The sequence below is a fragment of the Pectobacterium peruviense genome, assembly GCF_002847345.1.
Lineage (GTDB): Bacteria > Pseudomonadota > Gammaproteobacteria > Enterobacterales > Enterobacteriaceae > Pectobacterium > Pectobacterium peruviense.
On the sequence record NZ_LXFV01000015.1, the window covers coordinates 1 to 57,671 of the forward strand.

Consider the following 57,671-nt stretch of genomic DNA (forward strand, 5'->3'; position numbering starts at 1 on the left):
AACAAAAATATAAGTTTCCTGAGTATACCTGCGCGATACGGCAATTACAGCCAGTAAGCCAATATAGCGTATCGAATCTGCGGCACGCTTTCCATTTATCTATTATTGACACGCATAGACGCGTGCCTTTGTGCCATGCTTGTCACGTCTGGAAATAGAAATCAGACAAGAGACAACTGGTAAGCCGCTGTTCATCGTGGAATAATTTATCGATATGAGTAAAAACGCGTTATTTGTACAGAGTCGAGTGGTATGTAGCGCCGATCGCCAGTTATCTGCATTACAAAGGCTGCTCACCCGCTGCGCCAGCGCGCTCTGCGTTGGCGTTTTGCTGTTGCCCGCGCTCAGCCAGGCGGAAGATAATCAGGCACAGCTAAAGACCCTGCAACAAGATATCGCCGCGAAAGAAAAAAGCGTTCAAGCGCAACAAAAGCAGCGCAGTACATTAGTTCAGCAGTTGAAGAAGCAGGAGCAGTCCATCTCTCAGGCCAGTCGCCAACTGCATGAAACGCGCAATACGCTGTCCACGCTAAATAAAGAATTAACCAGCCTCAGCGCCTCTATCGCAAAACTGCAATCTCAGCAGCATAAGCAACAAACGCTCCTTTCTCGTCAGCTTGATGCCGCTTTCAGACAAGGACAGCACAGCGCACTGCAACTCATGCTCAGCGGAGAGGAAAGCCAGCGCAACGAGCGTATCCTCGCCTACTTTGGTTACCTGAATGAAGCACGACAGAAATCCATCAACGACTTGCAGCAAACCCGCGTAGAGCTGGCGGATCAACGACGTCAGTTAGAACAAAAACAGACGCAGCAAAAAACGCTGTTAAGTGACCAACAACAGCAACAGCAAACGCTGGAACAGGCGCAGTCCGATCGGAAGAAAACGCTGTCGACGCTGGAAAGTTCGCTGGAAAAAGATCAGCAGCAGTTGACGGAACTGCGCCAGAATGAAACCCGATTGCGCGATCAGATCGCCCGTGCAGAACGAGAAGCGAAAGCTCGCGCTGAACGAGAAGCGCGCGAGGCTGCCAAGGTTCGCGCCAAAGAAGAGCAGGCCAAACGCAGTGGCAGTAGCTACAAACCGACTGAAGGTGAACGCTCATTGATGGCACGCACTGGCGGTTTAGGGCGGCCTTCAGGTCAAGCTATATGGCCGGTTAACGGCCGCATCGAGCACCGTTTCGGCGAGCCACTACAGGGTGAGCTACGTTGGAAAGGCTTGGTGATTACTGCACCGGAAGGGACTGAAGTGAAAGCTATCGCCGACGGTACCGTACTGATGGCCGACTGGCTACAGGGCTACGGGCTGGTCGTTGTTGTGCAGCATGGTAAAGGGGACATGAGCCTGTACGGTTACAACCAAAGCGCATTGGTATCCGTTGGCGCTCAGGTCAAAGCAGGCCAACCTATCGCACTGGTCGGCACCAGCGGCGGGCAAAGTCAGGCCGGGCTATATTTTGAAATCCGTCGTCAGGGTCAGGCGGTCAATCCACAACCTTGGCTGGGAAGATAGTCTTGTCTTATTTAACCAAAACACCGTTATTGGCATTGAGTCTATTCGCACTTTCTCCGTTGGCTCTGGCCGGAAAACTCGCCATCGTCATCGATGATTTCGGCTATCGTCCACATAATGAGAACCAGATTCTGGCGATGCCTACGGCAATTTCCGTCGCAGTATTACCTAACGCACCGTACGCCCGTGAAATGGCGACTAAAGCCCACCAGCAAGGGCGAGAAGTGCTGATCCACTTGCCGATGGCACCGATGAGCAAGCAGCCGCTGGAGCGCGACACGTTACGCCCAGACATGAGCAGCGATGAAATTCAGCGCATTATTCGCCAATCGGTCAGTAACGTGCCTTATGCCGTAGGGTTGAATAACCATATGGGCAGCGCGATGACCGCCAGCCTGCCTGGTATGCAAAAAGTCATGCAGGCGCTGAGCGCCTACCAGCTCTATTTCCTCGATAGTATGACCATTGGCAGCAGCCAATCGAGTCAGGCCGCAGCAGGAACGGGCGTCAAAGTTATCAAACGCAAAGTCTTTCTGGACGATTCGCAGAACGAAGCCGAGATTCGTAAACAGTTTACCCGCGCGGTGCAAATTGCCCGCCGCAGCGGTTCCGCTATCGCTATTGGGCACCCACATCCTTCAACTATCCGCGTCTTGCAGCAGATGCTACCTACACTGGATGCCGATATCGTCTTAGTGCGCCCCAGCCAGTTGCTGAATGAGCCTACGCAGCATTATGAGCCTCAGCCACAGAAACCGCCCAAGTCGCGTAATCCGTTCCGCGGCATACCGCAATGCCAGGTCAAACAGCTGCCGGAACCGGTGAAAAACGATGTGTTCTTCAGGCTGGTGAGCAGCAGTATTCGGGACAGCGCACCCATGCTGTTTATCAAGCACCGCTGGCAAACTTGGATTGCCCCTGCCGACACCGAAACGCACAAGCAGCCGTAATGTCAGGCGCATGCTCCTCAGGTAAGTGATTCGGGTGAGTGACAAATCTGCTAAAGGCTGATTTGAACGCGGCTTGCAGCGGCCCCTGAGGGGCGAAGTACACGTTAAGTATGCCGAGTAGCGCAGTCAACGCACATGCAACTCGAAGTATGACGAGTATATGCCTCATCCCAATCGAGAATAACCTTGCCCGACTGACCGGAGCGCATAGCATCGAACCCTTTTTGAAACTCATCAATGTGAAAGCGGTGGGTGATAATCGGGGACAAATCCAGTCCGGACTGAATCAGCGCAGACATTTTGTACCAGGTTTCGAACATTTCCCGTCCGTAGATGCCTTTAATAAACAATCCCTTAAAAATCACTTCGCCCCAGTCAATCGACATCGGTTCGTGCGGAATGCCCAGCATAGCGATTCGCCCACCGTGATTCATCGCTTTCAGCATCGCGCGAAAGGCCGATGGTGCGCCCGACATTTCTAACCCAATATCAAACCCCTCGGTCATACCCAGTTCTATCATCACGTCAGTCAGCTTTTCCTCTGCCACATTGACGGCACGCGTTGCCCCCATTTTACTAGCCAGCTCCAGACGGTATGCATTCACATCGGTAATCACGACATTCCTTGCACCAACGTGACGGCACACCGCCGCGGCCATCATGCCTATCGGCCCTGCCCCTGCAATCAACACATCTTCCCCCACTAAATCGAAGGAAAGTGCGGTATGCACGGCGTTACCGAAAGGGTCGAAAATAGCGGCCAATTCGTCAGAAATATTGTCGGGAATGCGAAATGCATTGTAGGCAGGAATCACCAGATATTCCGCGAACGAGCCGGGACGGTTTACCCCGACACCGATGGCATTGCGGCATAAGTGACGTCTCCCAGCGCGACAGTTACGGCAGTAGCCACAGGTAATATGCCCCTCACCAGAAACCCGGTCGCCAATATGAAAACCGTTAACTTCCTGACCAATCGCGACAATTTCACCCACGTACTCATGCCCGACGACCATCGGCACGGGAATGGTCTTCTGCGACCATTCGTCCCAGTTATAGATATGCACATCCGTTCCGCAAATCGCACTTTTGCGGATTTTAATCATGATGTCGTTATGCCCGAGTTCTGGCATGGGGGCATCCATCATCCAGATACCTTCTTCCGGTCGCAATTTTGCCAATGCTTTCATGACAGTTTCCTCAGATGATCACACCCAGACGCTTGCCCACGCGGATAAAAGCCTCGACAGCGAATTCGATTTGCTGCGACGTATGGGCAGCCGACATTTGGGTACGAATACGCGCCTGACCAAGGGGAACAACAGGATAGAAAAAGCCCGCGACGTAAACGCCTTCCCGCTGTAGCGCCTGAGCAAAATCCTGTGCCAGTTGCGCCTCGCCCAGCATCACGGGAATAATGGCGTGATCGGCACCTGCCAGCGTGAACCCTGCGGCAGTCATCTTTTCACGAAACAGGCGGGCATTTTTCCACAGGCGATCACGTCGTTCTCCGCCATATTCCAGCAAATCCAGCACCTTGAGCGATGCGGTGACAATGGCAGGCGCGAGCGAGTTGGAAAACAGATAGGGACGAGAACGCTGGCGCAGCCAGTCGATAACCTCCCGCTTGCCCGCCGTATAACCGCCCGATGCGCCACCCAGCGCCTTGCCTAACGTGCCGGTGATGATATCGACGCGATCCATCACCCCGCAGTGTTCATGCGTTCCGCGCCCTTGTTCGCCCACAAATCCCACTGCATGGGAATCATCAACCATCACGAGCGCATCATAGCGGTCCGCCAGGTCGCAAATTCCCTGCAAGTCTGCAATCACACCATCCATCGAGAAAACGCCGTCGGTGGCAATCATGATGTGCCTTGCCCCTTCGGCTCTGGCCAGTTGCAGTTGTGCTTCCAACTGGCTCATATCGTTATTGGCATAACGATAGCGCCGAGCCTTCGATAGCCGGATACCGTCAATGATCGAGGCGTGGTTAAGCGCATCGGAAATAATCGCATCCTCCGGCCCCATCAGCGTTTCAAACAGCCCGCCGTTGGCATCAAAACAAGAGGAATAGAGAATTACGTCCTCCATTCCTAGAAAATCCGCCAGCTTACGCTCCAGCTGTTTGTGGATATCCTGCGTTCCACAAATGAAGCGCACCGATGCCATGCCGAAACCGTGGCTGTCCAATCCCGCTTTTGCAGCGGCAATCAACTCAGGGCTGTCCGCCAGACCAAGATAATTATTGGCGCAGAAGTTGAGCAGACGGTCGCTATCCATCACCTCAATTTCGGCCTGCTGCGCAGAGGTAATAATTCGCTCCTCCTTAAACACGCCTTCGGTGCGTGCAGCCATGATTTGTGTAGTAAGTTGTTGATAAAAATCGGCAGGCATAGCGACCATCTCCCATAAAAAGATTGCTTTATGGTTTTTAAGCTAGCGGATGTGGGCAGAAATGCGGGGGAAACAGTCTGAAAATGCAGGTTTCGTCACGACCTGAATCATCTTAAAAGGTTGGGACAACACGGGATAAATTAACCTCTGGCTGCTTGCAGTAAAATGAAATGCTATTATAGCGGTCATAAACAGTGTGGGGCGCGGTGCCTCACCGGCATGATTAACAAAGGTCGCACCCATGATTATCGTTACTGGCGGTGCCGGTTTTATCGGCAGCAATATCGTAAAATCTCTGAATGACATCGGCTACCGGGACATTCTGGTTGTCGATAACCTGAAAGACGGCACCAAGTTCGTCAATCTGGTCGATCTGGACATAGCAGATTACGTGGATAAGGAAGATTTCGTCGCCAGCATCGTTGCGGGTGACGATCTGGGCGATATCGAGGCCGTATTCCATGAAGGTGCCTGCTCCTCCACCACCGAGTGGGATGGCAAATACATGATGGATAACAACTATCAGTATTCCAAAGATGTGCTGCACTACTGCCTCGATCGCAGTATTCCGTTCCTGTATGCCTCTTCGGCCGCGACCTACGGCGGTCGTAACGATAACTTCATCGAAGACCGCCAATACGAGCAGCCTCTGAACGTCTATGGCTACTCCAAGTTCCTGTTCGATCAGTACGTGCGTGAGATTCTGCCGGAAGCGGAATCGCAGATCTGCGGCTTCCGCTATTTCAACGTCTATGGACCGCGCGAAGGGCACAAAGGCAGCATGGCAAGCGTCGCGTTCCACCTGAACAACCAGATTAATCAGGGTGAAAATCCGAAGCTGTTCTCTGGTAGCGAAAACTTCAAACGTGACTTCATTTACGTCGGTGATGTCGCGGCCGTCAATCTGTGGTTCTGGCAAAATGGTGTTTCGGGCATCTTCAACTGCGGTACCGGTCGTGCCGAATCCTTCCAGGCCGTTGCCGACGCCACACTCGCCTTCCATAACAAAGGCGGCGTGGAGTACATCGAATTCCCTGAAAAACTGAAAGGCCGCTATCAGGCCTATACGCAGGCCGACCTCACCAACTTGCGGGCCGCGGGCTACGATAAGCCGTTCAAAACCGTCGCCGAAGGCGTAGCGGAATATATGACCTGGCTGAACCGTACCGTTTAATCGGATAAGGATTCATAAGCGGTATGAAAATTTTGGTCATCGGCCCTTCCTGGGTCGGCGATATGATGATGTCGCACAGCCTTTATCGCACATTGAAGGCTGAACACCCGGAAGCGGTCATTGACGTGATGGCGCCAGCGTGGTGCCGTCCGCTGCTGGCACGAATGCCGGAAGTCAATCAGGCGTTAGCCATGCCGCTAGGCCACGGCGCACTTGAGCTGGGCGAACGCCGTCGTCTTGGCGTATCCCTGCGCGATGCAGGTTATAACCGAGCATACGTGCTGCCCAACTCCTTCAAATCTGCGCTGGTGCCGTTCTTTGCCAACATTCCGCAACGCACAGGCTGGCGCGGCGAGATGCGTTACGGGCTGTTGAACGACCTACGCGTGCTAGATAAAGCCGCATTTCCACTGATGGTTCAGCGCTACGCAGCATTAGCCTATGACCGTAGCCGTATCCATCGTGCCGAGGACTTGCCGCAGCCGTTACTTTGGCCACAGTTACAGGTTAATCATGCCGAAATTGCGGACATAACGCAGGCCTTTGACCTCAGCGATAAACGCCCCATCATCGGTTTTTGCCCCGGTGCCGAATTTGGCCCTGCCAAACGCTGGCCGCATTATCACTACGCTGCGTTGGCGCAATCACTGATTGAGCGCGGCTACCAGATTGCTCTGTTCGGTTCCGCCAATGATAGTTCAGCCTGTGACGATATTCTTCAGGGGTTGACTGAGGATGCCCGACAGCACTGCGCCAATCTAGCGGGGAAAACCTCGCTGGAACAGGCTGTTGTCTTGATTGCGGCCTGTCATGCCGTTGTCAGCAATGACTCTGGGCTCATGCACGTCGCCGCGGCGCTTCATCGCCCGCTTGTCGCGCTTTATGGCCCGAGTAGCCCCGATTTTACCCCGCCGTTGTCCCATCAGGCTGAAGTGATTCGCCTGATTACCGGTTATCACCGGGTGCGTAAAGGGGATGCCGAGCAAGGTTATCACCAGAGCTTGATCGATATTCAGCCCGAACGCGTGCTCAGCGCGCTGGATAAGCATCTCATTCTGGGAGTAAATCGGGCGCCGGGAGCAGACGCATGAGAGTGCTGATCGTGAAAACATCGTCGATGGGCGATGTGCTACATACGTTGCCCGCTTTAACCGACGCGATGCAGGCTATTCCCGGTATCCAGTTCGACTGGGCGGTTGAAGAAGGTTTCGCACAAATTCCAAGCTGGCACCCCGCAGTTTCCCGCGTCATTCCAGTGGCAATACGCCGCTGGCGGAAAAACTGGTTTAGTGCCCCGATACGTCAGGAACGTGCAGAATTCAAGCGCCAACTACGTCAATACCGCTACGATGCAGTTATCGATGCGCAGGGGCTGATTAAAAGTGCGCTGCTGGTTACGCGACTCGCTAACGGAAAGAAACACGGATTGGATTGCAAGAGCGCGCGTGAGCCGCTGGCAAGCTGGTTTTATAACTATCGCCACCCGATAAGCCGTCGGCAGCATGCCGTCGAGCGCGTACGGGAGCTGTTTGCTGCGAGTCTGGGCTATAGAAAACCTACTGAACGCGGCGATTATGCGATTGCCCAGCGGTTCCTTTCTCAGCCGCCCGAAGACACCAACCGCTATCTGGTGTTTCTCCACGCCACGACGCGTGATGAAAAGCACTGGCCGGAAGCGCACTGGCGTGAACTGATTGCGCTATTAGCACCGAGTGGATTACACATCAAACTCCCCTGGGGAGCGGCGCATGAGCACCAGCGCGCATTACGGTTGGCGGAAGGCTTCCCCCACGTTGACGTCTTACCGCGTCTGACGTTGCAACAGGTCGCAGAGGTACTCGCGGGTGCCAAGGCCGTTATTTCCGTCGATACTGGGCTTAGCCACCTGACGGCGGCACTGGATCGCCCGAATATCACCTTATACGGCCCCACCGACCCAGGGCTGATTGGCGGCTATGGGATGAACCAAGTGGTAGAAATGTCCGAAAGCCAGAAAATGGAGACAATTCCCGCTAGCCTCGTCCATCAGAAACTAGAAATGCTGATATACCCTAAATAATTCGAGTTTCAGGAAGGCGGCAAGGGAAGGAATCCCGATGAGCTTACAAAAGTAAGTGATTCGGGTGAGTGAACGCGGCCAACGCATATGCAACTTGAAGTATGACGGGTATAGAATTACCTGCAATCAGGCGAGTAATATCGCTCCCGACTGTGAACAAATACATGCTCAATGAATTAAGGTACGAACTGGGAAAAGCGCCCAGTATAAGTGCGACTATCGCACTGAAAGCGATTTTCCCAGGCTGTTTACTCACATTAGCTATTATGCCATTTAGTAGCATTATTGCCGGGTGGCTTTTTTATCTCACGGGTTCACTATCTGTTTTCTATGTGGTGACACACTTAAGAACAGTAATAGCCGCTAAGCGGTTATTACTGATTCCGCTTTGCCTGCTGGCTATCGGCTTAACCAATCTCATTTGGTATCACCACTATTATCAACCCGATAGCCTTTTACCTTATGTATATAACGCCTACAGGACATCCGCCCATGCCGGTATTCTGGGTGCATTCATCCTGCTGACAGTCCTGCATATCTCGCAAAAAAATCAGCGACAGCCACTCTTCTACATCATCGCAATCTGTGTTTTCGCGCTGAGCTACGCGTTCTATCAGTCATTATTCAGTGGAATGCACCGTATTGGATTAGTATTTGGTACCGCAACGAGCGCGGCCTATTTTCTTACCTTCATCGGTGCTTTAAGTGCACAGGCACTGCTTAAGCTCAATTCTGCTTATAAATATTACCTCTATCTGGGGCATTTTCTGCTAGTGACTGTCGCTATTTTACTAACAGAAACACGGGCAGCCATACTCGTCTATCCTATTGTTGGTGCGACCATTTTATTGTCAGAAGTCAGGCACAGTAAGTCGCTATTTATAAAAGCATTAGTCGGATCATCGGCCACGCTTCTCCTGTGCTTATTCCTTTTTCAGGAGACGATTCATCAGCGTATTAACGATCTGATTAATGACGTACACAGCTATAGTATGAATAACAGCAGAACCTCGGTTGGTGCACGAATCGCGATGTATCAATCAGGTATCGAAGCCGGGGAAGACGCGTTATTGGGGCAGTCCGCCGAACAGCGCGCAGAGCGAATCGTTGCACAAGCAGAACAAAAACCGAGCTTAGCGGGTGCCGTTGAATTTTTGAATGTTCATCTGCATAACGAAGTGATTGATGCCTTCTCCCTTAAGGGATTACCGGGAGCAATATTGCTTGTGTTGCTCTATGCCTCTTTATTTTATTTTTCATTTTTTGTTCTACGCAGCCACCTCTCTGCTGCGCTGCTTTTTGCTCTGCTGATGTATGGACTTAGCGATGTCATTCTCTATTCACGAGACATGCTTATCGCGTGGCTTATGGCATTTTGCCTCGGCACAACGCTGACTGGAAAATGGCTAAAGAATTAGCCCTGTTATAATTAGCGTATGGCAGTAGCATTTACCTCTGTGAGAGGGATGTGGGTTTTAGTACCATACTGGGTTTGAATACGTGCGCAATAAATTTGCGCACCGCAAATCGCCGAAACATTTCGGATCATCTCAGTTAACTGGTAGCTGTCGAGCCAGGGGCGGTAGCGTGCCTGTAAAAAATAATAACCTTTTGATTATATGAAGGAAAACGAGTGAGTCAACGCATCATCCCTTATCACCGGATTCTCGTGGTAAAGCTCAGATATCATGGCGATATGCTGCTGACCACTCCGCTCATCAGCACGCTGAAAGCCAATTATCCTGACGCTAAAATCGACGTATTACTGTACCAAGATACGATGCCCATTCTCTCTGCAAACCCGGAGATAAATGCGCTTTATGGTCTCAAAAGAAAGACCCGTACTTTTTTGGAAAAAGTCCGTAATTTCAAAGAAATCAGGCAACAGCTTAAGCAAAACAATTACGACCTTATCGTCAATCTGGCTGATCAGTGGCCGATTGCCTTATTAGTAAAATCATTGGGGTGTCGCAGTCTTGCTCTCGATCGGGGCAATAACCTGAAAGGAAAGATGTGGCGCTCATTTTTCAGCGCCTGCGTTTCAGCAAGGGGAACGCATATTGTTGAGCAAAACCGCTCCGTGCTTTCTCCTCTCAACTTACAGCCGACCACTCAAAAAGATCGGATGTCGCTGTATTACAGAGAGGAGGATGCCAATCGTATGTTCAGTATCTCTCCACAGCTACGTGAGCAAGATTATATTGTCATCCAGCCTACGGCGAGACAGTCTTTTAAATGCTGGGACAATGATAAATTTGCGACTGTCATCGACGACCTGAAAGTAAGAGGCCTCGAAGTGGTACTGACCTGCGGACCGTCCCCGGACGATCTCCATGTTATTCAAGATATCCATGCTCTATGCAAACACAAGCCGGATATAGCCTTTGCAGGTAAAACCAGTTTTCTGGAACTCGCCGCATTAATCGATAGAGCCAAACTTTATCTCGGCGTCGATTCCGCACCAATGCACATGGCAGCAGCGCTCGATACACCGTTAGTCTGCTTGTTTGGACCGACAGATCATAAAAAATGGCGACCCTGGTCTGACAACAGTATCGTTATTTGGGCTGGGGACTATCAACCGATGCCGGAAAGAAAAAATCTCGATAGGAACCAAAAATACCTTTCCTGCATCCCTGCACAAGAGGTCATTCAAGCAGTAAATAGCCTATTGGCAGATCGTTCGACAAACGAGGAAGTGCAATGAATATTGCCATCTGCCTGTATAAATATTTCCCTTTCGGCGGACTGCAACGTGACTTTTATAGTATTGCTCAAGCTTGCGTAAAGCTGGGGAATCAGGTCCGCGTCTATGTTTTATCATGGCAAGGTGAACAGCCAGATAACCTTGAGATTATTTTCGTTCCCGTGTCGGGCATGAGTAATAACCGACGAAATCAGCGTTATAGTGAATGGGTTCAACGCCATCTCCAACAGTATCCTGTCGATCGGATTGTTGGTTTTAATAAAATGCCAGCGCTAGATTTCTACTATGCCGCCGATGTTTGTTACGCAGAGAAAGTCGAGCAAGAGAAAGGGGCAATCTACCGCTTAATGCCACGTTACAGACATTATGCCTCCTTTGAAAAGGCAGTCTTTAAACGCGATAGCCACACAAAAATGCTGATGTTAACGCAGCGACAAATCGCAGATTTCAAGAAGCACTACAACACACAAGATGAACGCTTTTTTATTTTGCCACCAGGCATCGCTCTCGACAGAAAATACGACCGTCAAGCACCTGACGTTCGACAAACCTTTCGCCGCGCACAAGGTATCGACGACAACGCTATCTTCCTACTTCAGGTAGGATCTGATTTTAAACGTAAAGGTGTGGAACGCAGTATTCAGGCTATCGCGAGTCTACCTGACGGATTACGTCAGAAAGTCATTTTTTTCGTTGTCGGGCAAGATAAGCCGGAGCGCTATCTGTCATTGGCCAAGCAGTGTGGCATTGAAGATAACGTACGCTTCTTTTCAGGACGTGATGACATCCCTGATTTCATGGCCGCAGCAGACCTGTTGATGCATCCAGCTTATCAGGAAGCTGCGGGAATTGTACTGCTTGAAGCGATAGCCGCTGGACTACCAGTGATGGTGACTGACGTGTGTGGCTACGCGCCCTATATCGACAAGGCGCGGGCAGGGGCTGTTATCCCTTCACCTTATGCACAAACATCGTTGAATATGGCCCTACATGATGCTCTGAATCAGCCAGAAACATTACTGAAATGGGCTAACAACGCCCGTCATTTCGCCGATAGCGAAGATTTATACAGCCTGCCTGAAAAAGCAGCGATGCTGATTTCAGGCAGTGATGAGTGAATAAACAGCATGATTGAACTAAAAGAGCCGTTTGCATCGGAATGGAAAGATCGCGATCCCTTCGAAGAAGTTGAAAAATTAGATGGCGACGTTTTTCGCGCATTGGAAAGTCGCCGGACGCTGCGTTTTGTACTGAAAGAAAAATCCTACTTCATCAAAATACATCGTGGCACCGCGCTCAAAGAAGCGTTGAAGAATTTGCTATCACTCAGACTGCCCGTACTCGGTGCCGATCGTGAATGGCAAGCCATCCATCGTCTGGCAGATCTGGGTGTAGATACCATGAAGGGTATTGGATTCGGCCAACGTGGGTTAAACCCACTACGACGTCATTCCTTCATCATTACCGAAGATCTTAACCCTTCGATTAGTCTGGAAGACTATTGCGCAAACTGGCTGATTAATCCGCCTTCTGTGAAAGAAAAACGTCGCCTTATACGCCGCATTGCAGAAATGGTACGCGGCATGCATTCTAGCGGGATTAATCACCGTGATTGCTATATCTGCCATTTTTTACTGCATCTACCTTATCAGCCCACAGATACGCAATTTAAAATTTCAGTCATTGATTTACATCGGGCACAACTTCGCAATCGTGTTCCCCTGCGCTGGCGGAATAAGGACCTTATCGGTCTTTATTTTTCATCGCTTGATATTGGTTTAACCAAAAACGATTTACTGTGGTTTTTAACGATCTATTTTGATCGGCAAACGTTGCGTACCACGCTGCAACACGAACAGCCTTTATTTCAACAAGCACGTGTAAAGGCAGAAAAGATACGCGTGCGAACGGAGCGTAAGGCATTGTAATTCCTGCCTGATAACACTTATGAACATATTATTTGTTGGTGAAGCCACTTCTGGGTTCGGCGGTATAGAAACCGTGCTGAAAAAAGTAACCGGCTTTCTTGAAAATGACGTCGAGACAAAAAACGACTACACACTATATTTTTTGTGTCGCGATGACCGCATGGACAAAGTATGGCTAGAAGGGAAAAAATTCGTTTGCCACCGTTCAAACATCAAGATTTCATTTCTACGTCGCCTGAGTCATTCCTGTGCGCTGGCACAGCATATTAAACAGAGCCAACCGGATGTCGTTATTGCCTTTGATTCACCTTCATGCCGTGTAGCCGCACAAGCCATTCGCGCAAGCAAGACCACCCCTCCGCTGGTCTCTTGGATACACTATTCGCTTGACCATAAAAAGCATTCAGAGCACGTGTTGGCTGCCAATTACCACCTAGCAATCAGTTCTGGCATCAAACAACAGTTGGTCGATCGGGGAGTTCCTGCCGATCGTGTTGCGGTCATTTTCAATCCAGTGACGCCACAAACCACAGTGATACCCCGTCCCGCCGAGGCAGAAAAAGCCGTGTTTATCTATGTCGGACGGCTTAAATTTGAAGGGCAAAAACGCCTCAAAGATATGTTGGATGCTTTTTCTGGGCTGACAGGCGATTGGGAATGCCATTTTATTGGCGATGGCTCAGACGCCCAGGCGTGTCAGGAGTATGCTAAAAAATTGGGCATTGCCGCACACGTCCACTGGCACGGCTGGCAGGCAGCACCATGGGAATATGTACAACATAATATTAAAAATGTTTCCGCGTTCGTCATGAGCTCTGCCTTTGAGGGGCTACCCATGACGTTACTTGAGGCCATGTCTTACGGCATCTATTGTGTTAGCAGTGATTGCCCTTCTGGGCCGAGAGATATCATCAGGAATAGCGTCAATGGGCAACTTTATCAACCTGGTGATACGACCACACTGCGGAGTAGTTTGCAGGGCGTGGTCAATAGACAGCCTTTACTGGATGCGAAACAAATCTCAGTGTCCATTCACCGTTTCTATGATGAAACCTATTACAAAGAAATGAAAGCAGTTATCAATGCCGCCATTCACCACCAAGTGATGGAATAATCACCTACTGGATTTCTTATGTATTTCAAAAAAGAAGATGTCATAACAGAAACGCTCTGTTTCTCATATATTCCGGTGGACCCCGAAAAAAATCCATTGAATATTGCATTTGGCACCGATAAAAATTTTCTATTTGGCTGTGCGATTGCGATTACTTCAATACTGATTAAAAACCCTGAGCAGCGGCTGGCGTTTCACATATTTACCGACACATTAAACGAAGATAGCAGAAAACGTTTTCAAGCACTCGCCGAGCAATACCACACCACCATTACCTTATATAACGTTAACTGTGAGTGGCTTAAACGTCTACCTAGCACCAAGAATTGGTCGTACGCTATTTATTTTCGCTTTCTCGTTACTGACTATTTTTATCAACAACTCGATAAGATTATCTATCTTGATTCAGACATTGTGTGCAACGGTTCCCTACAAGAACTCGCTACGCTTGATATCGGCGAAAATATTGTTGCTGCCGTCGCCGAAGGAGAAAGTCAGTGGTGGGGAAAATGTGCACAGCGTCTGGAAACACCAGGTATTAGAAATGGCTATTTTAACTCTGGTTTCCTACTCATTAATCTGGCTAGCTGGCATAAGCATGATGTTACAACCAAAACAATGACCATGTTATCAGATCCCCAAATCGCAAATAGGATCTCTTATCCGGATCAAGACATCCTAAATATGCTTTTACCGGGTTATATTCAGTTTCTGGATAAAAAATATAACATACAGTTTAGCCTTAATTATGAGTTAAAGTGCAAAACGGGCGAAACCTATCCGCACCCCATAACGGACTCGACAGTTTTTATCCATTATATTGGGCCAACTAAACCTTGGCATGAATGGGCACAGTATCCTAGCTCACGTTATTTTTATAGTGCTAAGGAGTCTTCGCCATGGAAAGATGTTCCACTGGAAAAAGCCACGTCGACTAATCAACTCCGTTACAGTGCAAAGCATGAAATGCATAAAATAAATATACTAAAAAGTATAAAGCATTACATGCTATATTTTATAAAAAAAACAAACAGAGAATAACATGAAATTTAAAATCGAAAACATTATTTTAAATAAAATATCCATTAACGAGAAAAATATTTACTCAGACTGTTTTTTCGACGTTTCATATGGCGTAGATAGGAATTTTTTATTTGGCGCAGCCATTTCAATTACATCATTGATTATTAACAATAAAAAAATTAACTTCAGATTTCATATATTTACGGATTACATCGATGATGATTATATTGAAAGAGCAAGGGAGTTAAGTAAGAAATTTAATACTATAATAGAAATTTACCTAATTGATGCGAGCTATCTTAAAGAGTTACCAAGTAAAAAATGGCCACTTGCAACATATTTTAGATTTATAATTTTTAAATTACTTAGCAGTACGATATCTAAACTTCTTTATCTCGATGCAGATATTATTTGCAAAGGTTCTGTTAATGAACTTTTAAAAATAAACCTAGATAATAAATTTGCATGCGTCGTTCCAGACATTGAGCCAATGCAAGCTCTAGCGGCAGAGAGACTTGGGGTGGAAGAAATAAATGGATTATATTTCAATGCTGGTTTTATATATATAAACCTAGCAGAATGGGAAACACATAGACTTACAGAAAAAGCGATATCGCTGTTATCTGACCCTATAAAAGGGAAAAATTTAAAATATCAAGATCAAGACGTATTGAATCTATTTTTCTTAAAAAGAACAATTATCTTACCACGCAAATTTAATTGTATTTATTCAATTAAAAGTGAGCTAAAAGATAGAACACATCAAAAATATAAGGAAATAATCACAGAGAAAAGTATATTCATTCATTATGTAGGTGCCACTAAACCTTGGCATAGTTGGAGTACATATCCTTCAACATACTTTTTTCAAAAAGCACATATAGAGTCCACATGGGACAATGTGCCGTTACTTGAACCAACAACAGCATTACAATGGAAGAAAAAATCAAAGCATGAGTTTAAAAAATTCAACTTTTTAAAAGGGATATTGAGTAGAGTAAATTATTATCTTTTTAAATAAAAGGAAAATATATGAAAGTATTTTTTATAGAATGGAATGCAAGCTATGAAAAATTGATGATTAAAAATTTAAAAAATGAACATGCCGTTATAGAAATCAATAATGCTATGAAGCATTTCACAAAAAAAAATATAAAATTAAAAAAAATTGGCATTAACTCTTGGTTTGTTAAAATCCATGTTTTTCTAAAATTAAGAAAAATAAAAAAAGACGATCTTTTAATTTGCAATGGATACAGTATTTTAGGTTTTTTAGATTTAATAAAAGAAATAAAATGTAAGAAAGCACTAGTTATTCGAGATACAATGATTCATCTTGAAAATGAAATGATATATAGAAAAAAATGGCTTATGTTGGGGAATGGATTTATAAATGAGGTCAAAGCGCATTTTGATAAAATTTATAGCTTTGATCCGAGTGATTGTCAAAAATATAACTTAATCTATTTGAATCAGTTCTTACCATTTACATACTCCAATATAATAAACATAAGGAACAACCCTTCGTTATTGATTGAGAAAAAAAATAGAAATTGTTTCTTTGTCGGTGAGTACAGAACGGATAGAGAACAACATTTAAAATCAATAGCTTTATTGTTGAAAAAAAACGAATACATCCCAGACTTTTATCTTATTGATAGAAAAAATGAGGGGGGGAATTATTTCAATGGGAAACAGTTAAGCTATGAAGAAAATATAAACAAGGTTATTTCTTCGGAAATAATAGTAGAAATCAATCACAAAGGGCAAGATGGATTGACATTAAGAACTATAGAAGCTATTGCGTTTAATAAAAAAATAATAACAAATAATATTAAAGTAATGGACTATGATTTTTACACGCCAAATAGATTTTTTATATTAGACTATGATACCGAAGATAATTTCTATACTTTTATTTCTTGTAAAATAGAAGAGGAAGAAATTGAGATAATAAAAAAATACACAGCAGAGTATATGCTCCAGAATATTAAAAGAGATTTCAACTTATTTTAACATCCTATTAATAACATTCAGATACATTGAGATAAAAAAGATGAGTTATCCATTTACATTTAGATGGACAAAAAAACACGAGAGATTTTGTATATCTGAAAACATATTCCTTGATTCTATATTTAGAATAAAAAATGTTTACAAGAAAAGAAACTTTCTATTACTAAGACCCGGTAAAAAAATAACATTAACTTGTGATATCTTCGCTGAGGCATACGCAACTATGCCACATAAAAGTTTTTGCTCAATAGGTGCTTATTCATATAGCAGCAGCGCTTTTCCGAATGAAATGTCGATTGGTAGATTTTGTAGCATTGCTTCAAAAGTGACTATCATGGGAACCATGCATCCAACCGACAGATTCACAACAAGCCCATTAACATACAATAAAGAATTTTCAAAAATACTGAAACTAGAAAATGAAAATGATATACATAAATTTAATGAAAATTTACCGCTTCCAACTATCGGACATGATGTTTGGATTGGAGAGAATGTCGTTCTAAAAGGAGGTATTACAATTGGACACGGTGCTATCGTCGGCGCGAATGCAGTTGTTACAAAAGATGTACCACCTTATGCTGTAGTTATCGGAGTACCCGCTAAAGTTATTAGGTTCAGATTTAACAATGATATAATAGAAAAATTGTTATCTTTAGCATGGTGGGAATACCAGTATACCGACATTCCATTTAGGCATCTTCATAATATTAACGATTTTGTTTTTTCACTAGAGAGCAAAATAGAAAACAAAGAGATACATAAAAAAACCTATACTAGGATAAACTTATCCGAAGAATTTATGAATTTATGAATTTATTTTTTGAAAATAAAAATCAGCGGTAGATTGGTTCCTCTGTAGTCGGCACCTGCAGACTACAGGCTTTCCTAATATTCCCCTAACACTTATCATAAGAAACTTAATAAGGATATAATGTGGAAATTGAAATAAGAAATTTATTAGATGAATGTGCCGATATCGTAACAAATAACTTATCTGAAATTAAAAGATTACGTTATAAAATAAAATATAAAAAAGATAATAGTCCGGTAACAGAAGCAGATCGATTTATTGAAAATTACATTTCTGAATGGCTGAAAAATAAGTTACCAAACCTCACATTTGTAGGTGAAGAAAGTTTTGATTTCAGGACTCAAAAATATGATGGCTACGTTGCACTGCTCGACCCTATTGATGGTACAGAGAATTTTTGTTCTGGCCTAAAAGAATGGGGGACATCACTAGGAATATGGAGGGATGGCAAACACCTTGGCAGTATGCTGATGATGCCAGAATTAAACGAAAAACTTGTTACAGGGGATAAAATCCCTTATTTAAATTCACGAATTACTGGGTTTTCTTCATCATTTCATGAAGACATACCAAAAGGTATGTGCCTAGCAGAAGAATACAGAGTGACAGGTTGCGCGGTTTATAATTTATACAACGTAGCAAGGGGCGCATTTAAGCGCTTTATTAATCCTAAAGGTGCTTACACTTGGGATTTATTACCTGGATTGATGATTGCACTTGAACATAACTGTGAGATTAAAGTAAACGATGAGCCATTCCATGGGCAATTTCTTGAGCCAACTAAAAAATATCGCGTCGACATACAGCACCAATAATATTTTCATTTTGGGTAAAGGCCCTTCTGCAGATCTCGTCCGCCCAGAAATTTATGCTGGATCATTAGTTATTGGCGTAAATGATTCTGAACGTATTGCGCCAACTGATATTACTATTTTCCATGAGAATTGGGTGGCAGCAGGGCTACAAGAAGGTGGATTCCGCTCTCAACTATACATCACCTCGATGCGTGACTTCTCCCCGAAAAACAGGACGATTGTACACGCACCATATATTCCATTGACGCAGGAATCCTCAGAGTTAATTATGCAGCGTCTAATGAGTCATGAACTGTATATCGAAGATATGCTGTTTATGACCGCGCTAAAAGTAGCTCGTAATGTAGCAGATATTCGAGGAAAACCTCAAAATGTTTACATGATCGGGTTTGATTTTGACCCTAATGCTGGATACAGTAAACAACTTGGCCATGATTATTCGCCATATCGCGAAGAAGAAAAAACCATTAGAATATCATTACAAGAGTTTTATTTTATTAATGCATTATATTTTCTACGCGATACCAATATTTCCGTCAACCATGTTGGAAAACGCGGATTTAGCTCACTAACACCAGATGAAATGAACCAAACGGTAGAACGCAAGGTTCAAGGAAAAAATAAGTATGATGTATCGATTGTTGCTGAACTAACAACGAATCATTTCGGTGATCGCCTTCGTTTGGAGAGAATGATAAGAGCGAGTAAAGCGGCCGGAGCTGACTTTATTAAATTACAAAAAAGGGATGTTAATAGTTTTTATACTAAAGAGCAGTTGAAATCGAAGTATATTTCACCATTTGGTAAAACATTTTCTGATTATCGACACCACTTAGAACTGAGTAAAGATGATTTTGAATTCGTTAATAATTTGTGTAAAGATCTCAATATAAACTGGTTTGCTTCTGTTTTAGATAAAGCATCGTTTCAGTTCATGATGGATATTGGCTTATCAATGGTAAAATTACCATCGACAATTTCAGAGCATACTGATTACCTCACTTATGTTGCCAATAATTATAGAGGTTCGGTCGTTTTATCAACGGGAATGACTGACAGTAAATATGAGAGATTTATAACAGAAACATTTATTCATTGCGAAAATTTATATCTATTGCAATGCAACTCTGCTTATCCAACCCCACTTGAAGATTGTAATATCGCAGTTGTGAGACATTATCATGAGCTTTCCAAGGCAGATCCTCGCATCATTCCAGGTTACTCAAGCCATGACTTCGGATGGAAAGCGTCTGCTTTAGCGGTTGCAGCTGGGGCAAAGATGGTAGAAAAACATGTTAAGCTTGGGAATACGGAATGGGCACACTTTGATGCAGTAGCTATTGATTTAACCACTTCAGCATTCAAAGAATATGTTGATCAAATTCGGGATGCAGAAACAATATTAGGTTCTAGTGAGAAAAAGGTGAATGAAAGTGAACATCATAAATATAGAAAATAATAATTTATGGGCCATAGTACCTGCCAGATGTGGCTCTAAAGGTTTTCCTGGGAAGAATATATATCCATTAGATAACACGCCCCTTCTTGCACATTCAATTATGTTTGCGAAGTCATTGCCATTTGTAAATAAAGTCATTCTTTCTACTGATAGTGATGAATACTCTGTTATAGGAAAAAAATACGGTGCTGAGATTCCTTTTCTTAGGAGCTCTAATGCAGCAAAAGATGACTCTATGGAGGAGGATGTTCTTTTAGATATTTTAAACCAATGTATAGTAAATGAAATCACACCTCCCGACCATATTCTTTGGCTACGCCCAACACATCCTTTTAGAGATAAAAAAACATTCTTAGACGCATATGAAAAATATCGCACTGAAGAATTTAGCTCTATTTGCGTTGTTACAAGAGAAGACCCTAGAATATTTAAAGAAAACAATCATATATTGACACCATTAATAAAAGAGTTTGAAGACCGTTCTATGGTTAGACGACAGGATTGTGAACCGTCATTTAGGATATTCTCAGGTGAATTATTTAAGTTTCCAGAAAAATATGAAAAGAAATTTTTAGGAGAAAAAATTGGTTATGTTGTTTCCCCAGACGTTTGCAAATTTGATATAGACTACAAAGAAGATATAGATTATATGAATTATTTGCTGTCTACAGAAAATGGAAGGGTAATATATGGTTCATACCTTAACGAGTATTAACACAGCCCCCTTGTCATCCCGCCTAAAAATGAATCCAGAGGGCGCCAAAATGACAAATGAAACGTATTTCCTCAGAACGTAAATTTCTCGTGTGAATAAACTGCCCGTGCCAGTTGGGCTGGTAGCCTACCGCGATATTGAGCACCTGGCAACACTGGCAAATAAAGGGATTTATCTGGCGAGTAAATCGACCTTTTATCGAGTACTGTGTCACCATGGAGAAGTTCACCACAGCAGTCATCACATCAAGTAGAGTCGAGTAAAACCACCAACCACGCTCAGGGTGTGGGCGTGGGACATCACCTTGGTGCGGGGCTGTTGCAGCGGCATACAAAAGCGTTGTTGGTACACCGAGGTTTATCAAGTGGCGAGAGTAGCAACCCAAATATTGTTCACAGCAGACGCGAAACTGGCAATGGCAGAAAAGCGTGACGTTAAATCCAAAGCGGGAAAAGCAAGCCTCGCAGGTTAATTTAAGGCTACAACTGCATTGACACTTACTGACATAACCTTCTTGTCATGTAAAATAAAATGTCATCAATAATTAAAATAGCATATAACTAAAAAAGTGATAATGGAATAATGTATAAAAAATACCTAAAAAATAGAAAGGAAATGTCTCTTATTTATAATGGATATAATTTATCCAACATAATGTCTTTTGATATAGCATGCCTATCTTATGGACAGAAGAAATCATTCCGAAAACATTTAATCAACATCTTTTTTGCGCAAAAAATATCCATTCCATTATTTAATGATGATATTTTATTTAGCATGGGCCCATATGGAAAAAGAGTGGATTATAATGAAATTATACATCATGCAATGTCTGAGGTTGATATTAAAAACACATTCAAGATGGAGGAAAAACCAAAACTTGAATTTTTATTCTCTCTTAAAGGATTTAAATTTACGATATTAGAATTCTTTAAAAGGAAGATAGATCTACCAATTAAAAGCAAATTAATATTATTCCTAACCATGCTACACTATATAAATACCATAGAGTTGTTACAAAAAGAAACAATCTCATGGAAATACAAAAAATATTGTAGTTTTTGTAGCTCATTACCTTTGGAAGCTATTATTGATAATTATTTTAGATTACATAACGTCACAACATATACCCTGCAACATGCTATTTACTCATTTCCTAACATACCTCAAATAGACATTATCACTCTCGACAATATGCCTTCTGATTATATATTATGTTGGGGGGAATACACAAAGGATGAGTTTTTAAGGTACGGTAGCATCCCCCCAGCGAAGATAAAAATTAGTGGGTATCCGCATCCAATAAAAAAACTCTCACCATACGAAATAAAAGGTAGATGTAGAATTTTATTCTTATGTTCTAGAAAAACTTATAGCGATGAGAACATTAAAATAATTAGCATCATATCTTCTTGCCTTAACGAAATAGATATTGACGTCACAATAAAACCGCACCCTGGGTTAGATATAGAAGAATATAGAAAAATATCAGAGTCATTCGGATTAAAATTTTATGAGTCTAGCTCTGTGAGTGATGCTCTAAATTCGAAAGAATTTGATATTGTCATTACTTATAATTCGACTGCATATTATGATGCTTATATGAACAATGTAATTGCATTAAAATACAAAAATGATAGAAATGAAATAAATTTCGACATTATGGAAAATGACAGTTTCTCCTCCAAGGCTGAGTTATTAGCTAAATTAAAAATAATAATAGAAGAATCTAATAATGAAAACACATGGATTAATATAAAAAATAAATTACATTATGCCACTGGGTATGGAATAAATAATTATTCTGATTCCTTTACGCCTTCAGTACCATCATAAGAATCACATAAAAATAGAAATATATTAAATCTTTGAGTCTATGAAGAGATATCATTCTTATAACTCATAGCAATCGCCTCACGAACCCGATAAAATCCCCCCAGCGATAACCGATAACAGTAGATCTTATGTTACAAACTCTCTACACCATCATCCTGTACCTCATCCAGCCGTTGATTTGGCTTCGCCTGTGGCTTCGTGGCCGCAAGGCTCCTGCCTATCGTCGGCGCTGGGGTGAACGCTACGGTTTTTGTGCAGAGAAGGTTAAACCAGACGGCATCATGCTGCATTCGGTCTCAGTGGGTGAAACGCTGGCTGCCATCCCTCTGGTTAGAGCATTACGCCATCGTTATCCTAATCTGCCGATCACAGTAACAACTATGACACCGACCGGTTCCGAGCGCGTGCGTTCCGCTTTTGGCGATACGGTCTATCACGTTTATCTGCCTTATGATTTGCCCTGTGCCCTGAAGCGCTTCTTTGATCAGGTCCGTCCAAAAATCGTCATCATTATGGAAACCGAACTCTGGCCAAACCTGATCGCGGAGTTGCATAAACGAGAAATTCCACTGGTTATTGCAAATGCCCGACTGTCAGAGCGCTCTGCGGCGGGTTATAAAAAGATCGGCAAACTCATGCGCCATATTTTGCAGCGCATTACCCTCGTCGCCGCACAGAATCAGGAAGACGGTAATCGATTTATCGATCTTGGCCTGAAGCGCTCAAGCCTGAAAGTGACCGGCAGCCTCAAATTTGATATCTCCGTAACGCCAGAGTTGGCAGCACGAGCGATTACACTGCGTCGACAATGGGCGCCACATCGCCCAGTGTGGATCGCTACCAGCACGCACGAAGGTGAAGAAGCGATCGTTCTGGCGGCTCACCGACAGCTGCTTGCCACCTACCCCGACTTATTATTGATTCTTGTGCCTCGCCACCCGGAACGTTTCTCCACCACGCAGGCGTTAGCAGAAAACCTGGGGTTCACCTACACGCTACGCAGCAGCGGTGAACAGCCTTCTGCAAGCACTCAGGTGGTTATCGGGGATACCATGGGCGAACTGATGCTGTTGTACGGCATTGCCGATCTGGCGTTTGTGGGTGGAAGTTTGGTTGAACGAGGCGGACATAATCCGTTAGAAGCCGCAGCCCACGCGATTCCGGTATTGATGGGGCCACATACTTTCAATTTCAAAGACATCTGCAACAAGCTAGATCAGGCCGACGGGTTGATTACCGTGACCGATGCAGATTCACTTGGAAGAGAAGTGGGAAAACTGCTCGCTGACGAAGACTATCGCCTCTACTATGGTCGACACGCCGTAGAAGTATTACACCAAAATCAGGGTGCACTACAGATGCTGCTAACGCTACTGGAGCCTTATTTACCTCAGCGGACACAGTGAAACAAGTTACCGAGATTGTGAATAAAGGGCTGATGTGATGACAACCAAAGCGATTTACCCTGGAACGTTCGATCCATTAACCAATGGTCATTTGGATCTGCTGACGCGTGCATCACGACTGTTCGATCATGTGGTACTAGCCATCGCTGCCAGCCCCAGCAAGAATACGCTCTTCACATTGGATGAACGTGTCGCGCTGGCAAAGGGTGCCACGCAGCACTTATCGAACGTCGAGGTAATTGGTTTTAGCGATCTCATGGTGCACTTCGCGCAGCAGCAAAAAGCCAATATTCTTGTGCGTGGTCTGCGAGCCGTTGCCGATTTCGAATATGAACTCCAGCTCGCAAAAATGAATCACCACCTGATGCCTACACTAGAAAGTGTTTTCCTGATGCCATCGGAAGAGTGGTCGTTTATTTCATCTTCTCTGGTCAAGGAAGTCGCGCGTCACGGCGGTGATGTAACGCACTTCTTACCCGACGCCATCGTTAGCCCCTTACAAAGTAAATTATCAAAGAATCGGTAGGACCGTTATTTTTTCTTTGAATATTGGTAAACCGTAAAATAAAAACGCAAGGCATACCAAAAATCATTAAATGACGTCATTCCCTTGAATAAATTCCCACCAATACCCGTAGCGATAAATTTTTCAGCTAGCTGTTGCCGGATAACAGGCGATGATATTTTTTTACGCAAAAGCCCAAACAAATGACGACTCTCTCGATTGGCATGACGAATTAATGCTTTATTTAAAATAACGTTGTCTTTTTTCAGGCTAGCAAGATCAATCAGGCCATGCATGATGTCAATATAACTATTTGCTCTGCGTGATATTTTCTCAACCGACACGGATTTTGTGATCGAATTCGTATTGCCCATTCGATAGCCATAAGCTACTTTTTCACAGAAACCTACTCGTTTAACTACCAGCGCTAAATTTGCCGTCCATAGAATATCCTCATGCATCATATCTGAAATAAAGCTTAAATTGTTCAATGAGATGATATCGCGACGTATTAGCTGCAACCATGCAAAGTGGTACCATTCGTTATGTTTCACACTACGAATAATCCACTCATCTCCGCTGATTACCTCACCCCATGGTTGCTTCGTCTGAATTGGTTCTTTTACTTCTTGTTCTGGGTTTTCATTAAACTTGAAACCATTACCTATCAATAGATCGAGGCGTTGTTCCTTAGCTTTTTCAAGCCATGTTGATAGCGTATCTTTTTCCAACCAGTCATCGCCATCAACAAATGCAATCCACTCTCCATTGGCGTGTCGGATACCTGTATTTCTTGCCTCAGACAGCCCTTTATTTTCTTGACTGATAATAATCAGGTTCGTAACCGACTTGCCGATCTCATTCAGTTTTACAAGACTGTCATCTGTGGAACCATCATTCACCGCAATAATTTCGAAAGAGACATTGGCCTGAGCAAGTAACGACGAAAAAAGAGGCTCTATGTACTCTTCACAGTTACAGATAGGAACAATGACGCTGATATCCACACGACTCATAATATCCTCTGAAACACCCTATTTTTGAGATAAAAAACTGAGCAAATAGTATTAACGCTGACAGCGACGGCAAAAAAATGTACTGCGCTGCCCATGTTTCGCGGTTTCTATCGGCGTGCCACATGTCCGACAAGGTTCACCATTACGACCATAGACTCGCAGCTCCTGCGCGAAATAACCGGGTTTGCCATCTGATTGCAAAAAGTCACGCAGCGTCGTGCCACCCTGCTCAATCGAAAGCTGTAATACCTGTTTAATCACGCGAACCAATACGGCTGCATCGTTTTCATTTAACGATCCGGTAGCTCTGTCAGGGTGGATACCCGCAGCAAACAGCGATTCGCTCGCGTAAATATTACCTACGCCAACTACTACTTTGTTATCCATAATCCACTGCTTGATTGCTGTTTTTTTACCGCGTGACGCCTGATAAAGGTAATCTGCAGAGAATTCCGCCTCTAACGGTTCCGGCCCCAGATGCGCCAATACCGAGCTGGTTTCGAGGTTATCCGTCCACAGCCAGGCACCAAAACGCCGAGGGTCGGTGTAACGCAGCACCTTACCGCTGTCCATCACCAAATCGACGTGATCGTGCTTTTCCGGCTCGCTATATTCCGGCAGCACCCGCAAGCTACCAGACATGCCGAGATGCACGATAATCCAGCCATGTGTAAGTTCAATTAACAGATACTTCGCCCGCCGGCGCACGCTTAGCACTGGCTCATCGCTCAGTGAAAGAATCTCAGCCGATACTGGCCAGCGCAGGCGCGCGTTCCTCACTTCCGCGTAAAGGATGGTATGACCAACGAGATACGGTGAAATACCCCGACGACTGGTTTCAACCTCAGGTAATTCAGGCATGCGCGTCTCCTGATAAAGGTGGCTACATTAGCATAAACAAAAGGATACCATCAGTGACGACCCGCAAGACAGGGGATGCGAAGGGAAACAACGCTATCGCTGACATATTTTACCCACAGCGATTAAAACAAATCAGTTAAGACAAATCGACACGTGCCTGACGGACAAATGCCAAAAAAAAACCCAGCCAAGGCTGGGTTTTTCATAAAGGAGCAAAAATTACTTAATTTTAGCTTCTTTGTAGAGAACGTGCTGACGGACAACTGGATCGAATTTCTTCAGTTCCAATTTTTCCGGCTTAGTACGTTTGTTCTTCGTAGTGGTATAGAAGTGACCAGTACCAGCAGAAGAAACAAGCTTGATCTTCTCGCGAACACCCTTAGCCATGATTCAGTTCCTTAATACTTTTCACCACGGGCACGTAGATCGGCCAAAACCGTCTCAATACCCTTCTTGTCAATAACACGCATACCTTTAGCAGATACACGCAGTGTTACAAAGCGCTTCTCGCCTTCAACCCAAAAACGGTGTGAATGCAGGTTCGGCAGAAAACGGCGTTTGGTCGCATTCAGTGCGTGGGAACGGTTGTTCCCGGCCACCGGACGCTTGCCAGTAACTTGGCAGACTCGGGACATGTCTATTCTCCAAAAATCAAATCAGCTCGAGCTTCGTATAGGGTTTGGCCGCCTCGTCAGGCTTTAGAGCCCATCTCAGCAACTTCACTGAAAAGACTCTGTCATCAGGATAAACCTGCTGAGATAGGCTCTTAACGCCACACCCAAGATTCTCAAAGGTGGCGTAGTATACGCTCTGAAGCGTAAGTGCTCAAGTCCCGAACAGCTAAAGATCCCATTGGATCGCGGAAATATCTGTCAAATCCAACCGCGCTCGGCAAAAGAAACGTATTCACCATGCCCAATGACTAAATGATCGAGCACGCGGATCTCCATTAACAGGCACGCTTTGACAATCTGTTCGGTTATCGCACGGTCAGCCTGACTCGGCTCCGCTTTTCCCGACGGGTGATTATGCGCCAAAATCAGCGCAGCGGCATTCGCCTTTAGCGCTTCACGCACAATTTCACGTGGGTGCACTTCCACACTGCTAATCGTACCAACAAACATCTCCTGATGGCGAATAACGTGATGCTGATTGTCTAAAAACAGAACTAAGAAGACCTCGCGTTCACGTCGCGACAATAGCAACTGCAAATATTGCCCCGTCATTTCCGGGTTCAGCATGGCATCTTCTTTCGCCAGACGAGAGAAAAACAGCCGCCGCGACAGTTCTGCGATCGCCTTGATTTGCGTATATTTTGATATCCCTACCCCTCTGGCGTTATGGAACGCGGACTGCTCGGCCGTCATCAGTTGATATAACGACCCAAACTGTGCCAACAAATTCTCTGCCAACTGCATCACATGCACACCGGGTAACCCTGTGCGTAAAAAAATCGCCAACAGTTCGGCATCCGTCAGTGATTCCGCACCTAAACGCACCAGTTTTTCACGCGGTGCCAATCCCTTTTCCCAACCCATCAGTCTCTCCCTGTACCGCTCGACGGCATCATGTCACGCCCGCAAAAACAGGGCGATATCGGCGATAAAAGGCTGCGAAGCGCTTCGCAATCTTCTTAGAGAAACCACAGCAACGACCTTAAGATTCCTATCTGGCCTCAAGATTATGGTAAAATGGCGCCTCTTCTGACTTTCAATCGGACCATGATGATGACGGAATTTTCCAGCCTGAATGCACTCTCCGGCAAACGGATCGTGCTCGGTATCAGCGGCGGTATCGCGGCGTACAAGTGCCCGGAACTGGTGCGGCGCCTGCGCGATGGCGGAGCCGACGTACGAGTTGTCATGACATCTGCCGCTAAAGCTTTCATCACTCCACTGACGCTACAAGCCGTCTCTGGCTACCCCGTATCAGACGATCTGCTTGACCCCGCAGCAGAAGCCTCAATGGGTCACATTGAGCTGGGGAAATGGGCTGATTTAGTCATTCTTGCCCCGGCCACCGCCGACCTGATCGCTCGAGTCGCCGCTGGCATGGCGAACGACCTGCTGACCACTATTTGCCTGGCAACATCTGCCCCTATCGCCGTTGTCCCTGCGATGAATCAGCAGATGTATCGCGCAGAGCCTACGCAGGACAACTTGCGCACGCTGGCAGCACGAGGTTTACCGATCTGGGGGCCAGATAGCGGCAGTCAGGCGTGTGGCGATGTTGGGCCGGGCCGCATGATCGACCCGATGAACATTGTTGGGCTGGCGCAGCGTCATTTTTCTGCCATCAACGATCTGCAACATCTGAACATTCTGGTCACCGCCGGGCCTACGAGAGAAGCGCTGGATCCGGTTCGCTTCATCACTAACCACAGCTCTGGGAAAATGGGCTTTGCTATCGCGCAGGCCGCTGCCGCTCGTGGCGCTAACGTCACACTGGTAAGCGGCCCCGTCTCGCTTGCTACACCGCAGGGCGTCACGCGTATTGATGTCGGCAGCGCGCTGGAGATGGAACACGCGGTGATGGAACACGCGGCGCAGCAGCAGATTGTTATCGGCTGTGCTGCGGTGGCAGACTATCGCGCCAAACACATCGCTGACGAAAAGATTAAAAAACAGAATCAGCAGGGTGATGAAATGACTCTCACTCTGGTCAAAAATCCAGATATTATCGCTGGTGTCGCAGCAATGACGAAAAATCGTCCTTATGTTGTCGGGTTTGCTGCCGAAACCCAGAATGTGGAAGAATACGCTCGGCAAAAACTGGCACGTAAAAAGCTGGACCTGATTTGCGCAAACAACGTCTCTCTTTCCGGGCATGGTTTTAACAGTGAAACCAATGCGTTACACCTTTTTTGGCAAGGTGGAAACACGCCGTTGCCGCAGTGCGACAAGCGTCTTCTTGGCCAAAAATTAATCGACGAGATTATCAGCCGTTATGATGAAAAAAATCGACGTTAAGATTGTTGACCCACGCGTTGGGCAGCAATTTCCGTTACCAACCTACGCTACACCGGGCTCTGCTGGGCTCGATCTGCGTGCTTGTCTGGATCAGGCAATTGAACTCAAAGCAGGGGAAACGACCCTGATTCCAACCGGGCTGGCGATTCACATTGCCGACACCGGACTGGCGGCGGTTATCCTTCCTCGTTCTGGATTGGGTCACAAGCACGGTGTCGTGCTGGGGAATCTGGTTGGGCTGATTGATTCGGACTACCAGGGACAACTGATGGTTTCCGTTTGGAACCGTGGACAACAAACGTTTACGGTTGAACCGGGTGAACGCATCGCGCAGATGGTTTTTGTGCCCGTCGTTCAGGCTGAATTCAATCTGGTCGAAGATTTCGTCGGCAGCGAACGTGGAGAAGGCGGCTTCGGCCACTCCGGCCGTAGCTAACGCGCTCCAGCCACCCCATAGTGTAAAGAATTCATATAAGCCGCAGCGCCTATCCAAAAGGGAATGGCGACTGTGGCACTACTGGGTGCTTGTCAGTCCAATATTTAGCAAGGGTCTTTTCAGACATGGCAGAAAAAGAAAATACGAAAAGGAATCGCCGCGAGGAAATTTTGCAGGCGCTGGCGCAGATGCTGGAATCCAGCGACGGTAGCCAACGCATCACTACGGCAAAACTGGCTGCGAACGTCGGCGTGTCCGAAGCGGCGCTCTATCGGCATTTCCCCAGTAAAACGCGGATGTTTGATAGCCTGATTGAATTTATTGAGGATAGCCTAACCACCCGCATTAACCTGATTCTGCAAGATGAAAAAGAAACGTTTAATCGTCTTCGTCTGATTTTGCTGCTTATTTTAGGATTTGCGGAACGGAATCCAGGTTTGACTCGTATCATGACAGGGCATGCGCTGATGTTTGAACAGGATCGCTTGCAGGGGCGTATTAACCAGCTGTTTGAGCGTATTGAATCACAGCTGCGTCAGGTATTGCGCGAGCATAAGCTACGCGACGGGAAAGGTTTCCAGCATGATGAAACGCTGCTGGCCAGCCAGCTGTTAGCGTTTTGCGAAGGGATGCTGTCACGCTTTATTCGCTCTGAATTCCGCTATCGTCCGACGCAAGAATTTGACACCCGCTGGCCGCTTTTGGCCGCACAACTTAACTAAACGCCCCTATTAGTTTATACCCTAAATAATTCGAGTTGCAGGACAAAACGTGTTCGTTTTGAATAGCGCGAAGCGTTAACCCTTTAGGGCGATGCTCAGTCATGAGCATCGTAACGCGGCAAGAGAGGGACAAATTCGTCGGGAACGAATTTGCCTAGCCAACGGCTGGCCTTCGGTGAGAGACAGGATGTCTCTCATTTCATCCCGATGAGCTTACTCAGGTAAGTGATTCGGGTGAGTGACAAATCTGCCAAAGGCAGATTTGAACGCTGCTTGCAGCGGCCCCAGCGGGGCGAGGCACACGCAAGTGTGCCGAGTATCGCAGCCAACACACATGCAGCTTGAAGTATGACGGGGATAAGATTCCGCCAGATATTTCTGGCGGAATCCTGATTCACAACATTAAATCCCGTACTGCTCACGATAGGCTTTCACCGCATCCAGATGCGCCGCCATCTCTGGTTTTTCTGCCAGATAAGCGATCAAATCCTTCAGCGTAATAATCGAAATCACCTTGCACTGATAGTCGCGTTCAACTTCCTGAATCGCAGACAGATCGGCACGACCGCGCTCCTGACGATCCAATGCAATCATTACACCGGCCAACGTCGCACCGTGCGCACCGATGATCTCCATCGACTCACGAATCGCCGTCCCTGCTGTAATCACGTCATCCACCAGCATCACGCGGCCCTGCAACGGGCTGCCGACCAAACTGCCGCCTTCGCCGTGGTCTTTGGCTTCTTTGCGGTTAAAGCAGTAAGGCAGGTCGCGATCGTGGTGTTCTGCCAGCGCTACCGCTGCGGTAGTGGCAATCGGAATCCCTTTGTAAGCAGGTCCGAACAGCAGATCGAATTCCACACCGGAATCAACCAACGCTGCCGCATAAAAGCGCCCCAGCAAGGCCAGGTCGCGCCCGGTATTAAACAGCCCGGCGTTAAAGAAATAGGGACTAATACGCCCGGATTTCAGGGTAAATTCGCCGAACTTCAATACCTGCTTGCTGAGTGCAAACTCAATAAACTGGCGCTGGTAGGCTTTCATTACGGCATCTCCTCGTTTTACGGGTTAATCACGTTGTTGACCATTATATATACCCTAAATAATTCGAGTTGCAGGACAAAAACGGCAAGGCGTTTTTGAACAGCGCTTGCGCTGACCCCGAAGGGGTGAGGCCATAAGGCCGCATAACGCGGCGACGCAGGGAGTCCCCAGGAGCTTACACCAGTAAGTGACTGGGGTGAGCGAGGACAAACCGGCTTAGCCGATTTGAACGCCGCTTGCGGCGGCCTGCTAGGGCGAGGCTCAAGATGGGCCGAGTATCGCCAACGCACATGCAACTTGAAGTATTACGGGTATAAAAAAGCGACCATTTGGTCGCTTATCAGAATCAATCGGCTAAGGCAGCTTTCTGCGCCTGAACGATGGTATCGATTCCCCCTCGGGCTAGCGCCAGCAGGGTGAGTAATTCTTCGTGGCTGAACGGCTCACCTTCGGCGGTCCCCTGCACTTCAACCATGCGGCCATCTTCAGTCATGACCACATTCATGTCGGTTTCAGCAGCGGAATCTTCTACGTATTCCAAATCGCATAGCGCTTCGCCCTTAACGATGCCGACAGAAACCGCCGCGACCATGCCTTTCATCGGGTTCTTTTTCAGCTTACCGTTGGCAACCATCTGATTCAGCGCATCCGCCAGCGCCACGCAGGCACCGGTGATAGACGCCGTACGCGTACCGCCGTCTGCCTGCAAGACATCGCAGTCAAGCGTAATGGTGTATTCGCCAAGGACTTTCAGATCAATTGCTGCACGCAGGGAGCGAGCAATCAGGCGCTGAATCTCCAGCGTCCGCCCGCCCTGCTTGCCTTTGGCGGCTTCACGCGCGTTACGGCTGTGCGTCGCACGTGGCAGCATACCGTATTCGGCAGTGACCCATCCTTGCCCCTGGCCTTTCAGAAAGCGCGGAACACCCTCTTCTACCGTGGCATTGCATAACACTTTGGTGTCGCCAAACTCGACCAAAACGGAACCTTCGGCGTGTTTCGTGTAATGACGGGTGAATGTAAGGGGGCGTACTTGCTGTGCACTTCGGCCTGTTGGGCGCATGGCTCATCTCCGGTGGGTCAATGAAAACTGGCGCGCATTATACGGTTTTCACGGCGCGCTGCCTAATCTTACCCTGCGCCAGTACCGATAAATTTGCAACGCTAGCGGTTAATTCTTCACCAGCCATACCTTATCCTTATGCTATAACCTCAGGTTATACCCTACTCATAAACAAGTATTCGTCAGTGATGATGCATCATGAAATAGTCCGTTCATCCCTTGAGCGTGAATGAGAAAAAATCATGATGCGGCATATGCAAATTGAAACCGTCAATCTGCCACTAGCCCGTCCTATGGCGGCTGAGAACGGTACGCGTCACGCAGTTACCGTTATTCGCGTCGCGTTGGAAGAAAAAGGATTTATTGGACAAGGCGAGTGTACGCCAGCCGCACATTATGGCGAGTCCGCCGACAGCGTATGCCGCCAGCTCTCGGCGATCCGTGAGGCGATAGAAAACGGCCTCACCATCGAACAACTCCAACAGAATTTATCGCCGGGTGCAGCCAGAAATGCGCTGGACTGCGCACTGTGGCGGCTCAACACCGCCTTGGAAAAACAGACGCTGTGGCAGCGCGTTGGCATTCATCCCCCCACGTCTGTGGTCTGTGCGCAAACGTTGGCGCTCGACAGCGTGGAGAAAATGGCCACCGCCGCATCCAATGCCGTTTCCCACGGCGCACTGCTGCTGAAAATCAAACTGGATCGCGAACTGATTCTGGAAAAAGTCGCCGCTATTCGTGCCGCCGCGCCCAATGCCAGATTGATTATCGATGCAAGAGCAAGCTGGAGCGGGCTGGATTTGCATAGCCTGTCCACCGCACTGCTGCCTTATCAGGTCGCGATGATTGAGCAACCGCTTCCTGTCGGTAAGGACGAGGATTTACAGCGTTTCGCCCATCCCATTCCTATCTGTGCGGATGAAAGCTGCCGCCACAGCGGTGATATCGTCGGGCTGCGCCGTCGTTACGACATGATCAACATCAAGCTAGACAAGTGCGGCGGGTTGACCGAAGCACTGGCAATGGTGCGTGAGGCCCACTTTCACGGCCTGCGCATTATGGTTGGCTGCACGCTGGGCTCATCGATGGCAATGGAAGCCGCGCTGCCGGTTGCAGCGGATGCCGAGCATGTCGATCTCGACGGCCCAATCTGGCTAGCCGCCGATAGCTCGCCTTATCTGACCTATAACCTCGGCCGAATCTGGCTATGACGTTATTAACCGAAGCAACCATCAAACCATCAACCGGAGTGACCATGACGGATATCATGCACGCGGGTGCCGCCACAGCACCCGGTAACGCCCCCCGACCTGTACTGGAAATCGACGACCTGAGCGTCAGCTTTAGCGGCCGTTCCGGCACGCATCAGGCGCTAAAAGGCATTTCCTTTACCGTTAATAAAGGGGAAGTGGTCGCCGTGGTCGGCGAAAGTGGTTCAGGCAAGTCAGTAACGTCACTCGCCGTGATGGGGCTGCTGGCAGACTCTGCCAACATCGAACGCGGCGCACTCCGTTTCACCGCACGCGACGGCAAGCAGCATGACCTGTTGAGTATGAAAGCAGAAGCACGTCGTAAGCTGCGCGGACGCGATCTCGCCATGATTTTCCAGGAGCCGATGACGTCACTCAATCCGGTGCTGAAAGTCGGTGATCAGCTCACGGAAGCCCTGCTTGACCACAAAATCTGTGATGCCGCCAGCGCAGACAAAAAAGCGCGTGAGCTGCTACATAAAGTGCGTATCGCTGACGTCGATCGCGTGATGAAAAGCTACCCGCACTCACTATCCGGCGGGATGCGCCAGCGTGTAATGATTGCTCAGGCGCTGGCCTGCGATCCGCAGCTATTAATTGCCGATGAACCCACCACCGCGCTGGATGTCACCGTGCAGGCTCGCATTCTGCAAATACTGCGTGACCTGCAACAGCAGAGCGACATGTCAGTACTGTTTATCACCCACGATATGGGCGTGGTCGCGGAAATCGCCGACCGCGTGGTCGTGATGTATCGCGGCGAGATCGTAGAGCAAGGCACTGTTGAGCAGATTTTCGCTGCACCGCAACATCCTTATACCCAGTCGCTGCTGGCCGCCGTACCGAAACTGGGCGACATGCGCGATAGCCTGTGGCCGAAGCGCTTCCCGCTGTTGGGACAGGCTGCCGACCCGCAAGAAAGTGAGCAGGTCACCGCGCGTTATGATGCCGAGCCACTGTTAGATATTCGTGGGCTGAGCGTGTATTACCCCATGCGTAGCGGGATTTTCTCCACCATCACCCATCACGTTCATGCGGTAGAACAGATCGATTTCAATGTCTGGCCGGGCGAAACGCTGGCTATCGTTGGCGAAAGCGGCTGCGGCAAATCCACCACCGGACGCGCCCTGCTGCGTCTGGTACAGAGCGAAGCCGAGAGCATTCATTTTCAGGGCAACGAAATTTCTCAGATGAAAGAGCGTGATTTTCAGCCGCTACGTCGGGAAATGCAGATGGTGTTTCAAGACCCCTACGCCTCGCTCAATCCACGTCTGACGGTTGGCTTCACCATCGCCGAACCGCTGCTGCTGCACGGGCTGGTGAAATCGCTGGAAGAGGCGACGCCGCAAGTGCAGGCGCTGCTCAAAAGCGTTGGGCTGCTGCCTGAACACGCGCGCCGTTATCCACACGAATTTTCCGGCGGGCAACGTCAGCGTATCGCGATTGCCCGAGCAATGGCGTTGCAGCCGCAGGTCATTATTGCTGACGAAGCCGTTTCGGCGCTCGATGTGTCGATTCAGGCGCAGGTCGTGAACCTGATGATGGATCTCCAGAAGAAAACCGGCGTGTCGTGGATTTTCATCTCGCACGATATGGCCGTGGTCGAACGCATCGCGAACCGCGTCGCGGTGATGTACCTCGGCCAGATTGTGGAGATTGGCCCGCGTCAGTCGGTGTTTAACGACCCACAGCATCCATACACCCGCCGCCTGTTGGCCTCGGTTCCGATTGCCGATCCAACCCGTCGCGGCGCACGCCAGTTTGACGACAGCGAAATCCCCTCCCCCTTGCGTAAAGCAGGTGAGGTGGTCGCCAAAACGCGCTACCGAGAGGTTGCGCCGCAGCACTGGGTTGCCGACAACGAATCGGCTGCCTGAAGCACGATGTAGTTACAAAAATATAGTTCCAAAAGAATAGCGACAAAACACGACATATTTATAAACACAACACACGTTCATTGCTGACCAGGAGAGATAACCATGAAGCCATTCGTTCGCCGCTCTGCCGTTGCCCTCGGGCTCTCACTGTGTCTGGCTGCTGTTGCCCAGGCGCAAGACCTTCGTATTTCCATCTATGCCGATATCACCGGGCTCGACCCGCACGATACGTCGGACACACTGAGCTACTCCATTCAGAGCGGCATCTTCGAGCGTCTGTTCCAGTTCGATAACAAAATGAAGCTGGTGCCGCGTCTGGCGACGGGTTACACCAGCAACGACACCGCCACCGAGTTTGTCGTTACGCTACGTGAAGGCATCACCTTCCAGGACGGCACACCATTTAACGCCGATGCCGTTAAAGCCAACCTCGACCGTCTGGCGGATCAGAGCAAAGGCTTAAAGCGCAACAGCCTGTTTAACATGGTGCAAACCGTCACCGTGCTGTCGCCAACGCAGGTTAAAATCGAGCTGAACAAATCCTTCGGTGCCTTTGTGAACACGCTGGCGCACCCGTCGGCCGTGATGCACAGCCCGGAAGCGCTGAAGAAATATCCAGATGAAGCACAGCTGCGCGTGCATCCCGTCGGTACTGGCCCGTTCAAATTCACCGAATGGCAGCAGGGTAAAGACGTAAAACTGGTGAAATTCGACAACTACTGGCAGAAAGGCTGGCCGAAAGTCGATAGCGTGACCTTCTACCCGACGCCGGAAGATTCCACTCGCGTGGCGTCACTGAAATCAGGCCAGGTCGATGCCGTGTATCCGTTGCCTTCTGACCTGATTGGCACCGTACAAAACGACAGCAAGTTAGCGATTCAGCGCGACCCAAGTATTTATCAGTTCTGGCTGGCAATGAACAACCTACGCCCACCACTGAACGATATCCGCGTGCGTCAGGCACTTAACTACGCCATCAACCGCGATATCTGGCTGAAAGTCGGCTTTGCAGGTATGGGCGTTCCTGCCTCCTCAGCGATGGCACCGGACGTGCAGTTCTTTGCCCGTCAGAGCTCACCGAACTACACCTATAACCCAGAGAAAGCCAAGGCGCTGCTGAAAGAAGCGGGCTACGCCAACGGCCTGAGCCTGAAACTGTGGACGACGAATCGCACCGACTACATCCGTAGCGCGCAGTTCTTCAAACAACAGTTAGAACAGGTCGGCATCAAGGTTACCGTCACCCCGATGGATTCCGGGATGCGCAACGCCAAACTGTTTGGCGTGAAAGATCCAAAAGAAGCCGAATTTGACCTGTTCTATAACGGCTGGTCGCCATCTACGGGCGATGCTGACTGGGCGCTGCGTCCACTGTTCGCTACAGAATCCTGGGTTCCGGTTGCTTACAACGTTTCCTACTACAGCAATCCGGTAACGGATAAAGCGATTACCGCTGGGTTGGCGACTGCCGATACAGACAAACGTGCCGCCGCTTACGCTGATGCACAACGCCAGATTTGGCAGGATGCGCCTGTAGTCTTCCTGGGTTCGCCGGACAACGTGGTCGGCAAAACCAAGAATCTCGATGGCGTGTACATGCTGGCAGATGGTTCACTGATCTTCGATCAGGCTGAATTTAAGTAATCGGTCAGGGAGAACGCCATGTTTGCTTATATCGTCCGACGTTTGCTGGAAATGATCCCGGTTCTGCTGGTGGTCTCCCTGTTAGTGTTCGGTTTTATCAAACTGCTGCCGGGTGATCCGGCACGTATTTACGCTGGCGCTGACGCGACTATTGAAGCGGTGGAAACCGCCCGTCAGCAATTAGGGTTGAACGATCCGCTGCCGCAGCAGTATGTCCACTGGCTCGGCGGACTGTTCAGCGGCGATCTGGGTGTAACGTACCGCACCCAGCAGCCGGTCATCGACGTCATCAGCAAGAGTTTCATGCCCACCATGTGGCTGGCGCTGGCGGGTTTTGTCTGGTCAGTTCTGCTTGGTCTGCTGATCGGCGTGGTTTCCGCGCTCAAACGGGGAAAATGGCAGGACTGGACGCTAATGAGCTTTGCGGTCGGCGGGATTTCCATGCCACCGTTCTGGCTCGGCCTGTTGCTGATTCAGTTTGTCGCCATGCCGTTCGGCGTCTTTTCCGTCAGCGGCTTTAATCAGCCCAGCGACATTATTCTGCCTGCGCTGACGCTCGGGGCATCGGTAGCCGCCGTCATGGCACGCTTTACCCGCTCCGCGTTTCTGGAAGTCGCACAAGAAGATTACGTGCGCACCGCCCGCTCTAAGGGGCTGCGTAATCGGCTAGTCACCTGGAAACACGTGATGCGGAACGCGCTGATCCCGGTTATCACCATGCTCGGGCTGCAATTCGGCTTCCTGCTCGGTGGCTCCATTGTGGTCGAAAGCGTGTTTAGCTGGCCGGGACTAGGTTGGCTGCTGATTGAATCGATCAAGACACAGGATCAGCCGGTCATTCAAGCGCTGGTGATGCTGTTCGTGTTTGAATTTATTGTCATTAACCTGTTGGTGGACCTGCTGTACGCGGTGGTCAATCCGGCGATTCGCCTACGTTAGGAGACACGATGAACCTCCCTTCCGATCCCGTCGTGGCCGTTGCCACGCTTGATGAAGAAACGATACGGTCGCCGTGGCGCGATTTCGTTCAGGTCTTTATCCGTAACCCGATGGCGCTGGTTTCCAGCGGCTTCGTCCTGCTGCTGGTACTGGTCGCGGTTTTCGCCCCGTGGCTAGCCCCGTGGAATCCGATGGAGCCTGACTGGATGGCGCTGGCTTCGCCGCCTTCGGCAGCACACTGGATGGGCACCGACGATCTCGGGCGTGATGTGATGAGCCGTATCATCTACGGCGCTCGCATCTCGTTATATATCGGTGTTTTCTCCGTCACGCTGGGAATGCTGGTCGGCATCGTACTCGGCCTGCTGGCGGGTTACTACGGCCGCTGGGTGGATACGCTGATCATGCGCGGTTCCGACGTGCTGTTCGCCTTCCCCGGTATGTTGCTGGCGATTGCGGTCGTCGCGATCCTCGGCCCTGGCCTGAATAACGTGATTATCGCCGTGGCGGTTTTCAGCGTGCCGGTCTTCGCCCGCATCGTGCGTGCCTCCACGCTGTCGCTGAAACAGGCGGCCTATGTAGAAGCGGTACGCTGCGCCGGTGCGCCGGATCGTATCGTGCTGATGCGCCACATTCTGCCCGGCACGCTGCCTAACGTAATCGTCTATTTCACCATGCGTATCGGCACCAGTATCCTGACCGCCGCGGGACTGAGCTTTATCGGCCTTGGCCCAGAGCCGGACGTACCGGAATGGGGCAACATTCTGGCGATGAGCCGTAGCCTGATGATGGCAGGTGCATGGCACGTTAGCGTGTTCCCCGGTCTGGCGATTTTCTTCACCGTGCTGGCGTTTAACCTGCTCGGGGATGCACTGCGTGATACGCTCGATCCCAAACTGAAAAGCTGAGGAAGGCGATGCACGATTATCAACAGCAGCAGCAGACGCTGTTGCTAAAACGCTGGAAAACGACGCGGCAACTGGGTACGCCGCGCTCGGCCAGCGGGCCGCATAACAGCATTAGCGATGTGGCAGGCGTACGCATCGGCCACTGCACGCTGGCGGCGGGAGAAGTGCAAACCGGCGTAACCGCGATTGTGCCGCCCGGTGAAAACCTGTTCACTCAGCCCCGGCCCTGCGGCGCAGCGGTGCTGAACGGCTTCGCCAAACCCGTTGGACTGGTGCAGATTGAGGAGTTGGGGCTGCTGCAAACGCCCATTCTGCTCAGCAACACTCTGGCAACTGGCACGTTGTTTACCACGCTGGTGCGCGACGCGATTTCCCGCAATCCTGAACTCGGCCGCACATTACCCACGGTTAACCCGCTGGCGTTGGAGTGCAACGACGGCTGGCTGAACGACATTCAGGCGCTGGCGGTGACGGAACACATGGCGCGGCACGCGCTGGAGAGTGCAACGGACAGCTTCGCACGCGGCAGCGTCGGTGCTGGACGTGGCATGAGCTGCTTTAGTCTGAAAGGCGGCATCGGCACGGCATCACGCCTGATTCCCGAATTAAACGCCACGCTCGGCGTGTTGGTGCTGGCAAATTTCGGCACGCTTTCCGCGCTGACGCTGGACGGCGTACAGATGGGAGACGCCATCGCGCCCCTTTTGCCGGGGCTCGCACCGCAGCAGGACGCCGGATCGATCATCATTATCATGGCGACGGATGCACCGCTCGATGCTCGCCAGCTAAAACGCATCGCCAAGCGTGCGGGTGCAGGTCTGGGACGGCTCGGCAGCTACTGGGGACACGGTTCCGGCGACATCGCCGTGGCGTTCTCCACCTGTCCACAACCGCAACCGCCGGAGGATGCACAGCTTGAACCGCTGTTAAGCGCCGCCGCCGATGCGACCGAACACGCCGTGCTCGACGCCATGCTTCAGGCTGACGCCGTTACCGGCTTTCGCGGCCATCATCGCCCGACGCTGCCACAGGCGTTGGATAAGCTGGCCGCGGCTCTCTCTTCCGTAGGACATTCTCCCGTAGGAAACTGATTATGAAAATTTTTATCTCCGCTGATATTGAAGGGATCGCAGGCGTGATGCGCCCGGAACAGTGCAGCCCCGGCACCGCTGAATACCAGCTGGCACGCGGCCTGATGGAACAGGAAGTGAATGCCGCCATCGACGGCGCGTTCGCGGGTGGCGCAACAGAAGTGGTGGTCGCCGACAGCCATGCGGCAATGGTTAACCTACGAGCGGAGAATATCGACGCACGCGCCCGACTGGTGCAAGGTAAACCGCGCGGCTATTCGATGGTAGAAGGGTTGGAACAGCAGCAGTTCGACGGCCTGATGTTCATCGGCTACCACAGCGCCGCAGGCGAGTTTGGCGTGCTGTCGCACACCATCAACGGCCGTGCGTTCTACCGTGTACGCATCAACGGTGAAATCATGGGCGAAAGCGACATCTACGCCGCCGCAGGTGTGGAACAGAAGACGCCGCTCTGGCTGGTCAGCGGCGACGACACGCTCCAGAATTGGATTGCCCGCTACTATCCCGATACCGATTACGCCTGCGTTAAACGCGCTATCTCACAGCACGCAGCAGAATCCCTCAGCACCGAACAGGCTCGCCAGGTGATTCGTGACGCGGCAAAGGCGGCGGTGGAAAAAGCACACCGTTCGTTGAATTCACGGATTCAGGCTCCCTACCGTCTTGAGTTGATGGTGGCAAAACCGGTACTCGCCGATCTATTCTGTCTGCTGCCGAACGTTGAACGTTTGGATGCCATAACCGTCGGTTATACGGCGCAAAGCATGCGCGAAATTACCAGCCTGCTGGGTGCATTTTCCTATCTGGCGACAACGCAAAACTGATTCCGGTCTATCCGCCCCTTATTCTGGGGCGTAAACCGACTGAAAAGAGAATTTATCGCATGACGAAACCCGTGATTGTGATCCACGGTGGCGCAGGTGCGCTGACCCGCTCAGCTATGAGTGCTGAAAAAGAGCAACGTTATCTGGCAGCGCTGTCCGAGATTGTTGCCAGTGGACAACGCATTCTGGCTGAAAACGGCAGCGCGCTGGATGCCGTGACGGAAGCCGTCCGCCTGCTGGAAGAGTGCCCGTTGTTCAATGCTGGACACGGTTCGGTGTTCACCCACGCGGAAACCCACGAACTGGACGCCAGCATCATGGATGGACGGACGTTAGATGCCGGTGCGGTCAGCTGCGTCAGCCACATCCGTAACCCGATTCTGGCAGCGCGCACTGTACTCGAAGCCAGCCAGCATGTGATGTTTACCGCCGATGGCGCAGAAGCGTTTGCCCAGCAGCATGGGCTGGAAAGGGTTGAGCCTGCATTTTTCTCCACCGACGAACGCCGTCAGCAGTTGCACAACGCGCAGGCGGGTTCAGGCCGTGTCATCCTCGATCATGACGGACAGACCGACCCTATCGATCCCGACCGTAAATTCGGCACTGTCGGCGCAGTCGCACTCGATAGCGCAGGAAATCTCGCAGCGGCAACCTCGACGGGCGGCATGACCAACAAACAGGCCGGTCGCGTGGGCGATAGCCCAATCATCGGCGCAGGCTGCTATGCCAATAACCAGACGGTCGCAGTTTCCTGCACCGGCACAGGTGAAGTCTTTATGCGCGCCGTCGCTGCCTATGATGTCTCGGCACTGATGGAATACGCCGGGATGACGCTACAACAGGCCAGCGACCGCGTAGTGATGGAAAAATTACTACGGATGGATGGCAGCGGCGGGATGATTGCCGTCGACAAAGAAGGCAACATCGCTCTTCCGTTCAACAGTGAAGGGATGTACCGCGGCTATGGCTACGTGGGGGAAGAACCCGTCGCCGATATCTATCGTTAAGTTGTCAGCAGCCGAAACAGAACCAGATCGCCCAATATCGGTGCAAACGCACCATTATTGGGCATCAAAATAGTGCACGAAGTCTCCTCATCGCTTATCTATCGACCATTCATCGTGGACTTATAATCTGGCGTAATAATTGCAGACCTTTTGGTTATTACTCATACGACGTTCACCAGAAAACGTCAGCCGGAGCCTGCACTCATGCGATTACGCCATATTGAAATCTTCCAGGCCATTGTTCAGGCAGGCACCATCAGCGGTGCTGCCCGGTTGCTCAACGTCTCACAACCCAACGTCAGCCGGGTACTTAACCATGCGGAACAACAGCTTGGTTTCTCCCTGTTTGAACGTCGCACACAGGGAATGATCGCCACCGAAGAAGGGCTGCGTCTGATACCGAAAGTGCAGGAGCTTTTCAGCCATCTGCAAAGCATCAGCTCACTTACCGAACAAATCAAAACCAGTAAAGCACACTCAGTACGGCTGGGCGCGGCACACGCGTTCGGGCAGATGATCGTTGCCCCAACGCTGGTGGAATTCCATAAGCAAGCCGCATCGGTTAACGTCGAACTGGTAACCGAACACTTCAGCACGCTGTGCCAGAACATCCTGCAAAACCAGCTCGATTTCGCGCTGATTTTTGGGCAGCAGGTGCCGCCTGAGTTGCTGGCAGAACCGCTGTTCCAGTCCACGATGGTTGCCCTGCTGCCGAAAAATAGCCCAGTAAATGGCCCGGTTTCTCTGGAATGGTTGTGCAACAATAACTTGCTGATGATGCAGCATCAGGATCCGCTCGGTCAGGTGGTACACCGTGCGCTACGCGACAAGGCACTGCAACCGGCGGCTTCGCTCTACATCAAAACCTACTCGGTGATTGCCGACATGGTACTCGCGGGCGGCGGTGCGGGTATCGTCGATCTCTTCACCGCTTGCCGCTATGCCGACCAACTAAAAATCGTCCCTATCGACCAGCCACTGCCTTTTGAAGTCACGCTGATCAGCCGCCGCGACAATCCACAATCGCAGGCGACACTGCAACTGAAACAGATGATGAAAAACCGATGTCGAGACATTGCCAGACAACACGAGACTCTGCTTTACGCCGCCTGACTCGCGACAGACGCCACGCCACGGACGGTTTTTCCTATCCCCTGCGCAATACTCAACGCTATAATCCTTTCCATCATTTGCTTTACAGGTATGCACCAATGATTCGCAGCATGACCGCTTACGCCCGCCGAGAAATCAAGGGCAACTGGGGAAGCGCAGCCTGGGAACTGCGTTCCGTTAACCAGCGCTATCTGGAAACCTATCTTCGTTTACCGGAACAATTCCGCAGCCTCGAACCCGTAGCACGTGAGCGCATCCGCGCCCGTTTGACCCGCGGCAAAATCGAATGCAACCTGCGCTTTGAACTCGATCCAAGTGCACAAAGTGCGTTGATCCTGAACGAAAAACTGGCTAAACAGCTGGTTAATGCCGCTAACTGGGTCAAAATGCAGAGCGATGAGGGTGAAATCAACCCGGTCGATATTCTGCGCTGGCCGGGAGTGATGTTGGCAGAAGAGCAGGATCTGGACACCATCAGCACTGAGCTGCTGAAAGCACTGGAAGGTGCGCTGGATGACTTCATCGCCGCCCGTGAAAGCGAAGGCAACGCGTTGAAAGCCCTGATCGAACAGCGTCTGGCTGGCGTCAGCGCTGAAGTCGTCAAAGTGCGTGCCCAGATGCCGAACGTCCTGCTATGGCAGCGCGAACGCCTGCAAAGCAAGCTGGAAGATGCGCAGGTGCAGTTGGAAAATAACCGTCTGGAGCAGGAGCTGGTGCTGATGGCGCAGCGCGTCGACGTCGCCGAAGAACTCGACCGCCTCGATGCTCACGTCAAAGAAACCTACAAAATCCTGAAAAAAGAAGAAGCCGTCGGCCGCCGCCTCGACTTCATGATGCAGGAATTCAACCGCGAATCGAACACGCTTGCCTCGAAATCCATCAACGCCGACGTCACCGCATCAGCCATTGAGTTGAAAGTACTGATCGAGCAAATGCGGGAACAGATTCAAAACATCGAATAATTTCCACCACAGGCCAAATAATTCCACAAGCCCATGTAACATGGGCTTTTTATGCATTTCAAATTCCAATAATGGGCATTCACATCCATAGAAAACCACAAATTTTCGGGACACTACATAATCACCGCCTTTTCCATCACAATCTATAACTACTCATTTTTATTTATATAAGGATATATTATCGTACTTTCTAAAAAAACAATGTTTTTATTCTATAATTAGTAGGATGCAAATTACCAGACCGGCAAGAACATTGAAATATTGCCAGTTATTCGGGTAAACTGCCTGGATAAAGGGAGAGAACCAGCCTAATAAAAGGGACGTAACATGCAGTTATCAGAATATTTAAAATACAAAATGGAGTCTGACAAGGTTCTCGCAACCCATTTAGGTGACATCACGAAGAAATTAAAGAGCAACTCAATAAGCTTAACAACTGATCTATATAGTGGTATGGAAAGAACAAGCTGGTATTCATCATGCTTATTTGAGAAATATAACGATGTCTGTCAAGAATTACAGTATGAAGATTCCAGAATGGTTAGCGCAATAAAAGAAGTGTTTAAAAGAGATGATGTTATTCTGGATATGGTGAAAACTCACATCGATAATTTAATGAAAGACTTTGATGAAAATAAACAAAAAACAATAGCCAAAGCAATTTTAGGTGTAACATCTGAATTCTCCACAAACAGGGCGATAAAAGAATCAATATCATATGCATTAGCTAAATTTATTAGCACTACTCTTAATTTCAATGCATCCTTACGCAAAACAATTAATCAAACATCTTATTGGGCTATAACAGTAACAGCATTTTATGGCAAAGTTCAGAAAGCGGCCATGTCAGCTCGCCATTTACGGGATATTAATCCCACACTATATGCTTTATTTTATTCACAAAAATTAGAAATGTTATACTTTTTAATAGAGCCAATCCTCTCACCATATACTCCAATCAATTCAAAAAGTGAAGAAGAAATAATCAACTTAATTAATGGGATCATAAGGCAATGAGTTTAAAAAATATGTTAAGATATATGATAAAAAACTTTATAATCACTGAGGTTTTAGTTCTTATAACTATTGCATTATGGTTTTTTTATGTCTCGTTTATTCCGGAGCATTGGATGAAACTGATGTTACTTTCAATTGCCATAATCATATTTATTAATATTAAATATGGTTCAAAAAAATCAGGCCGAAAGTAAATCGGCCTTTAATATCATCAGTAGGCTACATTCTGCCAAAGCATGTATGCGCTAGTTCTCGCAATAACATGCTCCCATTCAATAGAAGCAAATTTGAATGATACGCTTTCCTGTGGCTGAACTTCATTATGTGTCAGTGAGTTAGGATAGAAAAAACGGATATTGCTGATAAGCGCATCCCGAAGTTTCATCTTAAAATAAAGTTCATTTCCACCAGACTGAGCCGTTCGATAAAAAGAAAAAACGCATTCCAGCTTTTCCTTATCATTGATTGCCTGAGCGAAAAGTGGTGTGGCTTTATCAATTGGCTTTCTGATTTCTACAGGAAGCATTGAAATATTCTCTTCCCGACTAATGTTGTTCACCAACTCATAAACAAAAATTTCATTCTCATGTGCCGATTGATACTTGTTGCCAATAGAGTCCAGAGATGAACATCCTGCTGATATCAGTCCCTGTTTTTCCCCGGTAACGCTAAGATAAATAAGATTGGACATTATGCCTCCATACAAAAAATCCCATTCTACGGTTCGGAGCCGTAGTCTCTGCCGCATGGATATAATACTCTCTCAGGTGAGAGTTTAAAATACAACGCCCTTTATTTTCGTGTAATTTATTTAATTGAAAAAACAACACAAGTTATCGTTTAAAGGATACCCTTTAAAACAAATCCTAGTATAACCGACAGCCGTTTTTCTTGGCGATTATTGAGGGTTTTATCATCCTGTTTTCGTCATGTTCCTTTTTATCATGAACATAAATTCGTTCTTTTTTTCCACCATTATTAATAATAAAACTGATAGTTCGATATTAAGATTCAAACATCGAATAACTTCCAGCCTGCTCCACTAACTGCCAAAATGCCCTGTTTTCAGAGCGTTTTTAATTTCTATGACTACCAAGTCAATGGCTACGAAACTCGTAGTATCTGAACCCGTAAAAAGCATCGACAATTGGTGACACTGACTTTCAAGGAGGATCACCAATGACCATTATAAATGCTGCCGTAACAGAGAGTTCCATTACTATTTTCCGAGACCTAATCGCTTCGCTACCCGTTGAGCACCTTAGTCGTGCCCAATGTGACGATCTCAGCGCAATCGCCGCAGAGTCGGTTGAAGGGTTATGCCACGGTTTACAATATGTTAGCGAATCACTGACCGAAGAAACCACCACAGAAAATCTTCAAAAACTCAGCGCCTATTTCAACGCATGTGCACACTTGATTCCGGCATTGCTGGTAATCAACGAAAAAGCCCAAAATCTGTACATTTCACACCAACAAGCTGCGGTATTATCCGTTGAATAACGAAACCATCGAAGCACTAAACGACCGATGATGCATGCAACAAAATAGGACTATATTCCTACAATCCCATCAAAAATGGGAATATAGTCCCATCATCGCAGTACAAATCGATCCACCAGACCGCCATTAAGTACCATCTTAGGAACATCTTCACCAGAAAAAAACAGGGAAAAACAACCGCCATGCGTTATCTCGTCCTCCCCTTCATGCTTCTTGCCTTAACAGGCTGCCAGGCAATCACTACCTTCGATAAATACGCCACGATGCGTCTTTACGAAGTGTATGAAACCGACAACCTTTCCGCCTGCGATTACAAACCTAAATTCCGCGACTGTATGGTGAATAAGCGATCGTTTAACGTCAGAATCTCCGACGATAAGAGCAAAATTGCATTAGTGGTAAGAACCGAATATGCCTATTTCGGCTTTACGCGCGATGATTTTGCACGGCAGACGCAACCACTGCGTGATTTCCTGATTTGGACGGAAGATCCAGCAGCAAAAGATAAACAGATTACCCAGCTACGCAAAGCCGGAAACGTTGGCGGCAGTCTGTACGACGACAGAGAAGTGCAATATCAGTTCGATTATCTGCATACCCGTGCCGATATTCCGCTGCTCGTCGTTAAGCCCGGTGAGAACGCGGATTTCTACGGCCTGACCATTGATGAAGTGAAAAATCTGCTATCGGTGATGGATGCCTGGTATGCCGGTACGTTCTCAGGAAAACAGCTGACGTAACCACGGTAGAGGCGGCCAGATAAGATGGCGTATCTGGCCGAAACCTAATAATTAAAATTTCTGCATTCTGGACGTGAATTGGCCGCAGTTTTTCAGCATCAAATCTTTGACAAGTCGGCGGTCGTAGTAGCCTTTTTCAGTCTTGAACACTTCATAAACTTCAAGGTGTCGTGCCGAATAAGGCCCGGCAAATTCGCCAGTGATATAGTAGTAATTCCCGACCACAGGCTTAAACGTTACGGTTCTAAATCCGCCATTGCCTGCAATCATTCTGACCGCGATATTGTTTTTCGCACTGACCCAAAATTCACGAACCATCGTTGGCGTTTCGGGAATTTCAGGGAAGCCGAGCTCTTTATTATTGAGTTTAGTTTGGAACCCAATCGCGTTATTGGTGTAGCCATTTTCTGGCGCATCGATATTAATGCATCTATCAGTATTCGGATAAACGCGAATATAGTCGAGGTTACGGTTATCGAACGTCATACCAACACGATCCGTTCCCTGATAGTCCTCCAGCTTATTGCTGTACGTTGCGACCGAGCACCCGCTGAGTAATGCCGCACTCACCCCAAACAGAAGAATTTTCCCCAACATAACCATCCCTTACCTTTATAAAATCAGAACTTCCTGATTATTTTACGCCGTTTTTTATTTGAGAATTCAAGCCGTATTTTCCTCACCTTAAACACTATTAATATACCCTAAATAATTCGAGTTGCGTGAAGGCGGCAACTGCGCGAATCCCCAGGAGCTTACACCAGTAAGTGACTGGGGTGAGTAAGGGCAGCCAACGCACAAGCAGCTTGAAGTATGACGGGTATAAACGAGGCAACATGGCAATTTCGCTCTATTACACCGCTCGACGCAAAAAATCCCTGAGCCAGAAAGAGATATCTGCCGTGAAGGAGATCGTCCAACGCCATTCCGTTAATGACCAAATTGAGAAATATCTGACGACGGGTACAGGCCTGAACTGGGAATCCTTTGATTTCGCCCTCAATGTGAAAATCGGTAACGTCTTCAGGAAGGGGATTGTGCTCTCCGGTTCAACTAAACTTCCCGACAACGAGGAAGAAGCAATCTGGGTTGGCGTACAACACTGGTGCCAGTGTTTATCCGAGATTCGCGGCGCCCTTACGCACTGTGAATGGCACGTCTCGGTTGACGATCGCGCGATTCCGTGGAGCCATGAGGTCAATGCCTATGACCCTGCGCGGTAGAAACGTGAGCTTCTGAAAAACAGGGGGGAAGATGAACGACAACGACATTTTTGATGCAGTCACGACCAGCGCATATGGGCTGTCGATGGGCGCCATATGGCAACATATTGCGGTGGAGTGTCGGGGCAACCCTAGAACGTATGCACAGCGTCAGACGCTGTTTTTCGATCTACTAGAGCACCTCATCATCGCAGGAAAAATCAGGCTTGCCAGCAAGGGAGAATATCTGCAGGGCGAAACAACGCATCAGGTCGATCAACTTCGCAACGCCTTTCCACCTGACGTCTCTGATGATGAATTTGATGATGTAGACGAATTTGGCCTGTGGTTCTTCGCCAAATCCCCCGCTGGCGTCGTGTGGATCACGCCCGAGGGGCAAGAGATTTGGACGTAAGAGGAATCCGCCGACGCCGATCCCTCTTACTCATGACCGAATATCACTAACACAAGCAGCAAACTTACTCCGTGGTCTTACGCTCAACGCTCTGACCTTCCGCGGCCTGACCTTTCACTACCTGACCCTCTAGCACCTCACTCTCTTCCTGCTTTGCCATACTCGGGTGCTGACGCCCTTCTTCGATAAAATCTTCGCTGATACCTTCAATATTTTCCTGATTATCGCGCCCAGAGAGGATGTTCCAGCAGGCGATGAACAGCGCAGCAATCAGCGGACCAATCACAAAACCGTTAATACCGTAGATTTCCATACCGCCCAACGTGGCGATCAGAATCAGGTAATCCGGCATTTTGGTGTCTTTCCCCACCAGCAGCGGACGCAAAATGTTGTCCACCACCCCAATCACCAGCACAAAGAACGCGACAATGAAGATGGCTTGCCAGAGCATATCCGTCGCGAACAGGAAGATAGCGGCAGGCACCCAGATAATCGCCGACCCCACGGCGGGGATCAGCGACAGGAACGCCATCAGCGAGCCCCACAGCAGGCTACCTTCTATCCCTGCGATGGAGAACGCAATACCGCCCAGTGTCCCCTGCACAATCGCCACAACCACAGTGCCTTTCACCGTCGCCCGCGATACCGCGGCAAACTTCACCAGCAGGTGATGTTTAACATGGGTGGAAAGCGGCAGCGATTCCAGAATCAGATTCACCAGATAGGAACCGTCCTTCAAAAGGAAGAAGAGCAGGTAAAGCATCACCCCGAAACCAATAAAGAAGGTGAACGTTCCTTTGCCAATCAGGAGCACGCTTCCCGCCAGATATTGCCCGCCTTTCAGCGCTACCTGAGAAAGCTCTTGCTGTATTTTGGCGGCGTTATCAAGATTGTGTTCTGTCAGGAAATGCCGTGCCCACTTCGGCAGATGCTGAAGCAGCTCCGCCAGCACCACAGGGAATTGTGTATTGCTATCCTGCAATCGGGTGTAAACCCCGTTAATTTCAACCACCAGCGAGGAAACAATGATCCCCAATGGAATGAAAACAATCAGGAAGATGATCAGGACGGTCAGCAGCGAGGCCAACCCGTTACGATCGTTTAATTTTTGCCGAATTTTGCTTTTCAGCGGATGGAAGATAATGGCCAACACTGCCGCCCATAAAATGGCGGAATAATACGGCGCCAATATGTCAAAAAACGCCAGTGTGACGACAAACAAGATAAGGATGAAGAATCCCTTCGTAAGCCCTTTAATATTCACAACGATTTCCCCTTCATTCAATCTGCTCTCGAAATATAGAACGAAGTGGGGCATTTGCAATACAGGAAAAAGCGTAGAGTGCCGAGGAAGGAACTATGCGTTCACATCATGTGTGCCGATAAAGGCATTTTTTAGCTGACTATACACGGCAGAATCGTTATCACATGCCAGTGCGGCGGCGCGCTTTATTGCCGCGTATTCCGCACACACGGAAGGATTAGCACGCAGATAATCACGAAAAGCCAGATGCCGCTGAATGTGCGCGTCACCGACTATAAAAGCGTGAAGATGGTGAGTACGCTCATCGCCGCCCTTAGTGTAGTACCGACGCCCCGCCATCCCATTTTCGCCGCGTGGACGATAGCCCAAATCGACCATGACCTGATCCAGCCTGTCCAAACCGGACAGCGAAACCACTTCCAGCAGCATATCAATCACCGGTTTAGCGGGTAGCCCCGGTACGGGCCGTACTGCCGATGTGATGCACTCTCACTACAACCTCGCCTAGCGCCTTCGCTGCCGTTGCGTAATTCGTTGCCCAATGGGGATCGTAATCCACCACGGTTATGGTTCGTCCACCCATTCACTGATCCCCAATGCGTTTTTATCCCGTGCAGGTTATCAACGTTCAAGGGAAGGTTCAAAGGCCATTAGGAAACGCGGCGAGAGGATCACTCCCGCCGTCTAATTCGCGCTTACAGGCCGTCCAATCGCCGCTGCGTAACCTGCACCAGCGAATCAGAGGTAATGTCAGTAATGGATTTGGCACCGGTGAGCGTCATCGCCACACGCATCTCTTTTTCGATCAGATTCAGCAGATTAACCACACCTGCCTCCCCCGCCGCCGCGAGCGCGTAGACAAACGCGCGTCCGAGCATTACGCCATCCGCGCCCAGTGCAATCATACGCACCACATCCAGCCCGGTACGAATACCAGAATCTGCCAGAATGGTGATATCACCTTTCACCGCATCGGCGATGGCAGGTAGAGCATGTGCTGTCGACAGCACACCATCCAGTTGGCGACCGCCGTGATTGGAGACGACGATGCCGTCTGCGCCGAACCTGACCGCTTCTTTGGCATCTTCCGGGTCGAGGATACCTTTGATGATCATCGGCCCTTTCCAGAACTCGCGAATCCATGCCAAATCCTGCCAGGAAATGGAGGGATCGAAATTCGCTGCCAGCCAGCCGATGTAGTCTTCCAGCGTCGTGGGTTTGCCACGATAAGCGGAGACATTCCCCAAATCGTGCGGTTTACCGTTTAGGCCGACATCCCACGCCCATTGTAGATGAGTCACGGCCTGTAACATACGGCGCGCCGCTGCATTCGGCCCGCTCATGCCAGAATGCGCATCACGATAGCGCGCACCCGGCGTCGGCATATCCACGGTAAACACCAGCGTTTTCACACCCGCGGCCTGCGCACGCTCCAGCGCATTGCGCATAAAACCGCGATCTTTTAATACATAGAGCTGGAACCACATCGGGCGATCGATGGCGGGTGCCACTTCCTCAATCGGGCAGACTGAAACCGTGGATAAGGTAAACGGAATCCCTTTCTGTGCCGCCGCACGAGCCGCCTGTACCTCGCCGCGTCTGGCGTACATACCGGTCAGGCCAACGGGAGCCAGCACCACCGGCATCGCCAGTTTTTCACCGAACAACTGCGTTTCCAGACTCAGGTCGGACATATTTTTCAGGATGCGCTGACGCAGCGCGATGTCCGCCAAATCGGCGGTATTACGCCTGAGCGTGTGCTCGCCATACGCACCGCCATCAATATAGTGAAAAAGAAACGGCGGCAGCCTACGCTGCGCCGCCGCACGATAGTCCGTTGAAGCAGAGATGATCATCGTCCTTTCCCATCCTTCTTCTGGTTTGTGCCACTCTTGCGGTCAGTGGAATGACCGCAAGAGGAATGGTCTTTTAGTGAAACTGTAAATACGCGACGTGCGTTTGCAGGTATTCCTGCAAGCCGTGCTTACCGTCCGCACCACCCACACCGGATTTACGCCAACCCGCATGGAAACCCTGCATCGCCTCGAAGTTCTCACGGTTGATGTAGGTTTCCCCGAACTTCAGCCCTTTTAGTGCTTTCATCGCGGTGTTGATGTTTTGAGTATAGATCGACGACGTCAGGCCATATTCGCTATCGTTCGCCATCGCAATCGCGTCTTCCAGCGTGTCGAAGGTCGCCACTGGCAGCACCGGGCCAAACACCTCTTCGTGCATGATTGGCATCTCTTGCATCACGTTTACCAGCAGCGTCGGCGGATAGAAATACCCCGTACCGCCTTCAGACTTGCCGCCGAGCAGCACTTTCGCGCCCTGCGATACCGCTTTCGCTACCTTGTCTTCCACACGCTGTAGCGCAGCCGCACTGATCAACGGCCCCATATCCAGCGCTTTTTTCTCCGCCGTATTGCCGAAGGTCACTTGCTCCATCGCAGTTTTAATACGCGTGATAAAGTCGTCGTAAATGCCTTTCTGCACGTAAACGCGCTCGGCGCAGTTACACACCTGCCCACTGTTGATAACGCGAGAACTGACAATCGCTTTAACGGCCAGATCGAGATCGGCGTCGTCCATCACGATGGCTGGCGCTTTACCACCCAGTTCCAGCGACACTTTGGTCACGTTCTGCGCCGCCGCCGTCATAGTGGCAATCCCCGCAGCCACGCTGCCGGTCAGGCTGACCATGCCTACTTTCGGGTTACCGGCCAGCTCTTGCCCTACCGTCGGGCCGTAGCCGGTAACAAAATTGATGACGCCTTTCGGCAGGCCAATTTTGTGAATGATTTCGGCGAAAATCACCGCATTATTCGGCGTGATCTCGCTCGGTTTGATGACGATGGTATTGCCGGTAATCAGCGCGGGAGCGGCTTTGCGTGCAATCAGGAAGAAGGGGAAGTTCCACGGCAGAATACCGGTCGTGACGCCAATCGCTTTACGGAAGACGAAGATATTCTCATTCGGTCGGTCGCTCTGAATGATTTCGCCTTCGTAACGACGCGCCCACTCGGCCATGTAGTCCAGATAGTCGGCGGTGAACAGCACTTCTGTCTGCGCCAGACCGTAGGTTTTACCGCCTTCCGCAATGATGGTGTCGGTCAGTTCGGCTTCGCGCTCGCGAATACCAGCAGCTATCTTGTGTAGCCAAACGCCACGTTCAACCGCAGGTAGCGCTTCCCAGCTCGGCTGTGCGGCTTCTGCCGCATCAATTGCTCTTTTTGCATCGTCAGCGGAGCCTTCTGGGATCTGTGAAATGACCTGCTCGGTAGCCGGGTTCACCACGTCAATCCACTTCCCGCTTCTGTTTTCAACAAACTCACCGTTGATATACATACGTTTCTGGGTGGTGCTCATGTCAGGCGTCTCCAAAGTAGGGTAAGGGGATACAACGCATAAACGAGTTGTTAAAAAAACACGTCTCTTTTGTGAAGTTTTGCCATGCTGCGCGATCTGCACTGCATTTACCTTTTCATGGCTGCCATCTCAGTCTAGCAAGTGGCAAAAAAGTCATGATGAGAATGCCTGACGTAACACTTTTGCAAAGTATCGGATAACACAGAGGAATAACGGCAGTGCGGGGATAAACGAGGCGGTAGCAGACGCCGTATTCAGCTACGGCATCTGTCTGTAAAGCAGGGAAATACTACTGTTCGTCGATTTTCACTATCTCTTCTTTCACTTTCCACTTGCCGCCCACCAGCTCGCGGGTTGTGGCGACCATTGCCTGTTTCTCTTCAGAATAGGCTTCCGTGGTTTCGACAATCAGGACCGGCTTATTATTGGCCATCTGGTAGGTGGACCACTGGTGCCAGCAGCAGCCGCTTTTGGTAAACGTCGTGAGAGTCTTACTTTTCTCATCGATATCGAACAGACCGAGGTTGGAACTGGCTAACTCGGTCAGCGGTGCATTCTGGGTGAACTGCTGCTTTTCCACATCAAACAGATACACATCGTAAGACGGCCCGCCATAAGCCCCGTTATTGCCATTGCGCAGCATGATGTCCGCGTGGTGATCGAAGTTAGCGTCATCAATCACCAGCCCGCTGTTGTTCTCGCCGTAGACCTCGACCAGATTCGCCGTCACTTCGCCCTTATTGTTCAGTTCAATGAACAGGTTTTCCATGGTGATACGCTGGAACAGATCACCACTCCCTTTCTTAAAAATATCCAGCGTGCCGGGGCCTTCGCAGGTTGAATAAGAGGAATCAAGATTGCACGTTGCGACGCTGAGAATAAAGTCCCACTGGCCTGATGCCTGCGTAATCACGGAGATATTTTCACTACCGGACAGCGCCTGAATACGGGAAACCATCTCATTCCCTAGACAAACGTCATCCTTACAGCGGTCACGTTCGGCCAGCCACGTGCGCTGCTCCTGACGCGCCTGCGCTTTGTCTGCTTTTTTCACGTAACCCTGATAGGCCTTGTTCAATACCGCATCGAGCTGCTGTAAGCGGCTGCTGGCGCAAATCATTTTCTCGGTGTCTGTGCTGGCCTTGCTGCAATCCATCGCCCAGACGGACGAGGTGAAAAAGAACAGCAGAGATGAAACGGCCAGAGATAAATAACGCATGAAGTATCGCTCCTTGAATACAGATAAAAATATAACATATTGATAAAAATGGATAACTGGCTATTTTTAGCGTCCTGTTCCCATTTTTTTAAGAAAGCGCTGCTGCTCAACCAAAATATCTTTCAGCGTAATGCACTGATACTCAATGCCATGACGCGGGGCAACGTCCGCAATAATTTTCGATAGCGCGGGATAGTGCCGGTGATTCCAGTTGGGGAAAAGATGGTGAGTCAGGTGCATATTGAGCTGCCCCAACCAGTAACCCAGCCATTCGGGCTGGGTAGTCCAATCTACCGTGGTGGAAAAGACGTGCTGGTAGCGACCATGCTTGAATAGGCCGTCTTCCGGTGCCTGATAGAACGTCCCTTTTGCCCAGTGTGACCCCAGAATCAGGACGACAAAAATCAGCGACGACAACATCTGGCTCAGCAGATAAACCAACAACAGCGAACCGACGCTGATGGGGGTCGGAGACAAAATCCAGTAGGGAATAACCAGCGCCAGCAGGGCATGCAGCACTTTGGATAACAGGAAAACACCCCAGCCCTTTGCACCCTGAAGCGTCATATTGCGCGTCACCTGTGTTTTCCCCGCGCGATCGAGCCAGTCAAAAAACCAGATGATGCAAGGGAAGGTCAGCGACGCCACCATTGGCCAGTAGTAGCGCTGAGCGCGCATAAAAAAGCGAAATCGATGGTAGGGTGATTGGCGCAAGACGCCGTTCTCTTCGATATCCAGATCGTAGTGCTGCACATTCACGTGCGCATGATGAAAAATTACATGCCGCACTCGCCAACAGTCGGAATCCATACCGAGCGGAATACTCACCACAATATTGAGCAGACGATTCGCCCACGGCCGCCGGAAAAAGACGTTATGGGACGCATCATGCACCACGTTCACCGCCAGAAACATGGCGGTAAAAATAAAGGCAAAGTAGCAGCCAGCAAAACCCAACAGCGTCGTTTGCTGGAGGCTGAAACCATAAAATGTCAGGCACAGCGCCACCAGAAACAGCATCTTGCCGATAAACCCCGCATTGGCAAAACGGTGATCGCCCGTCTCTGCCAGATACGCATTCGCCGCCTTCATCAACGCACGATGCAACGCCAGATCGCGACCTTGTTCATAACGTAGAGGTTTCAACGGTGCGAGCATCATTCTTCCTCTGATCGGGATTGCTCGGTACGTTGCGCAGTACGCCGATCGTAACCTTCACCCATCGATTTTAGAAACCGACGCTGGCTATCCAGCAGTTCACGATAGGTAATGCAGCGGTAATTCATACCATGCTCGGCGGCAATGCGCCGTAAAATGCCGGCTAGTGCAGGGTAATGGCGATGATGCCATCCTGGGAAAAGATGATGCGTCAGATGTAAATTCAGTCCTCCCGTCCAGTGCCCAAGCCAGCGCGGCGTCGGTAGCCAGTCACAGGCGGTCGCAAAGTTATGCTGATACCAGCCTTGAGGCATGGCCTCTGCATCCGCAACGGCATAAAACTCAGCCTCAGCCCAGTGCGTACCCAGCAGTAAAAACACCACCAATAGCGATGCCAACATTTGCCCGAACACGTAGCTTAACAGCACGATACCGGGGCTAATGCCGTGTGCGCCTCCCACCAAGATGGGAATAACCAGTACCAGCAAGATATGGCCGATTTTACTGCCGATAAAAATCAACCACCCACCTCGGCCTGATTGTGCTACGCGAGCGTTCACGGGCGTTTTACCCAAGCGATCGGCCCAATCAAAGATCCAGGCGATATAGGGGAGCGAGAACGCGGCCACCAGCGGCCAGTAAAGATGCTGATAACGCATGTAAGAGCGGTGGCGCTGAAAAGGCGTTTGTCGGAAAACACCATTCTCTTCCGTATCCAGATCGTAATGCTCCACATTCGGATAAAGATGGTGGAAGTCCACATGACGCCAACGCCAATAGTCAGGATCGATGCCTAATGGCAGCGTCACTATTCGCCCGACCACGCGGTTCAATGTTCGATTGCGGAAAAAAGTATTATGGGAGGCGTCATGATTAACGATGATATTCAATAACATCGACAACATGATGAAAGAAAAATAGCTCAGGAAGAATGCCCATGCTGCCTGCTGCACTAAGCAAAGCACATAACAGGTAATGCAGCCTAAAAAGAGTAATCCGGCCTTAACGAACTGGCCGGTATCGGCAAAGCGATGATCATGGTTCGCGCGGAGATAAGCCGACGTTTCCCGCTGTAGTGCTCGATGAAAAGCTTGTTCACCTTTCGCCGGATACCGCTTCTCAGGAAGCAAACTAGCCATTTTCATATCCTTCAGCAATCGGGCGCTGACCCCAGCCGACCGCCATCGCCAGCCCGTGCAGCGCCATCATCAGCATAGCTATTTTCCAGTAGAGCGCTTCCCAGCCCAGATAGACAAGAAACACGGCAGGAAACAACAGTACCACCAACAGCCAGACGTAAATGCCCCACCGTCGCCCTTCAGAAATACCACCCAGCGCGACCGCACCCGCCACCAGCAACAGGAAGAGCGCCGCCTGCGACAGGTTGGCGGAGTCATAGCCGTAGCCATACAGGTAGACATAGCCCACCACCAGCGCAAATAGCAGCATCGCCCCAGCGATTAACGCCATCGGCGTACAGTGAAACGTCGCCTGACGTGTACGGCGTACCGACAGTTTCAGATACGACAGAAAAGGTAGGTTACTGGCCAAGAACGGGTTTTTCGATGGTGCTTCTTTGCCTGCGCCGTAGCGGAAAGGCGTGTCGGGCAGCTGCGGACAAAAG

The 57,671-nt window shown here is 49.0% G+C and carries 57 protein-coding genes and 1 pseudogene (1 of these 58 running past the window's edge); 39 read left to right on the forward strand and 19 right to left on the reverse strand.

The window, feature by feature from the left end; translation table 11 throughout:
* Positions 1 to 214 precede the first annotated feature (214 nt).
* Both envC and A0G03_RS12520 read left to right on the forward strand, forming a co-directional pair.
* On the forward strand, positions 215 to 1,516 hold the full coding sequence (gene envC, locus A0G03_RS12515; protein WP_048258244.1) for a murein hydrolase activator EnvC: 1,302 nt from the start codon (positions 215 to 217) through the stop codon (positions 1,514 to 1,516).
* A gap of 2 nt (positions 1,517 to 1,518) precedes the next feature.
* The gene (locus tag A0G03_RS12520) at positions 1,519 to 2,466 is read left to right on the forward strand and encodes a divergent polysaccharide deacetylase family protein (protein ID WP_048258243.1); all 948 of its coding nucleotides are present in this window, start codon (positions 1,519 to 1,521) and stop codon (positions 2,464 to 2,466) included.
* 104 nt (positions 2,467 to 2,570) lie between these two features.
* Here the strand turns inward: A0G03_RS12520 and tdh are convergent, their stop codons facing one another.
* Entirely contained in the window at positions 2,571 to 3,656 is a 1,086-nt protein-coding gene (gene tdh, locus A0G03_RS12530) for an L-threonine 3-dehydrogenase (RefSeq protein WP_048258242.1), read from the reverse strand.
* A 10-nt stretch (positions 3,657 to 3,666) separates the two neighbouring features.
* Positions 3,667 to 4,863: a glycine C-acetyltransferase gene (locus tag A0G03_RS12535; RefSeq protein WP_048258241.1), complete on the reverse strand. Its 1,197-nt coding sequence runs from the start codon at positions 4,861 to 4,863 to the stop codon at positions 3,667 to 3,669.
* Positions 4,864 to 5,104: 241 nt separating this feature from the next.
* Here A0G03_RS12535 and rfaD point away from each other — a divergent pair, with 241 nt between their 5' ends.
* From rfaD to coaD, 19 genes are all read left to right on the forward strand, one after another.
* Positions 5,105 to 6,037 (forward strand): ADP-glyceromanno-heptose 6-epimerase, encoded by a 933-nt coding sequence (gene rfaD / locus A0G03_RS12540; RefSeq protein ID WP_011091805.1) that lies wholly within the window; start codon positions 5,105 to 5,107, stop codon positions 6,035 to 6,037.
* A 23-nt stretch (positions 6,038 to 6,060) separates the two neighbouring features.
* Entirely contained in the window at positions 6,061 to 7,128 is a 1,068-nt protein-coding gene (gene rfaF, locus A0G03_RS12545) for an ADP-heptose--LPS heptosyltransferase RfaF (protein ID WP_048258240.1), read from the forward strand.
* On the forward strand, positions 7,125 to 8,096 hold the full coding sequence (gene rfaC, locus A0G03_RS12550) for a lipopolysaccharide heptosyltransferase RfaC (RefSeq protein ID WP_048258239.1): 972 nt from the start codon (positions 7,125 to 7,127) through the stop codon (positions 8,094 to 8,096). Before rfaF ends, rfaC begins: the two co-directional genes overlap by 4 nt.
* Before the next feature lie 164 nt (positions 8,097 to 8,260).
* On the forward strand, positions 8,261 to 9,514 hold the full coding sequence (locus A0G03_RS12555) for an O-antigen ligase family protein (protein WP_189315162.1): 1,254 nt from the start codon (positions 8,261 to 8,263) through the stop codon (positions 9,512 to 9,514).
* 215 nt (positions 9,515 to 9,729) lie between these two features.
* Positions 9,730 to 10,803 carry a lipopolysaccharide core heptosyltransferase RfaQ gene (gene rfaQ / locus A0G03_RS12560; RefSeq protein WP_072061983.1) on the forward strand — a complete coding sequence of 358 codons (1,074 nt, stop codon included), beginning with the start codon at positions 9,730 to 9,732 and terminating at the stop codon, positions 10,801 to 10,803.
* Positions 10,800 to 11,921, forward strand: coding sequence for a glycosyltransferase family 4 protein (locus A0G03_RS12565; RefSeq protein ID WP_048258237.1), 1,122 nt, complete (start codon positions 10,800 to 10,802; stop codon positions 11,919 to 11,921). The genes rfaQ and A0G03_RS12565 overlap by 4 nt, the downstream gene beginning before the upstream one ends.
* A gap of 9 nt (positions 11,922 to 11,930) precedes the next feature.
* A complete protein-coding gene (gene rfaP / locus A0G03_RS12570) occupies positions 11,931 to 12,731 on the forward strand; it encodes a lipopolysaccharide core heptose(I) kinase RfaP (RefSeq protein WP_048258236.1) in 801 nt (266 codons plus the stop codon).
* A gap of 19 nt (positions 12,732 to 12,750) precedes the next feature.
* On the forward strand, positions 12,751 to 13,845 hold the full coding sequence (gene waaB / locus A0G03_RS12575) for a lipopolysaccharide 1,6-galactosyltransferase (RefSeq protein ID WP_048258235.1): 1,095 nt from the start codon (positions 12,751 to 12,753) through the stop codon (positions 13,843 to 13,845).
* An 18-nt stretch (positions 13,846 to 13,863) separates the two neighbouring features.
* The gene (gene waaO / locus A0G03_RS12580) at positions 13,864 to 14,886 is read left to right on the forward strand and encodes a lipopolysaccharide 3-alpha-galactosyltransferase (RefSeq protein WP_048258234.1); all 1,023 of its coding nucleotides are present in this window, start codon (positions 13,864 to 13,866) and stop codon (positions 14,884 to 14,886) included.
* Between the two features lies 1 nt (position 14,887).
* Positions 14,888 to 15,889: a glycosyltransferase gene (locus A0G03_RS12585; protein ID WP_048258233.1), complete on the forward strand. Its 1,002-nt coding sequence runs from the start codon at positions 14,888 to 14,890 to the stop codon at positions 15,887 to 15,889.
* An 11-nt stretch (positions 15,890 to 15,900) separates the two neighbouring features.
* A complete protein-coding gene (locus A0G03_RS12590; protein ID WP_048258232.1) occupies positions 15,901 to 16,884 on the forward strand; it encodes a WaaS/CpsH family glycosyltransferase in 984 nt (327 codons plus the stop codon).
* 40 nt (positions 16,885 to 16,924) lie between these two features.
* Positions 16,925 to 17,698 (forward strand): CatB-related O-acetyltransferase, encoded by a 774-nt coding sequence (locus A0G03_RS12595; RefSeq protein WP_053075277.1) that lies wholly within the window; start codon positions 16,925 to 16,927, stop codon positions 17,696 to 17,698.
* A 122-nt stretch (positions 17,699 to 17,820) separates the two neighbouring features.
* Positions 17,821 to 18,513, forward strand: a complete 693-nt coding sequence (locus A0G03_RS12600; protein ID WP_053075276.1) for an inositol monophosphatase family protein — start codon at positions 17,821 to 17,823, stop codon at positions 18,511 to 18,513.
* A complete protein-coding gene (locus A0G03_RS12605) occupies positions 18,458 to 19,972 on the forward strand; it encodes an N-acetylneuraminate synthase family protein (RefSeq protein WP_157860045.1) in 1,515 nt (504 codons plus the stop codon). The genes A0G03_RS12600 and A0G03_RS12605 overlap by 56 nt, the downstream gene beginning before the upstream one ends.
* Positions 19,941 to 20,687: an acylneuraminate cytidylyltransferase family protein gene (locus A0G03_RS12610; RefSeq protein ID WP_080965200.1), complete on the forward strand. Its 747-nt coding sequence runs from the start codon at positions 19,941 to 19,943 to the stop codon at positions 20,685 to 20,687. Before A0G03_RS12605 ends, A0G03_RS12610 begins: the two co-directional genes overlap by 32 nt.
* A 91-nt stretch (positions 20,688 to 20,778) precedes the next feature.
* Positions 20,779 to 20,940, forward strand: a complete 162-nt coding sequence (locus A0G03_RS21875) for a hypothetical protein (RefSeq protein ID WP_157860044.1) — start codon at positions 20,779 to 20,781, stop codon at positions 20,938 to 20,940.
* Positions 20,941 to 21,269: 329 nt separating this feature from the next.
* Positions 21,270 to 22,523 carry a hypothetical protein gene (locus A0G03_RS12615; RefSeq protein WP_048258229.1) on the forward strand — a complete coding sequence of 418 codons (1,254 nt, stop codon included), beginning with the start codon at positions 21,270 to 21,272 and terminating at the stop codon, positions 22,521 to 22,523.
* Between the two features lie 128 nt (positions 22,524 to 22,651).
* Positions 22,652 to 23,929 carry a lipid IV(A) 3-deoxy-D-manno-octulosonic acid transferase gene (gene waaA / locus A0G03_RS12620; RefSeq protein ID WP_048258228.1) on the forward strand — a complete coding sequence of 426 codons (1,278 nt, stop codon included), beginning with the start codon at positions 22,652 to 22,654 and terminating at the stop codon, positions 23,927 to 23,929.
* A 37-nt stretch (positions 23,930 to 23,966) separates the two neighbouring features.
* Positions 23,967 to 24,455, forward strand: coding sequence for a pantetheine-phosphate adenylyltransferase (gene coaD / locus A0G03_RS12625; protein WP_048258227.1), 489 nt, complete (start codon positions 23,967 to 23,969; stop codon positions 24,453 to 24,455).
* 5 nt (positions 24,456 to 24,460) lie between these two features.
* Here the strand turns inward: coaD and A0G03_RS12630 are convergent, their stop codons facing one another.
* From A0G03_RS12630 to radC, 5 genes are all read right to left on the reverse strand, one after another.
* Positions 24,461 to 25,450 (reverse strand): glycosyltransferase, encoded by a 990-nt coding sequence (locus A0G03_RS12630; protein ID WP_048258226.1) that lies wholly within the window; start codon positions 25,448 to 25,450, stop codon positions 24,461 to 24,463.
* Between the two features lie 51 nt (positions 25,451 to 25,501).
* Positions 25,502 to 26,311: a bifunctional DNA-formamidopyrimidine glycosylase/DNA-(apurinic or apyrimidinic site) lyase gene (gene mutM, locus A0G03_RS12635; protein ID WP_048258225.1), complete on the reverse strand. Its 810-nt coding sequence runs from the start codon at positions 26,309 to 26,311 to the stop codon at positions 25,502 to 25,504.
* 219 nt (positions 26,312 to 26,530) lie between these two features.
* Positions 26,531 to 26,698, reverse strand: a complete 168-nt coding sequence (gene rpmG / locus A0G03_RS12640) for a 50S ribosomal protein L33 (protein WP_002208990.1) — start codon at positions 26,696 to 26,698, stop codon at positions 26,531 to 26,533.
* Between the two features lie 11 nt (positions 26,699 to 26,709).
* Positions 26,710 to 26,946 carry a 50S ribosomal protein L28 gene (rpmB, locus tag A0G03_RS12645; RefSeq protein ID WP_005967968.1) on the reverse strand — a complete coding sequence of 79 codons (237 nt, stop codon included), beginning with the start codon at positions 26,944 to 26,946 and terminating at the stop codon, positions 26,710 to 26,712.
* Between the two features lie 237 nt (positions 26,947 to 27,183).
* Positions 27,184 to 27,849: a RadC family protein gene (gene radC / locus A0G03_RS12650; RefSeq protein WP_048258224.1), complete on the reverse strand. Its 666-nt coding sequence runs from the start codon at positions 27,847 to 27,849 to the stop codon at positions 27,184 to 27,186.
* Positions 27,850 to 28,002: 153 nt separating this feature from the next.
* Between radC and coaBC the strand changes: the two genes are divergently transcribed.
* The 3 genes from coaBC (at position 28,003) to slmA (ending at position 30,438) form a co-directional block, all read left to right on the forward strand.
* A complete protein-coding gene (coaBC, locus tag A0G03_RS12655; RefSeq protein ID WP_397241252.1) occupies positions 28,003 to 29,280 on the forward strand; it encodes a bifunctional phosphopantothenoylcysteine decarboxylase/phosphopantothenate--cysteine ligase CoaBC in 1,278 nt (425 codons plus the stop codon).
* A complete protein-coding gene (gene dut / locus A0G03_RS12660) occupies positions 29,258 to 29,716 on the forward strand; it encodes a dUTP diphosphatase (protein ID WP_010285710.1) in 459 nt (152 codons plus the stop codon). The genes coaBC and dut overlap by 23 nt, the downstream gene beginning before the upstream one ends.
* Before the next feature lie 125 nt (positions 29,717 to 29,841).
* Complete coding sequence (slmA, locus tag A0G03_RS12665; protein ID WP_005967978.1) at positions 29,842 to 30,438, forward strand: nucleoid occlusion factor SlmA; 597 nt, start codon at positions 29,842 to 29,844, stop codon at positions 30,436 to 30,438.
* Positions 30,439 to 30,840: 402 nt separating this feature from the next.
* Here slmA and pyrE read toward each other — a convergent pair whose 3' ends face one another.
* Together pyrE and rph are read right to left on the reverse strand one after the other, a co-directional pair.
* On the reverse strand, positions 30,841 to 31,482 hold the full coding sequence (gene pyrE / locus A0G03_RS12670) for an orotate phosphoribosyltransferase (RefSeq protein WP_011091784.1): 642 nt from the start codon (positions 31,480 to 31,482) through the stop codon (positions 30,841 to 30,843).
* Positions 31,483 to 31,828: 346 nt separating this feature from the next.
* Positions 31,829 to 32,545: a ribonuclease PH gene (gene rph / locus A0G03_RS12675; RefSeq protein ID WP_011091783.1), complete on the reverse strand. Its 717-nt coding sequence runs from the start codon at positions 32,543 to 32,545 to the stop codon at positions 31,829 to 31,831.
* Between the two features lie 245 nt (positions 32,546 to 32,790).
* On the opposite strand from rph, the gene ycjG reads away from it, so the two are divergent.
* The 11 genes from ycjG to A0G03_RS12730 all read left to right on the forward strand — a co-directional run bounded on the left by ycjG (position 32,791) and on the right by A0G03_RS12730 (position 45,177).
* Positions 32,791 to 33,756 carry an L-Ala-D/L-Glu epimerase gene (ycjG, locus tag A0G03_RS12680; protein ID WP_173361615.1) on the forward strand — a complete coding sequence of 322 codons (966 nt, stop codon included), beginning with the start codon at positions 32,791 to 32,793 and terminating at the stop codon, positions 33,754 to 33,756.
* A 44-nt stretch (positions 33,757 to 33,800) separates the two neighbouring features.
* Positions 33,801 to 35,672: an ABC transporter ATP-binding protein gene (locus A0G03_RS12685; protein WP_048258297.1), complete on the forward strand. Its 1,872-nt coding sequence runs from the start codon at positions 33,801 to 33,803 to the stop codon at positions 35,670 to 35,672.
* Between the two features lie 102 nt (positions 35,673 to 35,774).
* Entirely contained in the window at positions 35,775 to 37,316 is a 1,542-nt protein-coding gene (locus tag A0G03_RS12690; RefSeq protein ID WP_048258223.1) for a glutathione ABC transporter substrate-binding protein, read from the forward strand.
* 18 nt (positions 37,317 to 37,334) lie between these two features.
* Positions 37,335 to 38,255: an ABC transporter permease gene (locus tag A0G03_RS12695; RefSeq protein ID WP_011091779.1), complete on the forward strand. Its 921-nt coding sequence runs from the start codon at positions 37,335 to 37,337 to the stop codon at positions 38,253 to 38,255.
* Between the two features lie 8 nt (positions 38,256 to 38,263).
* Complete coding sequence (locus A0G03_RS12700) at positions 38,264 to 39,163, forward strand: ABC transporter permease subunit (protein WP_048258222.1); 900 nt, start codon at positions 38,264 to 38,266, stop codon at positions 39,161 to 39,163.
* An 8-nt stretch (positions 39,164 to 39,171) separates the two neighbouring features.
* On the forward strand, positions 39,172 to 40,254 hold the full coding sequence (locus A0G03_RS12705) for a DmpA family aminopeptidase (RefSeq protein WP_048258221.1): 1,083 nt from the start codon (positions 39,172 to 39,174) through the stop codon (positions 40,252 to 40,254).
* Between the two features lie 2 nt (positions 40,255 to 40,256).
* The gene (locus tag A0G03_RS12710; protein WP_048258220.1) at positions 40,257 to 41,078 is read left to right on the forward strand and encodes a M55 family metallopeptidase; all 822 of its coding nucleotides are present in this window, start codon (positions 40,257 to 40,259) and stop codon (positions 41,076 to 41,078) included.
* Between the two features lie 59 nt (positions 41,079 to 41,137).
* Positions 41,138 to 42,085 (forward strand): isoaspartyl peptidase/L-asparaginase family protein, encoded by a 948-nt coding sequence (locus A0G03_RS12715; RefSeq protein ID WP_048258219.1) that lies wholly within the window; start codon positions 41,138 to 41,140, stop codon positions 42,083 to 42,085.
* 204 nt (positions 42,086 to 42,289) lie between these two features.
* The gene (locus A0G03_RS12720; RefSeq protein ID WP_043134888.1) at positions 42,290 to 43,198 is read left to right on the forward strand and encodes a LysR family transcriptional regulator; all 909 of its coding nucleotides are present in this window, start codon (positions 42,290 to 42,292) and stop codon (positions 43,196 to 43,198) included.
* A 98-nt stretch (positions 43,199 to 43,296) separates the two neighbouring features.
* On the forward strand, positions 43,297 to 44,160 hold the full coding sequence (locus A0G03_RS12725; RefSeq protein ID WP_048258218.1) for a YicC/YloC family endoribonuclease: 864 nt from the start codon (positions 43,297 to 43,299) through the stop codon (positions 44,158 to 44,160).
* A 327-nt stretch (positions 44,161 to 44,487) separates the two neighbouring features.
* Positions 44,488 to 45,177 (forward strand): hypothetical protein, encoded by a 690-nt coding sequence (locus A0G03_RS12730; RefSeq protein WP_048258217.1) that lies wholly within the window; start codon positions 44,488 to 44,490, stop codon positions 45,175 to 45,177.
* A 211-nt stretch (positions 45,178 to 45,388) separates the two neighbouring features.
* Here A0G03_RS12730 and A0G03_RS12740 read toward each other — a convergent pair whose 3' ends face one another.
* Positions 45,389 to 45,868 carry an Hcp family type VI secretion system effector gene (locus tag A0G03_RS12740; RefSeq protein WP_048258215.1) on the reverse strand — a complete coding sequence of 160 codons (480 nt, stop codon included), beginning with the start codon at positions 45,866 to 45,868 and terminating at the stop codon, positions 45,389 to 45,391.
* A gap of 488 nt (positions 45,869 to 46,356) precedes the next feature.
* Between A0G03_RS12740 and A0G03_RS12745 the strand changes: the two genes are divergently transcribed.
* Both A0G03_RS12745 and A0G03_RS12750 read left to right on the forward strand, forming a co-directional pair.
* A complete protein-coding gene (locus tag A0G03_RS12745; RefSeq protein ID WP_048258214.1) occupies positions 46,357 to 46,680 on the forward strand; it encodes a hypothetical protein in 324 nt (107 codons plus the stop codon).
* 182 nt (positions 46,681 to 46,862) lie between these two features.
* A complete protein-coding gene (locus A0G03_RS12750; RefSeq protein WP_048258213.1) occupies positions 46,863 to 47,420 on the forward strand; it encodes a hypothetical protein in 558 nt (185 codons plus the stop codon).
* Between the two features lie 51 nt (positions 47,421 to 47,471).
* Here the strand turns inward: A0G03_RS12750 and A0G03_RS12755 are convergent, their stop codons facing one another.
* Positions 47,472 to 48,017 carry a hypothetical protein gene (locus tag A0G03_RS12755; RefSeq protein ID WP_198528806.1) on the reverse strand — a complete coding sequence of 182 codons (546 nt, stop codon included), beginning with the start codon at positions 48,015 to 48,017 and terminating at the stop codon, positions 47,472 to 47,474.
* Between the two features lie 239 nt (positions 48,018 to 48,256).
* On the opposite strand from A0G03_RS12755, the gene A0G03_RS12760 reads away from it, so the two are divergent.
* Positions 48,257 to 48,643: a hypothetical protein gene (locus tag A0G03_RS12760; RefSeq protein WP_189339521.1), complete on the forward strand. Its 387-nt coding sequence runs from the start codon at positions 48,257 to 48,259 to the stop codon at positions 48,641 to 48,643.
* 31 nt (positions 48,644 to 48,674) lie between these two features.
* Entirely contained in the window at positions 48,675 to 49,037 is a 363-nt protein-coding gene (locus A0G03_RS12765; protein ID WP_048258211.1) for a DUF596 domain-containing protein, read from the forward strand.
* Between the two features lie 64 nt (positions 49,038 to 49,101).
* On the opposite strand, the gene A0G03_RS12770 is transcribed toward A0G03_RS12765, so the two are convergent.
* From A0G03_RS12770 to A0G03_RS12805, 8 genes and pseudogenes are all read right to left on the reverse strand, one after another.
* Positions 49,102 to 50,301 carry an AI-2E family transporter gene (locus A0G03_RS12770; RefSeq protein WP_048258209.1) on the reverse strand — a complete coding sequence of 400 codons (1,200 nt, stop codon included), beginning with the start codon at positions 50,299 to 50,301 and terminating at the stop codon, positions 49,102 to 49,104.
* A 93-nt stretch (positions 50,302 to 50,394) separates the two neighbouring features.
* Positions 50,395 to 50,884, reverse strand: a pseudogene (locus tag A0G03_RS12775) (GrpB family protein).
* A gap of 112 nt (positions 50,885 to 50,996) precedes the next feature.
* Positions 50,997 to 52,157, reverse strand: coding sequence for an FMN-dependent L-lactate dehydrogenase LldD (gene lldD / locus A0G03_RS12780; protein ID WP_048258208.1), 1,161 nt, complete (start codon positions 52,155 to 52,157; stop codon positions 50,997 to 50,999).
* Between the two features lie 73 nt (positions 52,158 to 52,230).
* A complete protein-coding gene (aldA, locus tag A0G03_RS12785; protein ID WP_048258207.1) occupies positions 52,231 to 53,670 on the reverse strand; it encodes an aldehyde dehydrogenase in 1,440 nt (479 codons plus the stop codon).
* Positions 53,671 to 53,959: 289 nt separating this feature from the next.
* The gene (locus A0G03_RS12790; protein ID WP_048258206.1) at positions 53,960 to 54,889 is read right to left on the reverse strand and encodes a lysozyme inhibitor LprI family protein; all 930 of its coding nucleotides are present in this window, start codon (positions 54,887 to 54,889) and stop codon (positions 53,960 to 53,962) included.
* Between the two features lie 66 nt (positions 54,890 to 54,955).
* Entirely contained in the window at positions 54,956 to 56,047 is a 1,092-nt protein-coding gene (locus A0G03_RS12795) for a fatty acid desaturase family protein (RefSeq protein WP_048258205.1), read from the reverse strand.
* Positions 56,047 to 57,186, reverse strand: coding sequence for a fatty acid desaturase family protein (locus A0G03_RS12800; RefSeq protein WP_048258204.1), 1,140 nt, complete (start codon positions 57,184 to 57,186; stop codon positions 56,047 to 56,049). Before A0G03_RS12800 ends, A0G03_RS12795 begins: the two co-directional genes overlap by 1 nt.
* Positions 57,179 to 57,671 carry the final stretch of a sterol desaturase family protein gene (locus tag A0G03_RS12805; RefSeq protein ID WP_048258202.1) on the reverse strand. The gene runs 632 nt beyond the window's last position, so 493 of the gene's 1,125 nt are visible here — the last part of the coding sequence; its start codon lies off the right edge, out of view; its stop codon occupies positions 57,179 to 57,181. The genes A0G03_RS12800 and A0G03_RS12805 overlap by 8 nt, the downstream gene beginning before the upstream one ends.

Bases quoted from the DNA above. Each gene is read 5' to 3' on its own strand.
- envC (WP_048258244.1), top strand. From the start codon at position 215: ATGAGTAAAAACGCGTTATTTGTACAGAGTCGAGTGGTATGTAGCGCC.
- tdh (WP_048258242.1), bottom strand. From the start codon at position 3,656: ATGAAAGCATTGGCAAAATTGCGACCGGAAGAAGGTATCTGGATGATG.
- A0G03_RS12535 (WP_048258241.1), bottom strand. From the start codon at position 4,863: ATGCCTGCCGATTTTTATCAACAACTTACTACACAAATCATGGCTGCA.
- rfaD (WP_011091805.1), top strand. From the start codon at position 5,105: ATGATTATCGTTACTGGCGGTGCCGGTTTTATCGGCAGCAATATCGTA.
- rfaF (WP_048258240.1), top strand. From the start codon at position 6,061: ATGAAAATTTTGGTCATCGGCCCTTCCTGGGTCGGCGATATGATGATG.
- rfaC (WP_048258239.1), top strand. From the start codon at position 7,125: ATGAGAGTGCTGATCGTGAAAACATCGTCGATGGGCGATGTGCTACAT.
- A0G03_RS12555 (WP_189315162.1), top strand. From the start codon at position 8,261: ATGCTCAATGAATTAAGGTACGAACTGGGAAAAGCGCCCAGTATAAGT.
- A0G03_RS12565 (WP_048258237.1), top strand. From the start codon at position 10,800: ATGAATATTGCCATCTGCCTGTATAAATATTTCCCTTTCGGCGGACTG.
- rfaP (WP_048258236.1), top strand. From the start codon at position 11,931: ATGATTGAACTAAAAGAGCCGTTTGCATCGGAATGGAAAGATCGCGAT.
- waaB (WP_048258235.1), top strand. From the start codon at position 12,751: ATGAACATATTATTTGTTGGTGAAGCCACTTCTGGGTTCGGCGGTATA.
- waaO (WP_048258234.1), top strand. From the start codon at position 13,864: ATGTATTTCAAAAAAGAAGATGTCATAACAGAAACGCTCTGTTTCTCA.
- A0G03_RS12585 (WP_048258233.1), top strand. From the start codon at position 14,888: ATGAAATTTAAAATCGAAAACATTATTTTAAATAAAATATCCATTAAC.
- A0G03_RS12590 (WP_048258232.1), top strand. From the start codon at position 15,901: ATGAAAGTATTTTTTATAGAATGGAATGCAAGCTATGAAAAATTGATG.
- A0G03_RS12595 (WP_053075277.1), top strand. From the start codon at position 16,925: ATGAGTTATCCATTTACATTTAGATGGACAAAAAAACACGAGAGATTT.
- A0G03_RS12605 (WP_157860045.1), top strand. From the start codon at position 18,458: ATGGGCAATTTCTTGAGCCAACTAAAAAATATCGCGTCGACATACAGC.
- A0G03_RS12610 (WP_080965200.1), top strand. From the start codon at position 19,941: ATGAAAGTGAACATCATAAATATAGAAAATAATAATTTATGGGCCATA.
- A0G03_RS12615 (WP_048258229.1), top strand. From the start codon at position 21,270: ATGTATAAAAAATACCTAAAAAATAGAAAGGAAATGTCTCTTATTTAT.
- waaA (WP_048258228.1), top strand. From the start codon at position 22,652: ATGTTACAAACTCTCTACACCATCATCCTGTACCTCATCCAGCCGTTG.
- coaD (WP_048258227.1), top strand. From the start codon at position 23,967: ATGACAACCAAAGCGATTTACCCTGGAACGTTCGATCCATTAACCAAT.
- A0G03_RS12630 (WP_048258226.1), bottom strand. From the start codon at position 25,450: ATGAGTCGTGTGGATATCAGCGTCATTGTTCCTATCTGTAACTGTGAA.
- mutM (WP_048258225.1), bottom strand. From the start codon at position 26,311: ATGCCTGAATTACCTGAGGTTGAAACCAGTCGTCGGGGTATTTCACCG.
- rpmG (WP_002208990.1), bottom strand. From the start codon at position 26,698: ATGGCTAAGGGTGTTCGCGAGAAGATCAAGCTTGTTTCTTCTGCTGGT.
- rpmB (WP_005967968.1), bottom strand. From the start codon at position 26,946: ATGTCCCGAGTCTGCCAAGTTACTGGCAAGCGTCCGGTGGCCGGGAAC.
- radC (WP_048258224.1), bottom strand. From the start codon at position 27,849: ATGGGTTGGGAAAAGGGATTGGCACCGCGTGAAAAACTGGTGCGTTTA.
- coaBC (WP_397241252.1), top strand. From the start codon at position 28,003: ATGGCGCCTCTTCTGACTTTCAATCGGACCATGATGATGACGGAATTT.
- dut (WP_010285710.1), top strand. From the start codon at position 29,258: ATGATGAAAAAAATCGACGTTAAGATTGTTGACCCACGCGTTGGGCAG.
- slmA (WP_005967978.1), top strand. From the start codon at position 29,842: ATGGCAGAAAAAGAAAATACGAAAAGGAATCGCCGCGAGGAAATTTTG.
- pyrE (WP_011091784.1), bottom strand. From the start codon at position 31,482: ATGAAAGCCTACCAGCGCCAGTTTATTGAGTTTGCACTCAGCAAGCAG.
- rph (WP_011091783.1), bottom strand. From the start codon at position 32,545: ATGCGCCCAACAGGCCGAAGTGCACAGCAAGTACGCCCCCTTACATTC.
- ycjG (WP_173361615.1), top strand. From the start codon at position 32,791: ATGCGGCATATGCAAATTGAAACCGTCAATCTGCCACTAGCCCGTCCT.
- A0G03_RS12685 (WP_048258297.1), top strand. From the start codon at position 33,801: ATGACGGATATCATGCACGCGGGTGCCGCCACAGCACCCGGTAACGCC.
- A0G03_RS12690 (WP_048258223.1), top strand. From the start codon at position 35,775: ATGAAGCCATTCGTTCGCCGCTCTGCCGTTGCCCTCGGGCTCTCACTG.
- A0G03_RS12695 (WP_011091779.1), top strand. From the start codon at position 37,335: ATGTTTGCTTATATCGTCCGACGTTTGCTGGAAATGATCCCGGTTCTG.
- A0G03_RS12700 (WP_048258222.1), top strand. From the start codon at position 38,264: ATGAACCTCCCTTCCGATCCCGTCGTGGCCGTTGCCACGCTTGATGAA.
- A0G03_RS12705 (WP_048258221.1), top strand. From the start codon at position 39,172: ATGCACGATTATCAACAGCAGCAGCAGACGCTGTTGCTAAAACGCTGG.
- A0G03_RS12710 (WP_048258220.1), top strand. From the start codon at position 40,257: ATGAAAATTTTTATCTCCGCTGATATTGAAGGGATCGCAGGCGTGATG.
- A0G03_RS12715 (WP_048258219.1), top strand. From the start codon at position 41,138: ATGACGAAACCCGTGATTGTGATCCACGGTGGCGCAGGTGCGCTGACC.
- A0G03_RS12720 (WP_043134888.1), top strand. From the start codon at position 42,290: ATGCGATTACGCCATATTGAAATCTTCCAGGCCATTGTTCAGGCAGGC.
- A0G03_RS12725 (WP_048258218.1), top strand. From the start codon at position 43,297: ATGATTCGCAGCATGACCGCTTACGCCCGCCGAGAAATCAAGGGCAAC.
- A0G03_RS12730 (WP_048258217.1), top strand. From the start codon at position 44,488: ATGCAGTTATCAGAATATTTAAAATACAAAATGGAGTCTGACAAGGTT.
- A0G03_RS12740 (WP_048258215.1), bottom strand. From the start codon at position 45,868: ATGTCCAATCTTATTTATCTTAGCGTTACCGGGGAAAAACAGGGACTG.
- A0G03_RS12745 (WP_048258214.1), top strand. From the start codon at position 46,357: ATGACCATTATAAATGCTGCCGTAACAGAGAGTTCCATTACTATTTTC.
- A0G03_RS12750 (WP_048258213.1), top strand. From the start codon at position 46,863: ATGCGTTATCTCGTCCTCCCCTTCATGCTTCTTGCCTTAACAGGCTGC.
- A0G03_RS12755 (WP_198528806.1), bottom strand. From the start codon at position 48,017: ATGTTGGGGAAAATTCTTCTGTTTGGGGTGAGTGCGGCATTACTCAGC.
- A0G03_RS12760 (WP_189339521.1), top strand. From the start codon at position 48,257: ATGGCAATTTCGCTCTATTACACCGCTCGACGCAAAAAATCCCTGAGC.
- A0G03_RS12765 (WP_048258211.1), top strand. From the start codon at position 48,675: ATGAACGACAACGACATTTTTGATGCAGTCACGACCAGCGCATATGGG.
- lldD (WP_048258208.1), bottom strand. From the start codon at position 52,157: ATGATCATCTCTGCTTCAACGGACTATCGTGCGGCGGCGCAGCGTAGG.
- aldA (WP_048258207.1), bottom strand. From the start codon at position 53,670: ATGAGCACCACCCAGAAACGTATGTATATCAACGGTGAGTTTGTTGAA.
- A0G03_RS12790 (WP_048258206.1), bottom strand. From the start codon at position 54,889: ATGCGTTATTTATCTCTGGCCGTTTCATCTCTGCTGTTCTTTTTCACC.
- A0G03_RS12795 (WP_048258205.1), bottom strand. From the start codon at position 56,047: ATGCTCGCACCGTTGAAACCTCTACGTTATGAACAAGGTCGCGATCTG.
- A0G03_RS12800 (WP_048258204.1), bottom strand. From the start codon at position 57,186: ATGGCTAGTTTGCTTCCTGAGAAGCGGTATCCGGCGAAAGGTGAACAA.